The 54,897-nt window shown below is 62.0% G+C and carries 59 protein-coding genes, 1 tRNA gene and 1 pseudogene (2 of these 61 cut by a window edge); 18 read left to right on the top strand and 43 right to left on the bottom strand.

Annotated elements, in window-relative coordinates; translation table 11 throughout:
* From trbF to G442_RS0108370, 9 genes are all read right to left on the bottom strand, one after another.
* Positions 1 to 450 carry the 5' portion of a conjugal transfer protein TrbF gene (gene trbF / locus G442_RS0108410; RefSeq protein ID WP_026397644.1) on the bottom strand. 234 nt of this gene lie to the left of the window's left edge, so 450 of the gene's 684 nt are visible here — the first part of the coding sequence; the start codon lies at positions 448 to 450; the stop codon falls past the left edge of the window.
* Positions 451 to 455: 5 nt separating this feature from the next.
* Positions 456 to 1,889: a P-type conjugative transfer protein TrbL gene (gene trbL / locus G442_RS0108405; protein ID WP_026397643.1), complete on the bottom strand. Its 1,434-nt coding sequence runs from the start codon at positions 1,887 to 1,889 to the stop codon at positions 456 to 458.
* Positions 1,890 to 1,894: 5 nt separating this feature from the next.
* Positions 1,895 to 2,644 carry a P-type conjugative transfer protein TrbJ gene (trbJ, locus tag G442_RS0108400; RefSeq protein ID WP_035376339.1) on the bottom strand — a complete coding sequence of 250 codons (750 nt, stop codon included), beginning with the start codon at positions 2,642 to 2,644 and terminating at the stop codon, positions 1,895 to 1,897.
* Complete coding sequence (gene trbE / locus G442_RS0108395; protein WP_026397641.1) at positions 2,641 to 5,070, bottom strand: conjugal transfer protein TrbE; 2,430 nt, start codon at positions 5,068 to 5,070, stop codon at positions 2,641 to 2,643. Before trbE ends, trbJ begins: the two co-directional genes overlap by 4 nt.
* 13 nt (positions 5,071 to 5,083) lie before the next feature.
* Positions 5,084 to 5,362: a VirB3 family type IV secretion system protein gene (locus G442_RS0108390; protein ID WP_026397640.1), complete on the bottom strand. Its 279-nt coding sequence runs from the start codon at positions 5,360 to 5,362 to the stop codon at positions 5,084 to 5,086.
* Positions 5,362 to 5,694, bottom strand: a complete 333-nt coding sequence (locus tag G442_RS0108385) for a TrbC/VirB2 family protein (protein WP_026397639.1) — start codon at positions 5,692 to 5,694, stop codon at positions 5,362 to 5,364. Before G442_RS0108385 ends, G442_RS0108390 begins: the two co-directional genes overlap by 1 nt.
* Positions 5,691 to 6,620, bottom strand: a complete 930-nt coding sequence (gene trbB, locus G442_RS0108380) for a P-type conjugative transfer ATPase TrbB (protein WP_408744395.1) — start codon at positions 6,618 to 6,620, stop codon at positions 5,691 to 5,693. Before trbB ends, G442_RS0108385 begins: the two co-directional genes overlap by 4 nt.
* A gap of 194 nt (positions 6,621 to 6,814) precedes the next feature.
* A complete protein-coding gene (locus tag G442_RS0108375) occupies positions 6,815 to 7,261 on the bottom strand; it encodes a hypothetical protein (protein ID WP_026397637.1) in 447 nt (148 codons plus the stop codon).
* A gap of 7 nt (positions 7,262 to 7,268) precedes the next feature.
* On the bottom strand, positions 7,269 to 9,269 hold the full coding sequence (locus G442_RS0108370; RefSeq protein ID WP_026397636.1) for a conjugal transfer protein TraG: 2,001 nt from the start codon (positions 9,267 to 9,269) through the stop codon (positions 7,269 to 7,271).
* Between the two features lie 765 nt (positions 9,270 to 10,034).
* Here G442_RS0108370 and G442_RS26550 point away from each other — a divergent pair.
* Positions 10,035 to 10,577: a DUF6932 family protein gene (locus G442_RS26550; protein ID WP_371863406.1), complete on the top strand. Its 543-nt coding sequence runs from the start codon at positions 10,035 to 10,037 to the stop codon at positions 10,575 to 10,577.
* Positions 10,574 to 11,494: a hypothetical protein gene (locus tag G442_RS24325; RefSeq protein WP_084440439.1), complete on the top strand. Its 921-nt coding sequence runs from the start codon at positions 10,574 to 10,576 to the stop codon at positions 11,492 to 11,494. The genes G442_RS26550 and G442_RS24325 overlap by 4 nt, the downstream gene beginning before the upstream one ends.
* Positions 11,495 to 11,569: 75 nt before the next feature.
* On the opposite strand, the gene G442_RS21445 is transcribed toward G442_RS24325, so the two are convergent.
* Both G442_RS21445 and G442_RS0108355 read right to left on the bottom strand, forming a co-directional pair.
* Positions 11,570 to 12,229, bottom strand: coding sequence for a hypothetical protein (locus tag G442_RS21445; protein WP_051292098.1), 660 nt, complete (start codon positions 12,227 to 12,229; stop codon positions 11,570 to 11,572).
* Positions 12,230 to 12,826: 597 nt separating this feature from the next.
* A complete protein-coding gene (locus tag G442_RS0108355; RefSeq protein WP_246789368.1) occupies positions 12,827 to 14,260 on the bottom strand; it encodes a relaxase/mobilization nuclease domain-containing protein in 1,434 nt (477 codons plus the stop codon).
* A 24-nt stretch (positions 14,261 to 14,284) separates the two neighbouring features.
* Here G442_RS0108355 and G442_RS26135 point away from each other — a divergent pair, with 24 nt between their 5' ends.
* A complete protein-coding gene (locus tag G442_RS26135; protein WP_246789367.1) occupies positions 14,285 to 14,632 on the top strand; it encodes a hypothetical protein in 348 nt (115 codons plus the stop codon).
* Positions 14,633 to 14,860: 228 nt separating this feature from the next.
* On the opposite strand, the gene G442_RS0108350 is transcribed toward G442_RS26135, so the two are convergent.
* The 16 genes from G442_RS0108350 to G442_RS0108270 form a co-directional block, all read right to left on the bottom strand.
* Positions 14,861 to 15,532 carry a lytic transglycosylase domain-containing protein gene (locus tag G442_RS0108350; RefSeq protein WP_026397634.1) on the bottom strand — a complete coding sequence of 224 codons (672 nt, stop codon included), beginning with the start codon at positions 15,530 to 15,532 and terminating at the stop codon, positions 14,861 to 14,863.
* A gap of 4 nt (positions 15,533 to 15,536) precedes the next feature.
* Positions 15,537 to 15,875: a DUF736 domain-containing protein gene (locus G442_RS0108345; RefSeq protein WP_026397633.1), complete on the bottom strand. Its 339-nt coding sequence runs from the start codon at positions 15,873 to 15,875 to the stop codon at positions 15,537 to 15,539.
* Position 15,876: 1 nt separating this feature from the next.
* Entirely contained in the window at positions 15,877 to 16,434 is a 558-nt protein-coding gene (locus G442_RS0108340; protein ID WP_026397632.1) for a S26 family signal peptidase, read from the bottom strand.
* Positions 16,431 to 16,931 (bottom strand): DUF2840 domain-containing protein, encoded by a 501-nt coding sequence (locus G442_RS0108335; protein ID WP_026397631.1) that lies wholly within the window; start codon positions 16,929 to 16,931, stop codon positions 16,431 to 16,433. The genes G442_RS0108340 and G442_RS0108335 overlap by 4 nt, the downstream gene beginning before the upstream one ends.
* Positions 16,928 to 17,170: a ribbon-helix-helix protein gene (locus G442_RS0108330; protein WP_026397630.1), complete on the bottom strand. Its 243-nt coding sequence runs from the start codon at positions 17,168 to 17,170 to the stop codon at positions 16,928 to 16,930. Before G442_RS0108330 ends, G442_RS0108335 begins: the two co-directional genes overlap by 4 nt.
* Positions 17,167 to 17,910: a DNA-methyltransferase gene (locus tag G442_RS0108325; RefSeq protein ID WP_026397629.1), complete on the bottom strand. Its 744-nt coding sequence runs from the start codon at positions 17,908 to 17,910 to the stop codon at positions 17,167 to 17,169. Before G442_RS0108325 ends, G442_RS0108330 begins: the two co-directional genes overlap by 4 nt.
* Positions 17,907 to 18,545, bottom strand: coding sequence for a ParA family partition ATPase (gene parA, locus G442_RS0108320; protein ID WP_026397628.1), 639 nt, complete (start codon positions 18,543 to 18,545; stop codon positions 17,907 to 17,909). The genes G442_RS0108325 and parA overlap by 4 nt, the downstream gene beginning before the upstream one ends.
* The gene (locus G442_RS0108315; RefSeq protein ID WP_026397627.1) at positions 18,542 to 19,633 is read right to left on the bottom strand and encodes a replication initiator protein A; all 1,092 of its coding nucleotides are present in this window, start codon (positions 19,631 to 19,633) and stop codon (positions 18,542 to 18,544) included. The genes parA and G442_RS0108315 overlap by 4 nt, the downstream gene beginning before the upstream one ends.
* Entirely contained in the window at positions 19,630 to 19,881 is a 252-nt protein-coding gene (locus G442_RS0108310) for a helix-turn-helix transcriptional regulator (protein WP_026397626.1), read from the bottom strand. The genes G442_RS0108315 and G442_RS0108310 overlap by 4 nt, the downstream gene beginning before the upstream one ends.
* 222 nt (positions 19,882 to 20,103) lie before the next feature.
* A complete protein-coding gene (locus tag G442_RS0108305) occupies positions 20,104 to 20,652 on the bottom strand; it encodes a DUF2285 domain-containing protein (protein ID WP_051292097.1) in 549 nt (182 codons plus the stop codon).
* 19 nt (positions 20,653 to 20,671) lie between these two features.
* Entirely contained in the window at positions 20,672 to 20,890 is a 219-nt protein-coding gene (locus tag G442_RS0108300; RefSeq protein WP_026397624.1) for a transcriptional regulator domain-containing protein, read from the bottom strand.
* A 138-nt stretch (positions 20,891 to 21,028) separates the two neighbouring features.
* Positions 21,029 to 21,292, bottom strand: coding sequence for a DNA -binding domain-containing protein (locus G442_RS0108295; RefSeq protein WP_026397623.1), 264 nt, complete (start codon positions 21,290 to 21,292; stop codon positions 21,029 to 21,031).
* Positions 21,293 to 21,423: 131 nt separating this feature from the next.
* The gene (locus G442_RS0108290) at positions 21,424 to 21,708 is read right to left on the bottom strand and encodes a helix-turn-helix domain-containing protein (protein WP_026397622.1); all 285 of its coding nucleotides are present in this window, start codon (positions 21,706 to 21,708) and stop codon (positions 21,424 to 21,426) included.
* A gap of 176 nt (positions 21,709 to 21,884) precedes the next feature.
* Positions 21,885 to 22,037, bottom strand: a complete 153-nt coding sequence (locus G442_RS25740; RefSeq protein WP_169720793.1) for a hypothetical protein — start codon at positions 22,035 to 22,037, stop codon at positions 21,885 to 21,887.
* 335 nt (positions 22,038 to 22,372) lie between these two features.
* The gene (locus G442_RS0108280) at positions 22,373 to 22,699 is read right to left on the bottom strand and encodes a DUF736 domain-containing protein (RefSeq protein ID WP_026397621.1); all 327 of its coding nucleotides are present in this window, start codon (positions 22,697 to 22,699) and stop codon (positions 22,373 to 22,375) included.
* Between the two features lie 596 nt (positions 22,700 to 23,295).
* On the bottom strand, positions 23,296 to 23,736 hold the full coding sequence (locus tag G442_RS0108270) for a hypothetical protein (protein ID WP_026397619.1): 441 nt from the start codon (positions 23,734 to 23,736) through the stop codon (positions 23,296 to 23,298).
* A gap of 267 nt (positions 23,737 to 24,003) precedes the next feature.
* Here G442_RS0108270 and G442_RS0108265 point away from each other — a divergent pair, with 267 nt between their 5' ends.
* Both G442_RS0108265 and G442_RS0108260 read left to right on the top strand, forming a co-directional pair.
* Positions 24,004 to 24,390, top strand: a complete 387-nt coding sequence (locus G442_RS0108265; RefSeq protein WP_026397618.1) for a type II toxin-antitoxin system RelE/ParE family toxin — start codon at positions 24,004 to 24,006, stop codon at positions 24,388 to 24,390.
* The gene (locus G442_RS0108260) at positions 24,368 to 24,697 is read left to right on the top strand and encodes a helix-turn-helix domain-containing protein (RefSeq protein ID WP_371863407.1); all 330 of its coding nucleotides are present in this window, start codon (positions 24,368 to 24,370) and stop codon (positions 24,695 to 24,697) included. Before G442_RS0108265 ends, G442_RS0108260 begins: the two co-directional genes overlap by 23 nt.
* Before the next feature lie 30 nt (positions 24,698 to 24,727).
* Here the strand turns inward: G442_RS0108260 and G442_RS0108255 are convergent, their stop codons facing one another.
* From G442_RS0108255 to G442_RS21440, 6 genes are all read right to left on the bottom strand, one after another.
* A complete protein-coding gene (locus tag G442_RS0108255) occupies positions 24,728 to 25,654 on the bottom strand; it encodes a DUF2493 domain-containing protein (RefSeq protein ID WP_026397616.1) in 927 nt (308 codons plus the stop codon).
* A 322-nt stretch (positions 25,655 to 25,976) separates the two neighbouring features.
* On the bottom strand, positions 25,977 to 27,023 hold the full coding sequence (locus G442_RS0108250) for a DUF7146 domain-containing protein (protein ID WP_026397615.1): 1,047 nt from the start codon (positions 27,021 to 27,023) through the stop codon (positions 25,977 to 25,979).
* On the bottom strand, positions 27,023 to 27,451 hold the full coding sequence (locus G442_RS0108245) for a hypothetical protein (RefSeq protein WP_026397614.1): 429 nt from the start codon (positions 27,449 to 27,451) through the stop codon (positions 27,023 to 27,025). The genes G442_RS0108250 and G442_RS0108245 overlap by 1 nt, the downstream gene beginning before the upstream one ends.
* Positions 27,452 to 27,534: 83 nt before the next feature.
* Positions 27,535 to 28,719, bottom strand: a complete 1,185-nt coding sequence (locus G442_RS0108240; RefSeq protein ID WP_026397613.1) for a hypothetical protein — start codon at positions 28,717 to 28,719, stop codon at positions 27,535 to 27,537.
* A 124-nt stretch (positions 28,720 to 28,843) separates the two neighbouring features.
* Complete coding sequence (locus G442_RS0108235; protein ID WP_026397612.1) at positions 28,844 to 29,746, bottom strand: hypothetical protein; 903 nt, start codon at positions 29,744 to 29,746, stop codon at positions 28,844 to 28,846.
* Positions 29,747 to 29,834: 88 nt separating this feature from the next.
* On the bottom strand, positions 29,835 to 31,883 hold the full coding sequence (locus G442_RS21440) for a ParB/RepB/Spo0J family partition protein (RefSeq protein ID WP_035376337.1): 2,049 nt from the start codon (positions 31,881 to 31,883) through the stop codon (positions 29,835 to 29,837).
* A 351-nt stretch (positions 31,884 to 32,234) separates the two neighbouring features.
* Between G442_RS21440 and G442_RS25015 the strand changes: the two are divergent.
* Together G442_RS25015 and G442_RS25010 are read left to right on the top strand one after the other, a co-directional pair.
* Positions 32,235 to 32,420: pseudogene (locus G442_RS25015) on the top strand (HU family DNA-binding protein); the annotation flags it as partial.
* 156 nt (positions 32,421 to 32,576) lie between these two features.
* Entirely contained in the window at positions 32,577 to 32,726 is a 150-nt protein-coding gene (locus G442_RS25010) for a hypothetical protein (RefSeq protein WP_154660359.1), read from the top strand.
* A gap of 62 nt (positions 32,727 to 32,788) precedes the next feature.
* Here the strand turns inward: G442_RS25010 and G442_RS0108215 are convergent, their stop codons facing one another.
* Complete coding sequence (locus G442_RS0108215; protein WP_026397611.1) at positions 32,789 to 33,505, bottom strand: SDR family oxidoreductase; 717 nt, start codon at positions 33,503 to 33,505, stop codon at positions 32,789 to 32,791.
* 390 nt (positions 33,506 to 33,895) lie between these two features.
* Between G442_RS0108215 and G442_RS0108210 the strand changes: the two genes are divergently transcribed.
* Complete coding sequence (locus G442_RS0108210; protein WP_026397610.1) at positions 33,896 to 34,798, top strand: LysR family transcriptional regulator; 903 nt, start codon at positions 33,896 to 33,898, stop codon at positions 34,796 to 34,798.
* A 255-nt stretch (positions 34,799 to 35,053) separates the two neighbouring features.
* Here the strand turns inward: G442_RS0108210 and acuI are convergent, their stop codons facing one another.
* The 3 genes from acuI to G442_RS21430 all read right to left on the bottom strand — a co-directional run bounded on the left by acuI (position 35,054) and on the right by G442_RS21430 (position 37,228).
* The gene (gene acuI / locus G442_RS0108200; protein WP_035376336.1) at positions 35,054 to 36,055 is read right to left on the bottom strand and encodes an acrylyl-CoA reductase (NADPH); all 1,002 of its coding nucleotides are present in this window, start codon (positions 36,053 to 36,055) and stop codon (positions 35,054 to 35,056) included.
* Between the two features lie 70 nt (positions 36,056 to 36,125).
* Positions 36,126 to 36,740: an acrylate utilization transcriptional regulator AcuR gene (gene acuR / locus G442_RS0108195; RefSeq protein WP_026397607.1), complete on the bottom strand. Its 615-nt coding sequence runs from the start codon at positions 36,738 to 36,740 to the stop codon at positions 36,126 to 36,128.
* 68 nt (positions 36,741 to 36,808) lie between these two features.
* The gene (locus G442_RS21430; RefSeq protein WP_146882339.1) at positions 36,809 to 37,228 is read right to left on the bottom strand and encodes a winged helix-turn-helix transcriptional regulator; all 420 of its coding nucleotides are present in this window, start codon (positions 37,226 to 37,228) and stop codon (positions 36,809 to 36,811) included.
* 100 nt (positions 37,229 to 37,328) lie between these two features.
* On the opposite strand from G442_RS21430, the gene G442_RS0108185 reads away from it, so the two are divergent.
* On the top strand, positions 37,329 to 38,348 hold the full coding sequence (locus G442_RS0108185; protein WP_026397606.1) for a zinc-binding alcohol dehydrogenase family protein: 1,020 nt from the start codon (positions 37,329 to 37,331) through the stop codon (positions 38,346 to 38,348).
* Between the two features lie 245 nt (positions 38,349 to 38,593).
* Here the strand turns inward: G442_RS0108185 and G442_RS0108180 are convergent, their stop codons facing one another.
* Positions 38,594 to 39,475: a LysR substrate-binding domain-containing protein gene (locus tag G442_RS0108180; protein ID WP_026397605.1), complete on the bottom strand. Its 882-nt coding sequence runs from the start codon at positions 39,473 to 39,475 to the stop codon at positions 38,594 to 38,596.
* Positions 39,476 to 39,779: 304 nt separating this feature from the next.
* On the opposite strand from G442_RS0108180, the gene G442_RS21425 reads away from it, so the two are divergent.
* Together G442_RS21425 and G442_RS23915 are read left to right on the top strand one after the other, a co-directional pair.
* On the top strand, positions 39,780 to 40,826 hold the full coding sequence (locus tag G442_RS21425) for a DMT family transporter (RefSeq protein ID WP_084440438.1): 1,047 nt from the start codon (positions 39,780 to 39,782) through the stop codon (positions 40,824 to 40,826).
* Entirely contained in the window at positions 40,823 to 44,083 is a 3,261-nt protein-coding gene (locus G442_RS23915) for a winged helix-turn-helix domain-containing protein (protein ID WP_051292095.1), read from the top strand. Before G442_RS21425 ends, G442_RS23915 begins: the two co-directional genes overlap by 4 nt.
* Before the next feature lie 540 nt (positions 44,084 to 44,623).
* Here the strand turns inward: G442_RS23915 and G442_RS25875 are convergent.
* From G442_RS25875 to G442_RS0108140, 5 genes are all read right to left on the bottom strand, one after another.
* Positions 44,624 to 44,860 (bottom strand): hypothetical protein, encoded by a 237-nt coding sequence (locus G442_RS25875; RefSeq protein WP_026397603.1) that lies wholly within the window; start codon positions 44,858 to 44,860, stop codon positions 44,624 to 44,626.
* A gap of 212 nt (positions 44,861 to 45,072) precedes the next feature.
* Positions 45,073 to 45,300 (bottom strand): hypothetical protein, encoded by a 228-nt coding sequence (locus G442_RS25870; RefSeq protein WP_026397602.1) that lies wholly within the window; start codon positions 45,298 to 45,300, stop codon positions 45,073 to 45,075.
* Positions 45,301 to 45,684: 384 nt separating this feature from the next.
* Positions 45,685 to 45,759: transfer RNA gene (locus G442_RS0108150), tRNA-Gly, on the bottom strand.
* A gap of 106 nt (positions 45,760 to 45,865) precedes the next feature.
* A complete protein-coding gene (locus tag G442_RS0108145) occupies positions 45,866 to 46,564 on the bottom strand; it encodes a histidine phosphatase family protein (protein ID WP_051292094.1) in 699 nt (232 codons plus the stop codon).
* A gap of 28 nt (positions 46,565 to 46,592) precedes the next feature.
* Positions 46,593 to 48,797, bottom strand: a complete 2,205-nt coding sequence (locus G442_RS0108140) for a hypothetical protein (RefSeq protein ID WP_264800503.1) — start codon at positions 48,795 to 48,797, stop codon at positions 46,593 to 46,595.
* 149 nt (positions 48,798 to 48,946) lie between these two features.
* Between G442_RS0108140 and rfbB the strand changes: the two genes are divergently transcribed.
* The 7 genes from rfbB to G442_RS21415 all read left to right on the top strand — a co-directional run.
* The gene (gene rfbB / locus G442_RS0108135; protein WP_026397599.1) at positions 48,947 to 49,999 is read left to right on the top strand and encodes a dTDP-glucose 4,6-dehydratase; all 1,053 of its coding nucleotides are present in this window, start codon (positions 48,947 to 48,949) and stop codon (positions 49,997 to 49,999) included.
* Positions 50,000 to 50,065: 66 nt separating this feature from the next.
* Positions 50,066 to 50,935 carry a glucose-1-phosphate thymidylyltransferase RfbA gene (rfbA, locus tag G442_RS0108130; RefSeq protein ID WP_026397598.1) on the top strand — a complete coding sequence of 290 codons (870 nt, stop codon included), beginning with the start codon at positions 50,066 to 50,068 and terminating at the stop codon, positions 50,933 to 50,935.
* An 81-nt stretch (positions 50,936 to 51,016) separates the two neighbouring features.
* Positions 51,017 to 51,577, top strand: coding sequence for a dTDP-4-dehydrorhamnose 3,5-epimerase (gene rfbC, locus G442_RS0108125; RefSeq protein WP_026397597.1), 561 nt, complete (start codon positions 51,017 to 51,019; stop codon positions 51,575 to 51,577).
* Positions 51,574 to 52,482 carry a dTDP-4-dehydrorhamnose reductase gene (rfbD, locus tag G442_RS0108120; protein WP_026397596.1) on the top strand — a complete coding sequence of 303 codons (909 nt, stop codon included), beginning with the start codon at positions 51,574 to 51,576 and terminating at the stop codon, positions 52,480 to 52,482. Before rfbC ends, rfbD begins: the two co-directional genes overlap by 4 nt.
* Entirely contained in the window at positions 52,425 to 53,501 is a 1,077-nt protein-coding gene (locus G442_RS0108115) for a glycosyltransferase family 2 protein (RefSeq protein WP_246789365.1), read from the top strand. Before rfbD ends, G442_RS0108115 begins: the two co-directional genes overlap by 58 nt.
* A 308-nt stretch (positions 53,502 to 53,809) precedes the next feature.
* Entirely contained in the window at positions 53,810 to 54,781 is a 972-nt protein-coding gene (locus G442_RS0108105; RefSeq protein ID WP_026397593.1) for a magnesium transporter CorA family protein, read from the top strand.
* Positions 54,781 to 54,897, top strand: partial view of a hypothetical protein gene (locus G442_RS21415; protein ID WP_051292093.1) — the start only. It continues 426 nt past the right edge of the window; 117 of the gene's 543 nt are visible here — the first part of the coding sequence; its start codon is at positions 54,781 to 54,783; its stop codon lies off the right edge, out of view. The genes G442_RS0108105 and G442_RS21415 overlap by 1 nt, the downstream gene beginning before the upstream one ends.

Here is a 54,897-nt window from a genome sequence, read left to right as displayed (position 1 = left end):
GATGCGCGAGAACGGATCGTTCAGGCGGGCATAATCGTTCAGCGCCACGGCACCGGACGTGGTGGTGAAGTCATAGGCGCGCAGCCAGTTTTGCCGGACCACCACGGCGTCCGATGACAGGGCGCGCACGTCGTGGACGAACTGCGCCAGATACCAGGCGATCTGCGGATCGGCGGGCATATAGCTCGTTGTCGCCGGGGCCACGACCTGTGCCTCGCCCAGACGGTCGACCTGTACCACCCAGGGTGTGATCGTCCCGCGCGCAGACTGCCAGACCAGCGCGCCTCCGAGACCGGCGGACAGGCACAGGCTGCCGAACGCCATCAGCCGCCAGTTGCTGGCCTGGACGCGGGCGGAACCGATGCGCTCATCCCAGATCTGAGCGGCTTTCTGGTATGGGGTCACGGGCTCGGGCGTGGTCCCGTAGCGTGTGGTGGAGCGACGGAACATCGTCCTCATTCCTTTTCCGAAAGATCGATGGAGGCGGACCCGCCGCCGCCATCGGCGGAGCGGATGATGTGGGCGGCCTCGATTGCATGGGCGGCGGCGTTACGACGCTTCATTTTCCGTGCCCAGCGCGGCGGCTTGCCGTCCCCTGAGGCCTCTGGCCCACCATCGTTACCACCGTCATCCGGACCATTTCCCTGCGGTCCACTCCCCGCAGGATCGCCGTCGCCGGATGGCTCTGACGGACCACCACCCTGACCGCCGCCATCGGAGCTTGAACCGCCAGCGTCTTCTCCACCGCCCATCCCGCGCGCGGCCCACTGGCCGCCCGCGGCATAGCTCTCCCTGAGTGAATTGACGCCAGCTTCGGCCTTGCTCCTGACGGCACCAGCGGCCGCGCGACCGACATTCCCGGCAGCGGATGCCACACCCGCCGCTCCGGTCTGTCCGGCCGCTCCCATGGAGTAGGCTGTGGTGGCTGCGCCCGCGATTGCGGCCCCGCCGCGCGCGGCGGCAGTCGTCGCGCCCAGCGCGGCAGCACTCCCGGAGATCGCAGCGGCAGGTGCGGCGATAGCAGCCGCCCCCATGGCACCGACCGCCATGCCAGTGCTGACGGCCGCGCCTGCGCCAAGCTGGGGCGCACCGGAAATCAGGCCATTGGCAAGGCTGCCGCCATAAATGGCGAGCCCGACGATCGAAAGTGACGCCAGCACAACGGAGACCGCCTCGCCGATGGTCGGCACATTGCTGCCGTAGGAAATCGTGAACTGTCTGAAGAGGACCGAGGCGATGGCGCTGATCACCGCCAGAACCATGATCTTGACGCCGGACGACACGACATTGCCCAGTACCTTCTCGGCAAGGAAGGCGGTGCGGTTGAACAGGGCGAACGGGATCAGGATGAATCCTGCCAGGCTGGTCAGCTTGAACTCGATCAGGGCGACGAAAAGCTGCACGGCCAGAATAAAGAACGCCGCCAGCACGATCAGCCATGACAGGCACAGCACGAAAATCTGGATGAAATTCGTGAAGAATGTGACAGGACCGAGGAGATCGTGGACCGAATCCAGCAATGGCTGTGCCGCCGTAAAGCCGGTCGAGGCCAGCCTGCCGGGTCGCAGGAAGTCTCCGAGCGCCAGACTGCCGCCTCCGACTTTCAGCCCGAGGGCCGCGAAGCTGTCAAAGACGATCTTCGACAGTGCATCGAAATCATTGATGACCCAGGCGAAGAACCCGATATAGAGCGTCTTCTTCACCAGACGCTGGGTGATGTCCTCATCCGCTGCCCAGGCCCAGAACAAGCCGGCGAGTGCCACATCCAGCACCGAGAGCGATCCGGCCAGTGAGATCACGCTTCCCTTGACCAGACCGAAGCCAGTGTCGATCGTGGTGGTGAAGGTATTGAGGAAAATGTCGATTACACCGACATCGTTGATGGCCATGGCCGTCAGTTCCCGCTGCTGCCGAACATGGAAACGGCGGTCGGACTGTAAGCGTCATACTGGGAAAAATGCTGGTATAACGCGTCGCTCTCCGCCTCGGCCGCCGCCTCACGCGCCCGCTCCAGATCGGCGGCCCTGCCATTGGCGGACAGGACCGCGACCACGTCGGAGAGCTGGCGGGATTGCAGGGCGAGAAGCTGGTTGCCGGCCTGGGCGGCCTGTAGCGCGCCCGTGGAACTCTGGCTGGCCGAGACCAGTTGCGTCATGGCGCCGCTGTCGGACGGGATGTTGCCGACGGCGCGGGCCTGCATCTTCAGCGCATCTTCGAATCCGCCAACGGCGTTCTGCCAGCGCGTCTGCGCCTGGCTGAACAGGGCGCTGTCCGACATGGAGGAGGAGATCGAGGTGTACGCCTGCTGGTATTGCTGCTCGACCGAGGTGACGCTGTAGGCAATGTTCTGCGCCTGCGCGAGCAAGGCTGTTGTCTGGGAAATCGTCGATTGCAGCGTCGACAAGGTGGAGAGCGGCAACAAGGCGAGGTTCTTCGCCTGATTGACCAGCATCTGGGCCTGATTGGCGAGCGACGTGATCTGGTTGTCGATCTGCTGAAGCGCACGGGCGGCCTGCAACACGTTCTGGCCAAAATTCGCGCTGTCGAACACCTCCCATTGCGCCATGGCGGGCCAGGGGGAAAGCATCGTGCCGAACACACCGGCCGCGACAGCCATAATCAGGGACCGGCGCCGGGCGATCATGGCACGCCCTCCCGCACGAGATCAGCCGCCCAGGGCAACCCTTTGGCCATGAACCAGGCTGGAAGAAAGGCTTCGCGTCCGTGCCCGGCCAGCACCTGGTCGATCAGCCTGTGATCGTCCTTGCCGGACACGGCGCAGAGCGCCAGTGCCACCGGGCCGAGGCCCAGTTCGAACAGGCGGTTGCCGCGCTGAGTCTGGCAGTAATATTCCCGCTTCGATGCCGCGCGGGCGATGATGGCGATCTGCCGCTCATTCAGGCCGAAATCGCGATAAATGGCCGCAATCTGCGGTTCGATCGCCCGCTCATTGGGTAGGAAGATCCGCGTCGGGCAGCTTTCCACCACAGCGGGCGCAATGGTGCTGTTCGCGATGTCGGACAGGGATTGGGTGGCGAAGATGACGCTGGCGTTCTTCTTGCGCAGGGTCTTGAGCCATTGGCGGAGCTGGCCGGCAAAATCCCCGTCATCCAGGACCAGCCAGCCCTCGTCGATGACCAGCAGCGTCGGCCTCCCGTCCAGTCGCCCTGCGATGCGGTGAAACAGGTAGGCGAGTGCGGACGACGCCGCGCCGGAGCCGATCAGCCCTTCGGTTTCGAACACCACGACATCGGCGTCTCCCAAACGCTCGGCGTCCGCGTCGAGCAGGCGGCCATACGGGCCGCCAAGGCAGTACGGCGCCAGCGCCTGTTTCAGCGCGTTGGACTGGAGGAGTGCCACCAGGCCGGACAGCGTGCGCTCATGGGCGGGCGATGACGCGAGCGAGTTCAAGGCCGACCAAAGATGGGACTTCACCTCCGGCGTCGGCGCCGTTCCCTCGCGCGCAAGAATCTGCCCGAGCCATTCCGCTGCCCAGGCGCGCTCGGTCGGATCATTGATCCGCGCCAGCGGCTGAAGGGAGACGGCGGGATGCTCATCTCCCTGATCTGTCAGCCCGCCACCCAGATCGTGCCAGTCACCGCCCATCGCCAGCGTCGCCGCTCGCATGGAGCCACCGAAATCGAAGGCGAAAATCTGCGATCCCGCATAGCGACGAAACTGGAGCGCCATCAGCGCCAGCAGGACGGATTTTCCTGCCCCCGTCGGCCCGGCGATCAGCGTGTGGCCGACGTCACCAACATGGAGCGAGAACCGGAAGGGCGTGGCCCCAGCCGTCTTGCCATAGAACAGTGGCGGCGCCTTGAAATGCCCGTCCTGCTCCGGCCCAGCCCAGACCGCCGACAGCGGGATCATGTGGGCCAGATTCAAGGTCGAGACCGGCGGTTGTCGGACGTTGGCATAGACATGACCGGGCAGAGATCCCAGCCACGCCTCAACGGCATTCAGGCTTTCGGTCATGCAGGTGAAGTCGCGGCCCTGGATGATCTTTTCGACTAGCCGGAGCTTCTCGGCGGCGATGGAGGCGGAACCGTCCCAGACTGTGATGGTCGCGGTGAGATACGCCTGCCCGACATCATCGGCGCCCAGCGATTGCAAGGCCAGATCGGCATCCGCCGCCTTGTTGGCGGCATCGTTATCCACGAGCACCGACGCCTCGTTGGTCATCACTTCCCGGACGATCGCCGCGATCGATTTCCGCTTGGCGAACCACTGGCGACGGATCTTCGTCAGCACCTTCGTCGCATCGGTCTTGTCGAGCAGGATGGCGCGGGTGGACCAGCGATAAGGCATGGCCAGCCGGTTCAGGTCGTCGAGGATTCCGGGGAAGGTCCGCGACGGGAAACCGGTAATCGTCAGGGTTTTCAGATACGCATCACCGAGTTTGGGTTCCAGACCACCCGCCAGCGACTGATCCACCAGCAGGGCATCGAGGTGCATCGGGATTTCCGGCATCCGCACGCGCTGGCTGCGGTTCGAAATCGTGGAATGCAGGTAGGTGAGCGTCTCGCCGTCATTCAGCCAGGTGACTTCGGGCATGAACCCGTCGAGCAGGGCCAGCATCCGGTCCGTGCGATTGACGAATGCATGCAGCATGCCGTGCGGGTCCGGCCCCTCGCGCTCCCGCCCCTCAAAGAGGAACCGCGCCGCCCGATCGGACGATTCAGCCGGTGGTAGCCAGACCAGGGTGAGAAAATACCGGCTCTCGAAATGTGCCCCCTCGTCCTCGAACGCCTCGCGTCGTTCCAGATCGACCATCTGACTGGCGGCATCGGGGAAATCGCTCTCGGGGTACACTGTTGCCGGGACGCGCTGTGCCTCGACGAACACGGCCCAGCCTGAGCCCAGACGCCGCAGGGCATTGTTCAGGCGCGCGGTGACCCCAACCAGTTCAGCGGGCGTGGCGCTGTCCAGATCGGGGCCACGGATGCGCGCCGTGCGCTGGAAACTGCCGTCCTTATTGAGGACGACACCTGTTTCGACCAGCGCGGCCCAGGGCAGGAAATCCGACAGGAGGGCAGCACGACTGCGATATTCGCCAAGGGACATCATGGCCGATCCTCCCCTATGCGCGCAGCCAGGCGGGGTAACGGAGATGCCGCCGTCCCACCTCGATGAACAGCGGATCGCGCTTGGCACCCCAGACCGCCAGAGTGTGACCGACGATCCAGAAGGCGGCCCCGATCAGCCAGAGGCGCAGGCCGAGTGCTACGGCCGCCGCCAGCGTGCCGTTGGCGATAGCCACCGCCCGCGGCGCTCCGCCCAGCAGGATCGGGTCGGTCAGCGAGCGATGCACCGGGACATGAAAGCCCGGCATGGCATCGTCGTCATATCCGACGGTCATCAGATCAGCGCTCCACCAGAGAAGGAGAAGAACGACAGGAAGAAGCTGGACGCCGCAAAAGCGATGGACAGACCAAAGACGATCTGGATCAGGCGGCGGAATCCGCCTGATGTTTCCCCGAAGGCCAGGGTCAGGCCGGTTACGGTGATGATGATCACCGAGATGATCTTGGCGACCGGCCCCTGCACGGATTCCAGGATCTCGTTCAAGGGCGTTTCCCACGGCATGTCCGAGCCGGAAGCCAGTGCCGAGGAGCACAACACAATCGAGAGCAGGAAAATGGCGGAAGCGGCCGGCGTATGTCGGCGCATACGGGACAGGGCGTGGTTCATTTGGATTCTCCCTCGGTATGGAAAGGACGAATGCGATACTCTCCGGAAACGGGATCGAGCCCCTCGACTACGGCGAGTTCGGAAAGCCGCCGCGCGGTTCCCCGACCCGACAGGACCGAAATCACGTCGATGGTTTCGGCGATCAGGGCACGGGGAACGGTGACGACAATCTCCTGGATCAACTGCTCCATGCGGTGCAGCGCACCGATGGCGGTACCGGCGTGCAGCGTGCCGATTCCACCGGGGTGGCCGGTGCCCCAGGCTTTGAGGAGATCCAGCGCCTCGGGGCCGCGCACCTCGCCGATCGGGATCCGATCTGGCCGAAGACGCAGGGCGGAGCGGACCAGATCGGACAGCGAGACTACCCCGTCGCGGGTGCGCAGGGACACGAGATTGGGCGCGGCACATTGTAGTTCGCGTGTGTCTTCGATCAGCACGATACGATCATCGGTGCTTGCGACCTCTGCCAGCAGGGCATTGACCAGGGTGGTCTTGCCCGTCGATGTGCCGCCCGCGACCAGGATGTTCCTCCGTTCCGTGACAGCGCGGCGCAGGAATGCCGCCTGCTCCGTTGTCATGATCCCGGCGGCGACATAGTCGTTGAGCGTGAACACCGCGACCGCGGGCTTGCGGATCGCGAAACTCGGGGCAGACACCACCGGCGGCAGCAACCCTTCGAACCGCTCTCCGGTAGGAAGCTCGGCCGAGACCCGCGGTGCTGCCTCATGCACCTCTGCCCCGACATGGTGGGCGACCAGACGCACGATCCGTTCGGCATCGGCCGGTGTGATCGTCTCGCCCGTGTCGGCCATGCCCTCTGACAGCCGATCGATCCAGAGCCGACCGTCGGGATTGAGCATGACCTCAACCACGGCTGGGTCCGCCAGATGCGTTGCAATCGCCGGCCCCATCGCTGTGCGCAGCATGGAAATGCCGCGCACCCTGGCCCCGTCATGGATGATGGAAACCGACATGATCTTCCCCGGCATGGGCCGAACGCGATGAGCGCACGGTGACGGGGATCATTAGGAAAGGCAGGAAACAGGCCGGTTCAACAAGAATTCAGGCGCCGTAGGACGACGGCGAAACGCAGGGTAAAAATACTTGCGGGGTGCGGGATTTACGACTCCGGTTCATCCCGTGTGCCGGGGTCCAAAACATCCTCCGGGATTTCCTGCTGGAGTCTCGGTCCCTGGGCCAGTCTTCGGCCAAGGGCGGCGACAAAATTATCGTAACGCGCCCCGGCCTGCGCCCGCGCCGCCTTCGCCGCCGGTTCGGGAAGCGGCGGGGTTGTGGTCAGCCAGAAGCGGATGAACAGCGCCAGGGTCTCCACCGTGATGCCGATATCGCGCTCCAGCCGCGCAAGACGCCGGTCCTGCCGGTCGAGGCGCTTCGACGTGGCAGCCTCGCGGCGCTCCTCGCCATCGGGCGAAAGGAAGGAGGCGACAGCGGCCTCGACGATCAGCGACATCGGCTGTGCGCGTCGCGCCGCATAGGCGGACAGGGTCTTCATCACCTCGGGGTCGAGATAGACGGAGATCTGGGCCTTCTTTTTCGTCATCGCCATTGCTACCTCACAGTCCAAGCTCATCGCCACGGTCGAGCGACGCCTGCCGGGCGACGCCGCACATGAGATCATTCATCCGGTTGTTGCGGGGCGCGATGTCGTCGAATTCATCGACCGGATCGGGTGTGAACTCGTTCTCCATCGGCTCCTTTTTCTCGACAGTGCCTTCACCCAGTTCCGGCTGACGGCGTCGGGCGGACTGGTTCGGATCTTCTTCCTCATCATCCATCACCGGCGTCTCAGTCGTCGCATCTGGCGCAGGCGGTCTGGGTGGAAGGGGACGGCTGCTCCAGTCGTCCGGGCGTCCCTCCGTGGGACGCATGGGCTTCGGCGGCGGCAGAATACGCTCCTGGAAGCGCACATCCTCGAAATAGCGGGCCTTCTTCGCGCGGATCGGATAAAGGCCGGAGACCATGACGATCTCGTCCGCCGGCGGGAGTTGCATGATCTCACCAGCCGTCAGGAGCGGGCGTGCCGTCTCCGAGCGCGAGACCATCAGATGGCCGAGCCACGGCGAAAGCCGATGGCCGGCGTAGTTCTTCATCGCCTTCATCTCAGTGGCGGTTCCGAGCGCATCAGAGACACGTTTCGCGGTCCGCTCGTCATTGGTGGCGAAGCTCACCCGGACATGGCAGTTGTCGAGGATCGAATTGTTCGGCCCATAGGCCCGCTCGATCTGGTTGAGGGACTGGGCGATCAGGAAGCCTTTGATCCGGTAGCCCGCCATGAAGGCCAGCGCTGATTCAAAGAAGTCCAGCCGCCCGAGGGCTGGGAATTCGTCGAGCATCAGCAGGAGCCGCTGTCGCTGTGCCGCAGCCTCCAGATCTTCCGTCAATCGACGGCCAATCTGGTTCAGCACCAGCCGGATCAGCGGCTTGGTCCGGCTGATGTCCGATGGCGGCACGGTCAGATAGAGCGTCACCGGGCGATCACCATCGACGATGTCAGATATCCGCCATTCGCAGCGCCGCGTCACCTCTGCAACCACTGGATCGCGATAGAGGCCGAGGAAGGACATTGCGGTGGACAGCACACCCGACCGCTCGTTGGGAGACTTGTTCAGCAGTTCGCGCGCGGCCGAGGCCACGACGGGATGCGCACCGGAATCGCCAAGATGCTTCGTCCGCATCATTGCCGACAGCGTGGTGGCGATGGGGCGCTTCGGGTCCGACAGGAAATTGGCGACACCGGCCAGGGTCTTGTCGGGCTCGGCGTAGAGCACGTGCAGGATAGCCCCGACCAGCAGGGAGTGCGAGGTCTTCTCCCAATGATTGCGCTTCTCTAGACTGCCTTCCGGGTCCACGAGGATGTCGGCGACGTTCTGGGCGTCCCGGACCTCCCACTCCCCGCGCCGGATCTCCAGCAGCGGGTTATAGGCAGTGGAGGTCGTATTGGTGGGATCGAACAGCACGACGCGCCCGAAGCAGGCGCGGAATCCCGCCGTCAGTTCCCAGTTTTCGCCCTTGATGTCGTGGACGATAGCCGAACCCGGCCAGGTCAGGAGCGTCGGAATGACCATGCCGACACCCTTGCCGCTGCGCGTCGGCGCGAAGGTCAGGACGTGCTCCGGCCCGTCATGCCGCAGGTAGGCTTTGCCATACCGGCCCAGCACCACACCGTCCGGATCGAGTAACCCGGCCTGGGCGATTTCAGCCGGTCCTGCCCAGCGAGCCGATCCGTAGGTCTCGATTTTCTTGGCCTCGCGGGCGCGGCGGACAGACAATGAAACGGCAGCGACAAAGGCCAGCACGCCACCTGAGCCTGCGATCCAGGCGCCGCGCGCGAATACAGCCGGGGCATAGGCATCGAAGACATACCACCACCAGAAGAACAGCGGTGGTGCATAGACAGGCCAGCGATGGAATAGCACGAACCAGGGCCGCCCGAGTTCAGGTTGAAAGGCCAGTTCCCATGCTGCCCATTCGGTTGCCGTCCACCAGGACAAGACGATCATGGACAGGACCAGCGCGACCTGTCCCCATTGAATACGTGTTCCGGGCTGTTCCATCAGCGATCTCCGATCCTTTGGGGAAGCAGCGGACAGCCAGCATTTCAGCGGAAGCAAGCGCCTTGTCGCCTCCATCGTACTCAGTCGGTCAGGAGCGAAAAAATACTTGTATGGTGCGGTGAAACGGTCACACGATCCGATCGTACACATGCAATGCATATCAGGAGTCGAGAGATGGTCAGGAGTTTCAGCCGCGTGGCCTGACGACATCAAGATGAGGAAGCGCAGAAGGTCAATGGCGCGACTATCTGTAAGGTCAGTTATGCACTCACCTATGACATACTGGGTACCAAACTTCTTTCCGTATAGTGATCGGATAGCTGGACCTTAAATACCCGGAATACTTTTTCTAACACAGAAAACGGCAATATAATACAGATATGGGCGTGTGTTTCTCTATTATTTATGAATATTTATGTCACTCACTATCTCGGCGGCATAAATTCCAACGTAAGAAGCTGATGCAGAAGACGACCTTCTTTTCCACTCTGTTATCACCACCGAACTCAGCACAGTAAACACCGACCAATTGTCAGCATCGTCATCTATAACCGAGCCCAAGATATTGAAAGCTGCTTTGGCCAGGCATGCCGCAGCAACAGCCGCCAGACGGGCAAATATAACATTTTCGTGAAATTGCGTATCGAAGATCCGGAGGAAGCTCTCTTGCCAGGAAATCTGAAATCATGCTTAAATAGAATTAAATAAGTATATGATTAAAACAAGTATATATAGGTGTTTGCGTTGTCTATACCAGAATGGAACATGGCCGGTGTTGTGCCACCAATTAGACCTGGTGCAGATCCAAGGGGAAAAGACCGCTCACCCTATAGAGTTTCATTAATTGATTTCGTGGATCGGTTTTGTTTGAGCGCCGATCGCTCGGTGATCCTTCGAGGATTAATCGACTTGCGCGCTGGCCTACATTCAATTGGAGTAACCCAAGGCTTCCAGTGGATCGACGGGAGTTTTCTTGAGCACATAGAGGATGTAGAAGCTCGGTCTCCAAATGACGTGGACGTTGTGACTTACGCCTTTTTGCCTGCGGGTCAGACTCAGGTGTCGTTCTTACCAACCCTGCAACCATATCTTGATCGTAAGCGGGTGAAGACTACCTACAAGGTTGATCACATCGTAAGGATTCTCCCTCACGTTGATATCCGTGATGTGTGCTATTGGTACAGTCTATGGTCCCATCGTCGTGATGGAATGTGGAAAGGTTATGTAGAGGTTGATTTAGCACCCACTGACGACACACATGCTGCAGGTCTCTTAGCGGCCAAGATAGGCGCGGGGTTTCAGTCATGATTATCAGGAGAAAGGATTCTCTTTTATCTGAGATAGGGGAAGTCGAGGAAATTCTCGGAAGAATTCCTAGTGAGAATGTAATTGACCGCTTCGGCTTAGAGGCGCGACTGAAAGAACTTAATCTCGAATTGGAGAGACTTCCGGATCATATCCAGGAGGCCGAGAAGCTCTCGCTAACTTTTCGAGGAGAGCCAGTACGGGGAAGTAGTGCCATCTCTGCTGATTTTGCTGGTAACGCGTCCTCAGCTTTTGTAGATGCATTTTCCGCAGTCGTCGCAGGACTTAAAGGAGCTTTAAAATATTCCGGTCCCATACCCGACAAAGAAAGTTCACCTTTAATGATAACTGGTATGGCTACCGGTTCTTATGGTTTTGAGATGGAGCTACCACCCTCGCAAGGTGAATTGTTTAGAGAGGACGCCAATGTTGGGAAAGCCGTTGAAATTATAAAAGATTTACTGCGGGTTTCAGCAAAAGGCAGTGATGACGATATTTTAGACATTGTAGAGGAAATTCACCCAAGAGCGGTACGTAAGGTCGCGGATTTTCTTTCTATAGTTTCCAAAAAAGGAGCATGGTGCGGGCTCGAATTTCGAGGTAGCTACTTTAAGTTTAGTAGTCTTGATGAAATCAGAATTTCTGAAGAGAGGCTGCGTCAAGAGAATATCTCAGAAAATGAAGAAGTTTATTTCGGAGAATTCCAAGGATTTCTGCCTCAAGGACGAAATTTTGAATTTGTCGTATCGGATGGTTCTGAAATTATACGTGGTCGACTAGGCCCGGATATCGAGGACCCAGATGTCTTGAACCGAGAATGGCTGCATCAACCAACAAGGGTAAAATTCAACGTAATTCAAGTTGGACAAAGTCGTCCGCGCTTTATGCTTCTGTCTCTTAATGACCTCGGCTCACGATAAACGTCATATTTAGGCTTGGTCTGGGTCTATAATTAGATCGGACCAAGCCGATAGAAATGGCGACGTCCTGAATCTTCATAAATGCGCTTCAACCGGATTCTTTACCGCCAGATTTTCTGCGGGTGCGGAACTGGCCTCAACAGCCTGCCCAAGAGAAGGCGAGGGCTGCAACGACGAAGGTGGCTCCGCCCAGGGATCGGGCAAATCGAAGTCATCCGCCCCGATTTCGCCGGCCCGCTCCATGAGCGCGTTGTATTTGTCTTCACGAAGACCCGCGGTCCCCTGTTCATGCAATTTACGAATAACAAGATAAGGATTTAAGATCAGCGCGTAGCTCATCGCACCGGATGGCCCGCCAGCCACCTCTATGAAACCCAGGTCATCCAGTGCTTTCATCTTCGAACGCCAGGTTCGTTCGCCCCTCTGGCCGTCAAAGCCGGCATGGAATGCTATCTCTTTTGGCTTCGATAAAGTGACAAATCCTTCGTCGAAAGCACGCCCCCACAATTCAAGATATGCCATGGCAACCGGGGTTCCGGCGAGGTCGTCCATAATCGAGAGGATTAGCGGCATCGTTCGTGGAATTGTAGTGAAGCCATTATGGTGCTGGCGACGCCAGATGTAGCTCTCAGTGATGTTGGGCCACAACCGCTGGCGTAGTTCCATTTGCCGTTGTGCAATCTTCTTACGAGGCTTCTTCACCGCGGGCATCGCTGCCAAATTGATCTCAACCATGAGGTCCTCCAGAATTCAGGGGTGACCGGGTGTGGACGCCGGCCTAGTCAATCGCCGTTTGGCTGTCTGCTGAGCGTCGGGGATGGAAGCCGCACCGCAGATTTATTTGACTTCATGAAGTATGGATCATTAATCCATATTTTTCAATGACTTAGATGGCGCCACTCAATCGTCAGAGTGCCACTACACGACAACTCGTATATTGAGATACCCGATATGTTGTCAACTCGCTCTTCAAATCGGCGTTGGAGATTTTTATTTAATAAGTTAACACAGATGGATAGATGGAAATTGCGGTGATCGCGGTGCTCTGTGATCGCGATGCTCGTGGGTGTTCGTTGGTGCTCGGCCCACACCACCCCTACCCCGGCATTTTTTTCCTGCCCGCGAATAGGCGATTTTAGAGCGTGGGCGTGGGCGAGCGCGGACGAGACCAATCCTTACGCTGCAAAGGGAACGTCGATGGGTCTGGCTCCCGGAGAACTGTCATCAGCCAGCACCCCTCGATTATCATTGAGCATCCAATACAGGGGATCACACCGCGATCAGAGGTCGATGCATCCTGAAGACGGGTAACGTAAAAAGACCGCGCGATGACTAAATTCCGATCCCCCGGTTGCGGGTAAAGCTCCAGTCAATCCCGCCATCGCCACGCGCAACCCCGGACACATGCCGTTCACGCTGCTTCTCCAGCGAGGGTGTCCAGGGCACAAGCTGGAACTGGAGCCCGTCATCGATCATCGCATAGCGGCCGGAGGCCAACGTCATGCGTTGACGATACGTGCCGGAGACATACTCGCCCGAAGCAGACTGGCTGAACGTCCGGCCTGTCTCGCCGGCGAGCCGCTCTCCGACGTCCCGGACCTCGCGGTCCCTGAGTGTCCCGATCAGGTTGCGCGCAAGGACCACCCCCTGCGTCCGGCGCTCGGCAAGACCCTGCTCAATCAGTTGCTCGGCCCGCCGCTCCATCGCCTCGCGCACCTCGGCGCCGAAGCCACTCTGGCCTAGGATCGCCGGATCCCGCGCCACTGCCTGCCGGTCGAGCCAGGTAGCCCCGCGCGCCGCCACCTGATCCTCAATCGACAGGTCGGAGCGGACAGCCAGTGCGACGCGACGCTGCCCCTTCCTGTCGTCGAAGACGCGAAGCTCCACGACCGATCCCATGCCGCCATCACCGGTCGCGTCGAGATCGGGAAAACGGATATGATGCGTGCGACCGTCCACACCGTCGATGACGGCATAGGCCGTGCCTTTCAGCTCGTCGTCCAGCCCCCGATCGACCAGCCTACCGACGACAGGGACGTCGAGGCTTTCACCCGCCAGCACATAGTTCGACGTGCTTCGCTCGATGCCGCGCTCGGTCAGGGAGCGGTGGATACGCTTGATGATGTCGCCGCGTTCGCCCAGTTCGCGCAGCGTCGCTTCGGCGGACTCATCCAGCATCCATTGTCCCTGTCCGACCTGATGGGCGAGACCGAGCCCCTCCAGGTGGCGCAGGCGCCCGACCTTCAGAGCCTCAAACGGGTCAGGTTGCCGATCCGGCGCTGGCGCCATGTCGATGATGCCGTTGCGGCCCCCGTCGCGGACGAGTTGCCGGTCAAGCTGGGTCCAGTGCTCGGCGTCGACCTGACGTTCGAGGGCACGATGGATTTCGACGTCATTACGCAGCCCAAGTTCCTGCGTCACGAGATCCTGGGCGCGGGCGCGCAGGCCCTCGCGGATGTAATCGCGGGAGATGACGAGATCGCTGCCATCCTCGGCCACGCCCCGCACAAGGATATGGACATGGGGATGCTGGGTGTTCCAGTGATCCAGCCCCACCCAGTCCAGTTTCGTGCCGAGGTCTTTTTCCATCTGCCCGACCAGTTCGCGGGCATAGCCCTTGAGGTCGGCCATGTCGGGCGCGTCTTCGGGCGAGACGATGAAACGGAAATGGTGGCGGTCGTCCTCGCAGCGCTCGGCGAACGCCTTCGGGTCAGCATCGTCGATGCAGGGACCGAAAAGCCGCGCCTTCTCGCCGTCCTTCGTCACACCCTCCCGGCGGAGGTAACGCAAATGGGCGGCAAGTGGCGCCTTGCGCCCGCTGTGGCGCACGACACGAGCCTTGACGGTCACGCGGCGGGCACGGCTGGTCAGCAGGCGATTGGCCCTGGCTGCCGCGACACGGCCACGCCCAAAGGGCGAGCGGGAACCGCCGCCGCTGCGGCCCGATCGGAACCCACCGCCTCCGCCGCGCTGGGCCGAGGCGAGGGCCTGGGCGACGAAGGGCTTGAGCCGCTGGGCGCGCGGCGAGCGGATGCGGCCCAGACGGGGCTGAAAATCATCCTCGCGCGCCATTGGTGCCCCCAATGTGCGAAAAAGGCAGGTGCAACAAGGAAAAGCAGGGTCGGCGAACATTGCTAGATAGGGAGAAACGTTGTGTAGGAAAGGAAAAAGCGCAGGAAAACCAACACCCCAACCGAGGCGCAATGTGCGCCCTTTTATCTCGCCTCTCCTTTGCCCAGACCCGGTGCGCCCCCTGATCCCTGCTACGATCTCTCATGAGAAACGCTGGACCACGCCGGACCACGATGATGCGCTGATCTGCGACCGGCTGCGAATGGGCGGCAAGGAGAGGCGGATTCGGCATGGTCATGGTGCCGGCTCCCTGTCAGAAACCGTCACGAACAGGCCAGCGGAGTGCGGCGCGACGGACGACAGATCGCGTGCGGTGATGTTGGCAGACGCATCGTTCACGAGTGCGATAAAGATCGGCGCGCGCCTCCATGCCAGGGGATCGGGACGCGCCGCCGGAAGGGGTATTGCGTCACCGTTCTGGCCGAGAAGAGGCAGAAGACCGGCGACATAGGCGAGCGTTTCGGGCGGCAGCGGACGATGCCGATCGCGGAAGTCCTCGTAGCGTCCCGGTCCGGCATTATAGGCTGCGAGAAACCCCGGTGAGCCGTAGCGATCGTGCATCTCGCGCAGGTACGCAGCACCCGCGAGAATGTTGTCATGCACATCGAACGGATCGCTGCCCAATCCATAGCGGACACGCAGGTCGGCCCAGGTCGCGGGCATAATCTGCATGAGTCCGAGCGCGCTTTTCGACGAAATCGCGCCGGTGTCGCCACCGCTCTCGGCGCTCAGCACCGCCCGTATCCAGGCGGTTGGAACGTCGAAACGGCGGACCGCCTCAGCGATCTGGGCAGCAAAAGGATCGGTGCCCGCGAGAGTCGAAACCGATGCCGCTCGTGTCTGGCGAGCGGCAGCCGATACGCCGATCGCAATGATACCGACGGCGAGGAAGAACGCACGTCGCATCGTCTCAATCCCCCCGGCCCACACGCTTTGACGGGCGCGTCCAGTTCAGCACCCAGACCGCGCGATCATCGCCGGCACGGAAGAGATTCGCCCGGATCGGCTGCGCAAAGGCGGGATCGTCGAGTGCTATGGCGACGTATTCACCGGCCCTCTCGCCGGTCCGTTTCCAGCCTGCGCCGACCTCCGGGCCATCGGCATCGGTGAGATGGACGCGATAATCCGGCGCATGTTCAGCGTCGGAATAATCGGCCGGAACGAGGATAAGATCCTGCGCCACAGTGAGGGTGCGAATGCGCCCGGCAAAGCCGGCTTTGGTGCGGGTGAAAAGACCGATCTGTGCCATCTCATTGCTCTTTCGCGGATGGATTGGAGGACGACGGGACGGCCCGTCCGCTCTGTGCTGGAAGCCAGAGAGGGGTCGCGCGGCCGATGACGGTTGAGAACGGCAGCGCGCCGAAATATCGACCATCGAGACTGTGTGGCTCGACCGGGTTCATGACGAAGACCTGGCCGGAATCGAGACGGCGGCAGCCCTGCCAGATCGGCAGCGGACGGCCACGGTGATCGACGGATTGCGCGTCGCCAGCGAATTTTCCGTCGATGGTGATGTGCGCGCCGGTACGGCAAACGGACTGTCCCGTGAGAGCTGCTATAGGCTTGAGCAGCGGCACGCCGAGAGGGAGGTAGCCGCGCGTCGCCAGCAGCATCGCCGCGCGACCGGGCAGACGGAGAGCGACCAGATCGCCGACATGCGGCGAAAGGTCCGTGTGCAGCCGATAAAGCCCGATGGGCACGCTCGCCGTTTCGTTCCAGATCAGCCGGGGCATAGGATGCACGGCCAGTGAAATGCCCACGCCGAGCACCGCGAAATAGGTGGCGAAGAACCAGCCACGCCGGGTCATGACGTCACCTGTCGCCGCTTGAGCCAGGCCGTGTGCTGCTCGCGCGTGTAATTGCGGGGCTCATGTCCGGCAGTGATGCGATGGTGCAGATGCCGCCAGTATTCGGGCGCCGCATCCGCCGGGTCGATACCCAGCGCCTCAATGGCGTTGATCGCCCGGAGCACACGCTCGACCCTCGGCCAGCTATCGACACGCAGCAGGATTTCGCCGCCCGGACGCACGAAGGGCAGGGTCTGGAACGGGCTTCCAGCCTCCACCGCCCGCACGATGTCCACGCGCGAGACCGTGGTTCCCAGATCGTCCGACGCCCAGCGGACGAAGGCAAAGATGCTGCCCGGCGCGAAGCTGGAAATGCGCCGACCACCATCAAGGATCTGCTCGTCGGCGCGGTGGCCGAAGCGCAGCCAGTGCTCGATACGCTTCTCGATCCAGGTCAATTCGACATGGGTGAGCGACGCCGCACGCCGGTGCGGCGGCGCAGGAAGTCGTCCGTTCATGGCACGTCTCCAGGGTTATCGGGGAACTCACGAGCCAGCAGCGCGCGCAGCATGTCGGCGACCGTCATGCCGCGTTGGAATGCCGCGACCTTGAGCCGCGCGCGCAGCGCCGGCGTGACGTCGATGGTCAGCCGGGCGGTGAAGCGGTTGGCAGCCGGAGGCTTGTCCGGCGCCCTGACCCAGCGCTCCGGGTCGGCGGGGCGCGACGCGAAGCCGGGCAGTGTACGCCGCCCTGTCATGGCGAAACTCCTTCGCCGAGCGGCAGCACGGAGGCGATGCGGTCGCGCGCCTTCTGCGCCATGACAGGATCGATCTCGCAGCCGACATAGCGCCGGCCGTTCAGCCGGCAGGCGACGCCAGCAGCCCCCGAGCCGGCGAACCAGTCGCCCACCAGGCCACCCGGCGGGCAGCTCGTGCGGATCAGGATCTCCAGCAATGCCACCGGCTTCTCGGTCGGATGGATGGCCCGGCCATGCGCATTGCGGACCGGAATCACGGACCGCATCACGCGCGGGCCGCCATCCTCGCTGACATAATGACCGGCATCGATCTGTCCCATATGCGGCGGTTGGTGTTTCCGCCGTACCGTGCGCGCCCGCGCGTCGAGAGTGGTGGGAACCACGTTGTAGACGGCACGCCAGGGCGTATCGTCGCGATAGAACTGGACGATCAGTTCATGCACGCGGCGGAACCGATCAGCATGGAAGCTGGAGCCGTTCTGCTTCTCCCAGACCAGTTCCTGGGCATATTTCCAGCCCGCATTCCGAAATGCCGCGTTGGATGCAAGGAAACTCCGCAGGGAGCCGAAAACCCAGAGCGAGCCGCTGGGTTTCAGGGCAGCGAGCGCCTTGCCGGGCCAGTCCGCTATGTGCCGGTCCCAGGCGAGCGACGTATCGCCATAGGGCGGGTCGACCAGGATCATGTCGTAAGGGCCGTGCCAGGGCATCAGGAGGGCGCTGTCGCCGGTCAGCACGGTCATGGCACCAGCCCCCCGATCTCGGCCGTCAAAGCGGCGATTTCACGGGCGGCGATCCCCTGCGGGCGCAGGTCGCAGACCAGACGGCCGGTGCGCGCAGCGTCGGCGAAAGCGACCCGCTGGCCGATCCGTGCTGACAGCGCCCCCGGCTCATGCCCCACCAGCGCCAGCCCGGTCTCGCGGGCGATGACCGTGCGCGCGGCGCAACGGTTGAGCACGAAGCGGGCCAGCAGGCCGGGACGGAAAAGGCGTGCTTCCGCCAGCAGCCGCAGCATCTCGGCCGAGGCCCAGCCGTCGAACGGCGAAGGCTGGGCCGGGATGATTACGAGATCGGCGGCCAGCAGGGCCGAGCGCAACAAGGACGCCACGCGCGGAGGACCGTCGATGACGACGTGATCCACCCCCTGAGCCAGTTGCGGCGCCTCGTGGTGCAGCGTGTCGCGTGCCAACCCGATCACGCCGAACAGCCGGGGTAGTCCCTCCCGCACCCGCTGTGCTGACCAGTCCAGCGCCGAGCCCTGCGGGTCGGCGTCGATGACCGTCACGCGCCGGCCTTCCCGAGCCCATTGACCCGCGAGATGCAGCGCCAGCGTCGTCTTGCCGACGCCGCCCTTCTGGTTGAGGAAGGCCACGATCATGGCCCGTCTCTGCGTGCTTTTGGGCCGGAAGCGGAGGGGGCAAAGCCGTTATCCGCAAGGCGGCCCGCCCCATCAAGATAAGAGTTAGATTCTAAGTTAGATAAGTTAAGGGCCGGAATCGCCGTTTCGGGCCAGAGACTTAGCTGCGATTCGTGCGTGCGAAGTCCCGATAGTCCTGCGTGTGATGTCCCGATAGGGGTTGCGTGTGAAGTCCCGATACCATCCACATGGTTATCCACAGATCCTGTGGATAAGTTGGCCGGCAGGATGCGGAGCAGTTCGTGGGTGCCGTCACGCTCGATGCCCAGGCGATAGCCGGGCAATGACTGGCGCGCGGCGACACGCCGGACCTGGATGGCGAAATCCGAGACACGCACGAGACTGCCGGATTTCTCATGCAGATGGGCGATCTCGAAGGTCCAGCCCGCACGCTGCCGCCCGGCATGTTTGCGGGCGACGCGATAGAGCCAGCGTTCGATGCCGCCGGTCAGGCGGAAATAGGCCGGGTCGATGGCCAGCACGAGCGAGCGGTCGATCACGCCGCGATAGAACCATTCGGGAATGACGATCTCGACACCGGCGGCGCGGCCCGTCTGGCTGGCACAGATCTCCCATTCGGTGATCCAGGAGAACTGCTGACGGCGCCAGTTCTGGCCGTTGCGGATCGTGGTGGCGACCACGGTGGACTGGAGCCGGGCCAGTGCTGCCTTGAGCAGCCCGTAATCCCGCGCCCCGGTCTGACGCCCGATACCGCTCAGGAGCTGATAGGGCGTGAAACGCAGGAAGCGCGACGTCGTAAGACCAAGATTTTCCGCCTCGACGATCTGGCTGGCCGCCCAGATCAGCACGTCGGCATCCCAGATCGTTGCCATGCCGTGCTCGGGCATGCCGAGGACTTCGACACGGACGTCGCCGGCCTCGTACAGGATCGGCACCGTGCGCTTTGTCTTGGCGAGCGAGAAGAACGGCCGTTCCATCAGGTCGCGCTGATCGCGCGGGCTGGCATCCCCGCCGGAGACCACGAACGGGTGAAGCCTGCTGCGTTCGCTGGCAGGCCGGGAACGCCGCATGTCCGGCGCGGTATTCATCGTGGGTCGTGGCCGACGGCACGCGCCGCATCGTAATTGGGATCGGAGGTGGATTTGCACGCACCGGCGGTGGCCCAGACGTCGAGATCGTCGATCCGATAGACAACGCGACCACCGAGCTTGCGGAATGTCGGTCCTGTGCCGTGGCAACGATATTTTTCCAGCGTTCGCGGGGAAAGTCCGAGAATCTGCGCGGCTTCATGAGTGCGCAGGTAGCGCGCCGGCGACGGCGCGGGTCTGTCGAGCATGGTACGCCTCCATCTGGTTTCGAAGCGCCGCAGGGATGGTGCGGCGGATCAGGAAGACGGTGGCGGAGAAAGCGGGGGCTGGGGGTGGACGAAGATTTTTCGGACTCAGTGTCCACCTTCGGCAGACCATGACGCGCGCGGGCGTTACCGTGCGCAGCCGGACGTGGAACAGTGTTGGGAACATGGGGAGGAGGAGCGCAGAAGAGCGAAAAGCGAGCGACACTATCTGCCGCGTAGAAAATCCAGGTAACCACCGCTCACCCGGTTCTCGGCGTCATGAATCAGCCGATCCGCAAAGCGACGCGCCGCAGTGTTCTTCCACTCGACGGACGGGAACGTGGCCTGCCACGAACGGCCTGTCGCGATGGCGATGTCACGCTGGCTGCCGCCGGCTTCCTGGATGTCGAAGGCGAGCAGAAGCTGGATCTGCCGCGCACGCTGGAGCGGCGTGAGTTGGAGAGCGCGCGGAAGCAGGGCGACGCGGTGACTGCGCAGCCGACGGAGAAAGCGCAGCGCCACGTCGAGGCGCAATTCGGCGGCGGCGTCCATCGGTAGCAGCACAGCGGGTCGGCTTGCGGCCGAGGGGTCCAGAAGCCGAAGAAAGAGGTCGCCGACCGCATCGCTGATTGTCAGCCACCCGCCCTCCGCGTCGTCGTGACGGGCGAGGATTGTCCCCAGCGTGGCGGGTTCGATCGGGGTCACCGTCGCGAAGCCCGAAGAGGCCGGCGTGAGAATCAGCGTGGCCGGCGAAACCTCGGGCCTCCAGACCATCCGGCCGCGTCGGGCGGGTTCATCCGGAGCATGGACAAAAACACAACCCCCAGCGTTCGGCGAACGCCGCGCGCTCGGCGGCCGCGTCCGTCGCCCGGCGGGCGATGCGTCGTTGCAGGCGGGCATAGTCGCGACGATAGGCTGCGTTACGGCGCAGGAATTCGACGGCGAAACCGGAGCGGTCCAGACCATTGATATGTTCGCGTAGCTCCGGTGAACGCCAGAAGGATGTCGGCATGGAAGCCTCCCTGTCTGGCCCCTCATGCGGCAAAGGGGGAGTTTCCATCAGCCAGATCACGGGCGGGAGTGGCTAGACCCTGATTTTTTATCGGGGAGAGTATCGTGGAGGGCTGGCGCGTGGGCCGGCGAAGCCCGCCTATTGGAGGCGGGGCTCCAGCAAATGCTGATAGCCAGCCTCGGTCATCCAGCGCGCCCGTGCCAGATGACTGTCGTGGACGGCTCTGGCGCGCTCCGGTTCGCGCGCAGGATCGAGCCCGAACAACACCTCGACCACTTCGCGCCAGTCAGCACCTTCCTCTTCGGCGATCAGCAAACGCAGATAGAGTTCGAGATGCTGCTCATCATAGGGATTCACACGCGCTGTCACGGGCGGATGATCCTGGAAGGGCAGGTCGGTCATGGCGGTCCTTCGTGATACCGCTGCTGGATCGGTTCGATAACAAATTCACGACATGACGGCCGCTCGACGGTTCCACGCTGACATGAAAAACAGCGCAGGAACGAACGTAACGGTTGCACGGGTTTCGCCGATCAGGACGGAGCGCGCCCACGATGGCCCGCATTCTGTCGCGTCTGGGACTCGGAAGTCTCGTGAAGAAACATGACGCCGCGCCCTTGTCCGGACTCGATGAACAGGATGCCCGCCGCTTCCAGCGCGCGGTGGACCTGGTCGATCGTGCCCTCATGGACACCGAGCCCGCGCTCGGATTCGAGACGCTTCAGCGCGGTCAATGCTACAAGGGCCTTTTCAGCGAGCCGTTCCTGCGTCCAGTTCAGGAGTGCCCGTGCTGCCCGTACCTGTCGGCCAGTGATCATCCACGATCACATCCGACACGCAGGGCATACACACCAGAAATACGACTATAATAGTCGCATTTGAGAGATTCAACATCGTTCTTTCAGGGTGATGGCGAAGAGAATTCGGCGTCCGGCATCTGACGGGACAGCCGGCGAGCCATCAGTACGGGTGACCAGACGAAAAGACCCCCGCTCTATGCGGGAGCCTCATCATCCTGGCACTTCGCTGCGAATTTCGCACGTGCCAGCGTCAGTTCGCGCTCGATCTGAGCACGCTCACGGCGGCTGAGTGTGTAGTTGGTGAGTTCGGCGTGCAGCATCTGAATCTGGTCGTGCAACGTGGTCATCGTCCTGCTCCTTTCGTTTGTCGAAGACAGGCCGTCGCCTCATGCGCGCGTGAATCGGGTCAAGGATCGCCGCAGGCGACCGCCCCGGCGGCGCGCGGGGGAGCCGATTTTGTCTGGTGTGCCCGTAGGGTGCGCCGGACAAAATTGGGGGGACCGCGCGTCCTTGAGACGGTTCACGCCGGGCATGGTACAATGGGAAGGCTGAGGGAAGCCCTGTTCCCTTCCTTGCCCACACATCGGCAGATCGGGGGTAGCGCGACTGCTGCGTCCGCCGGCTCGCGATCGGTCATGCGAAGGCCCCGCCCGGACCGGCCGGGCGGGGGGTCGCAGGCACCTCAGTCGCCGTTTCGGCGACCATTGGGGCGGGACCAGATCAGGCTGTAGCCCTCGCCGTCCTCGTCATCGAAAAGGTTGGCGAAGATTGGGGCGTTGAAGCTCGGATCGTCGAGCTTGAGGCTCAGATAGTCGCGTCCCTCGTTGGAGCGCCGGGACCAGGCCGCTCCGATCTCCACCCTGCCGACGAAGACGCGGTGGCTGGGGGCGTTCTCGTTCAGGCGCGCGGTCTCGGGGGCGATGCGGACGTTGGGGGTCTGGAGCGAGAGGGTGACGATCTCGCCGTTATACCCGTTGCCGACTTTCTTGAAGGTGCCGATGGTGGCCATGATACTGCTCCGTGATCTCTGTTATCGAGCCCGCACCATTGCGGCCTCGATGGCGATCGGACAGACGGAGGCGAGCGGCGGCGCATCCCGCAGGGACCGAAGCGCAGCGGAGGACGGCGGGACGGAATTTTCTTGCTTCGCGAGGAATGACGGCGCAGCCGGCAGGGGAAGAAAATTATGGACCGCTGTTGCGCCCTGGCCGATCGAGGCGTAGCCGGCCTTCGGCTAGATCAGCCATCTTGAGAGGCGGCATGCGTGCGGGGCCTGACAGAACACTCATCACGGAGACTATGGCAACCCGCGCCTCACGCAAGTGTCGGCCAGGAAGGGGAAGGCATCGTCCTGCCCTGCTTCCGACCCTGCACACGCGCCGTTCCGGGGCTGCGTTTCGCGCGGACACGCCCTTGCTTCCGGGATTCCACCGGCTGGTGCTGACAGGAAGCGCCGGACTTCCATGCTCCGCGAAAGAGCGCCTTCAGCCAACAGCGCTGCAACCAGGGCCTCATCGCCCGCTCCTGCCTTACCCTCCTGACAGCGAGGCGGCCAGACGCGGAGGAGCCCGATCCGGTGCCGCCTCGACGGTTGCCAGAGCGGTGTCAGACCCGCGCGATATTGCCGCCGGACGGTCCGGGTGGGGCCACGGTTGTAAAGCGGATGAAAGCGGTGACGCCCACCGCGATCGCGCCGATGACAGAGAAAAAGAGCTGCCACGCTGGAGACGGCATCAGCATCTGGGCGATCCCATGTGTCGTGCTGTAGCCCATGATGACGGCGGGCACCGTATAGAGCAGAACGATCAGCAGCTTGAGCCACATCCACGGCACCAAGGCGAAGGCGACCTGGCCAATAACGAAGGTTGCAGCGGCCGCGACGAAACCGACGATGATCCCGCCGACAACACCAGCACCGGCACCATACGCCCAGAACCCGGCCATCAGACCCATGGCGCAGGGTAGGGCGAAGACTGCCACAGTGAAGAACAACCAGCACAGGAAGCCAATGCCGACGACGAGCAGGAAGGGAGCAAGGATGAACATGGCGGTGGTTTCCGTGCAATCGACGATGTCGGACGGTTGCGCCTGCCACCACCACCACGGCGCACGCCGCATCATAGCGAAAAGGATGTGTCGACGGAACGAAAATCCGCGCGGCTCACGTCCCGCCGATGACGCCATCATCGAACCTATAACGGTGGTACGCGGACGTTGCGGTCAATCAGGTCGAGCGTTATTGCCCTCCCTCGGTATCCGGCGGCGCTGCGAAGAATCTTGCGATCCATAGCACCTGGTGCTACATAGCAGGCCATGACCAATGCCGAGCCATCCCAGCGGGCATTCAAGACCGCCTGGTTCGCCAGGGCGGCCCGGAAAGCTCGCATCAAAGACGATGAACTCTGCGAAGCGATCCATGAGGTCATGAAGGGTCAGGCCGTCGATCTCGGTGGTGGCGTCTTCAAGAAACGCCTGAACAAGAACCTGCATCGCAGCATCATTCTTGCGAAAGGCGGCCAATACTGGATCTACGCCTATCTGTTCGCGAAGAAGGACCGGGCCAATATCGATAGCGATGAACTGGAAGATTTCCGGACCCTCGCCAAAGCATACGCCGTGCTGACCGGGGACCAGGTCGAACGGCTTTTGAAGGATCGGGACCTGACGGAGATATGCCATGGCGATGAAGAGAAAAAATAGCTTCCGGAGCGACATTTCCGAGGCCATTCATTCCGGGGCGGTGATGCTGCACAAGGTCGGGGCGCTCGATAAGGCAACGATGCGCGATTTTGATGCGCGCCATCTGGTGGTACCCCCTGCGATCGAGCCGATCGAGATCAAGCGTCTCCGCGAGGCGAACAATGTCAGCCAGCCGGTCTTCGCGCGGTATCTGAACACGAGCGAAAGCACGGTCGAGAAGTGGGAGAGCGGCGCCAAACGGCCGAGCGGGATGGCGCTCAAGCTGTTGAGCGTCATCCAGAAGCACGGTCTTGAGGTTCTTGCTTGAGACGCCGTCTGGTGGGGAAGGAGAGAGCGCTTACGCGCCGCCTCCGAACCGCAGGACCGGGATACCGAGACGCTTCGCCTTGTCGGCCAGATTCTCCTGAATGCCCGTGCCGGGAAAGACGATGACGCCGATCGGCATGGTGTCGAGCATGGCATCGTTACGACGGAAGGGCGCTGCCTTGGCATGCTTCGTCCAGTCCGGCTTGAAGGCGATCTGCACGATCTCGCGGTGATCGGCCCAGCGAGACGCGACGAACTCCGCGCCCCTGGGCGAGCCGCCGTGGAGCAGCACCATGTCGGGATGCTTGGCACGGACCTTGTCCAGCCGGTCCCAGATCAGGATATGGTCCTCGAAGTCCAGGCCACCGGTCACGACCACCTTGGGGCCGGGCGGGACCAGCAATTCGCCCTCGGCGCGGCGCCGGGCGTTGAGGAAGTCCCGGCTGTCGATCATGGAGGCCGTCATGGTGCGGCGTGACACCAGCGAGCCGGTCTTCGGACGCCACGCGCTCAGGGTCAGGCGCTCGAACTGCTCGTGCGCCTCGTCGCGGAAGATCTCGTAGGCGTTGCGGCGCTCGATCAGGGTCAGCCCTTCGGCGATCAGCCGCTCCAGTTCCACCGAGCGGATCTCGCTGCCGTCCTGTTCCTGCTGACTGCGCTTCTGCACCTGCTCGTTGCGGTCCAGCTCACGTTCGACCTGGCCAACCATGCGGTGGAAGATGTTGACAGCGGACCAAAGCAGCGCCTCGAGGTCGGGTTCCAGCCGCGTGTCGGTCAGCGTCGCAGCGATGGCGTCGAAGATATCGGCCACCGCGCCCCCGATGCGTTGAGCGTCCGGCAGCGGCCTTGGATCGGGCTCGTCCGCGAAGGGACGGTAGCCATACATCTGGAGTTCGGCCAGCACGTGGGCGGTGGATGAAGCGGCGTGCGGCGGTTCGAAATCGTCGGTGCGGGTCATGTTTTTGCCCTCCCAGGTCTCCGGCCGCGCCCTTCGCGGCCTTTCCGGGGGCGGGTAGCGGCAGACCAGGGCCGGGCCGGAACCGCGCGCTCGTGCGCGGCCGCAGCGCAGCGAAGGATGGCAGGGGGCCGGCTATTTTGCTTCGCGATGTAAAGCGCCCCCAAAGGGGCGCGACGGAAAATAGCCGGTCCCCGCCATTGAAGGCCCGGCCCGGCTGACGCCCGCTCCCCTCTCGAAAGGCCGGGGCACGGCCTCGCAGGACGGGGGAACGACAGGCCCGCCGACAGAAGACGCGAACCGCCCGCCCCTCTTTCCGGCCCGCTCAGGTGCCGGCGGCCTCCAGAAACCGTGCCACGTCCGATGGGGCGAGTTGCGGATGCAGGATCGCCCGCAGCGCCCCGCGTCCGAGAGCACGGAGATCATCGTTGAAATCGCCAAGCCGCGGCGACAGGCCGACCAGCTCAATTCCGGCGTCCTCCGCGCGGGCATGCAGCGTCGCCAGCGCCTGATCCCCGGCCGGGTCGTCATCTCGCAGGACGTAGAGACGGCGCAGCAGTGGCGGAAAGATCAGGGCGGCGAGATGCGCCGAGGACAGGCAGGCGGCCAGCGGCAGATCGGGCAGCACCTGCCGCAGCGACAGGACGGTCTCGATGCCTTCCCCGGCAGCGAGCACGTCGGCTGTTACCCCGAAGCGCACGGCATGGCCGAGCAGACCGCCCAGGGCACGGCGCGGGTGATCAACCGGCGCCTTCCCGCGCCCGTCCGCCGCCAGCCAGGTGCGATGCACGCCGGTCAGAATGCCGTCGAGGTCGGTGACTGCGGCGATCATCGCGGGCCAGGTCTGGGTGGGGCTGTCCTCGTCCGGGCGATAGTAGCAATGCGGATGGAAGCGCAGCGCGCCGGCTCCGTGCAAAATCGTAATGTCGCGTCTACGGAGATACGCTTCTACGGACGTGCCCGCGATCGGCCCGGACATGGCCCAGAGCCGACGCGCCGCTTCGGAAGAACTGGCGGGGCCGCGTTCCTGCGCGGGACGATCCCTTGAAGAAGGTGCCGGATCGGGATGCGGCAGGCTGAGGAAGGCGCGCGCCTCGTCGGCCACGTCACGGAAATCCACCAGACCGAGGGTTTCGCGGATCACGTCGAGCAGGTCGCCATGCTCGCCCGCCTGCGCGTCCGTCCATTTTCCCGCCCTGCCGTTGGCGGTGTCGTGGAGCCGGACGAACAGCGACCGGCCGGGCGCATTACGCACGTCACCGACCAGCCAGTAATTGCCGTGGCGGCGACCGGCGGACAGATACCGCCGGCACACGGCCTCCGCGTTTTCCGCCAGACGGCGGGCGAGATCGCCGGCATCATGCGAGGCCATTACCCCTGCCCTCCTGTTTCGGGATCGCCTCCGTCGAGGACGATCGCCAGCCAGCGATCGGTGGTCATCCACGAAATCGTCTTGCGCCGGCCAAGGTCAAGCAGATGCGCGCCACCGCTGAAGGCACCGATCCTGGGAAGTGAGGCTGTATTGGCCCACTGGAACCCCCATCGGCCCCGCAACCGAAATGTTCGCGCACAGCGTAGCACGAATTCCACCACCTGCTGCGGATCGCCGGTCGTCTCATCGTGCATCCAGAGTTTCGTGCCGCCGTATTCAGGCACGATCGACAGGACAAAACCGTCAGAGGGCGGATCTTCTGCCGCCAGTTCGTCCATGAATTCATTGTAGAGATCGAGTGCCTTTGCGGCATTGTCCACCGTGCCCACATCGAGCACGCAGGAAAAATGCGTGAAGAAATCAGCCATCGGAAGAACTCCCGAAACGAAAAAGCCCGGCACAGTGGCCGGGCTCGTAAAAACGTATTGGCGGAAAGACAGAAAAGCGGCTTTCAGGAAGCACGCTCCATCAGCCTGCTGGCCTTCTCCTCCAGATCGAGCCGCGTATCCTGGTTGGCCCTGGTGCGCGCCAGCGCCGTGATCCCCTGCACGAAATCGAACACGCTCTCGGGCTTGCGCCCTTCCTCGTTCAAAACCGTTTCGATGATCTTCGCGGTTTCCGGTTTCGAGAACCCACGCCGACGCAGGAAGGCTTCACGATCCTCATCGCTCCTGGCCACCAGCGCCCGACGCGAGGCCTGAATACCGGAGACGAACGAGGCCGGGCTGGCCGAGGCGAAGTTGCGCAGCGCTGGTGTCGCCTGATGCACGAAACGGGATGCTGCGAACTTGCTATGCCGGATCGTGATCTGTTCGAAATTTTCCACGCCCCACAAAAGGCGGTTTTGACACACCCCGCGCAGGTAGAAGGAGGCAATGCCGAGGCTCTTGCTGCCGACCTCGCTGTTCCAGGCATAGAAGCCCCGGAAATAGAGATCGGGGTCGCCATTGGGCAGGCGTCCGGCCTCAATGGGATGCGTATCGTCGACCAGAAACAGGAAGACATCGCGATCTGACGCATACAGCGTGGTCGTTTCCTTGGTGATATCGACATAGGGATTATGGGTCATGGTGGCCCAGTCGATCACACCCGGCACCTTCCAGTTGGTATCGCCCGTGCCGTCACCGGCGATCTTCCGCACCGCTCCGACCAGTTCATGATCCCAGATACGGCCGTAATCGGGACCGGTCACGGCGCGCAGTTCCACCCGCCGGTCCTCGGTCTCCAGCGTCTTGACCAGTTCGGCGCGGTGCGACAGCAGCCCGTGCTGGAGATTGATCGCCGCCAGCGGTGCCGGCAGGTCGCGCAGATAGGAAGACGGGGCACCGACCAGGCTGCAAAGCTGTCCGAAGGACCAGTGCGTCGGCGCGACCAGTTCGGCCTGGCCCGGCACAGCCAGCGTCAGGCGCTCGGCATTGTCGCGACTCGCCTCCACGCGAATGGCGCGGCTCTCGACAGTGCGGGCCGTGGCCCGATCCGCCCGCGCCAGCGTCGCGGCATGCAGCTCGAACAGGGATAGGTAACGCTCATCATCGGGGCGCGAGAACCATTCGGACGATACGCGGGCGCTGCGTTCGCCGCGCGACGGATCGATGCGGAATCCGGTACGGGCAGAAGACATAATCGAAGCGGACATGGGAACTCTCCTCTCTTGCCGGACATTCGGCATCAGAGGCGAAGCCTCCCTCTCACTCTCTTTCCCGGCGGATCGACATAAAAAAAGGCGGCCCCCGTTCCCCATGAGCCGCCCGATGTCATGGTCAGATATGGCAATCGACAACAGCGATACGCGTGTCGCCGGGCAGACCAAGGATCAGATCACGGATTCTGCTCGCCCATGTTGCGTTATCGAGCTCGTCGACCGCTATGCCGAACCAGCTCATCCTGCCCTTCTCGATCCATTCGCCCTCATGCAGCAAGGCGAACGGCAGCCAGCTCTGGCGAGCCCGATCGGCAGCATACTCTTCCGGCTTGCGGGAAAGCATCGCGGCGATACCTTCCGGTGAAGTATCCCAGCCCCATAATTGCGCGTCAAAAAGCCCCTGACGCAGTTCTGAGAGGCCTTTCTGTTCCCAATATCGCGTCCGGGCCTCGTCGATATTTCCCGCCTTGCGCTGCATCTCTATCCGGATATCCTCCCAACTCCGTATGGCGTGGAGGTCGTCGAAGGACATGGTCTTCTGGACGATCTCGCGCGTCTGCTGCCATCGGCTCATCGCCGCATCACATGCCTGGCGCTCCATCGCCCCGAAGTCGATATCTCCTCGACGGGCTTCATCGACCAGGATCCGCCCCTCTGGCGACCGATGGATGGCCTGATAGTCAGGCGCCGCCTCCTGCCGGATCATCAGTTCGCCGGACCACCGACCACCGATCTCGTACCAGTCCCATTTGGCATCGGGATTTTCGAAATAGCCGTAGTGACCGGTATCACGATGGCGCCGATAGCCGAAGAACTCCCTGACGAAGCGATCGAACGTCCTGAAGCGTTCCTTGTGCGGCACACCGTTCTGGTCGACCTCTTCCCAGCGGGCCACGCATTCGTCGTGGCAATCACAAAATGTCAGATATTCGGGCGGACAATCGCCCATATTGTTTTCCTGGAACGGCGCGAGTTGCTCTTCAATATCCTCACCCGTCACGAACACATTGAAATGCGACATCGGATTTCTCCATTGTTGGAGACGCGCGAGACCGCGACCCGCGCAGAGTGTGCGAGCCGGGTCATTCGGCGATCAGGAATGTGAAATGTTATTCGGCGGCGATGTCGGCGGCAGGAACGTCCGTCGGCTTGTCGGCCGAAATCGGTGTCCGCAGTGCCTCCGGTAGCCAGCCGGTGCCTTCAAGCAGCCGCTCGGCAGCCTGCGCCATCTCGGTCTTTTTCAGATGCGCGATGCGGTTAGCAGTCTCGTCACCCCGCGCCTCCCGCACGGCTTCAAGGATGCGCGCCTTGGTGACGCGGCCGAGATAGTTCTCCACCGTCGCCTGCCAGCCCGCTTCGGCCAAGTCGAGCCTGAGCGCGGTGGCAAGACGGTCGGCTCGGGCCACCCGCTCGGAGACGCTGCGCTGCGACACCGCACCATAGGGCGGCATCCGCTCGTAAAGCGCGTTGACGCCGAAAGACAGGCAATGGGCCAACAACGCCAGGCGGCTGGTGTCGTCCAGCCGGTCGAGCCACAGCCAGAGCGCCTCCTCGTCCTCCGGCAGATCATGCTTCCAGCCCTCGTCGCGCTGGCGTAGGGCGAGCGCCGGAATGCTGCCCGGCATATCCGGCGCATGCACCCGCAGCGGGATGTCCCGGACATACGCTTCCAGGCAGTCGGCACCCGAGACCCGCCAGTAGAGATCGCGCACCAGCGTATGGAGCAATTCCGTCAGCGCGACATGCGGATTGCCGGCGAACGCGTCCCGCAGCGCCAGCGTGCGCCAGGCCGTCAATTCCATCAGCAGGCTGTCAGACAATGGCTTCAGCCCGTCTTCCTCCTCGGGCTCGTTCTCGAATCCCTCTTCGCCTTCCACGGTTCTGGAGGCCAGGTCGCTCTCTTCCCCGCCGTCATGGGCGATCGGCTCGTCGCCGCCGTTGAACGTGGCATTCTCGTCCTCGGGCGTTGCCGGCATGTCTTCCGACCGGACGAAGCCGCGTTCCACCAGAAGAGTGCCGTCGCTGTCGAGGCTGATGAAGGCCCCGGCATGGGCCATCTCGGCCGGATCGAAAGTGACGGGGCGCGTTTCCAGGGTCTCTAGATCCTGTTCGATCTCACCCAGCCGGGCATCGATCTTATCGGGGTACTCGTCGGCCTGAGCGTACTCCGCCTGGATTTCCTCCTGCTCCACGCGCAGGGCCTCGAGCCGGGCCAGTTCGTCCTCAGCAATGGCGACCGGACGACCTTCGATTTCGCCGAACGCGCGCGTATGACCCCAGGGGAAGGTCAGCGCCGTTTCGACCCACTTCCAGCCTTCGGCGCGAATTTCGGCGGCCGCGGCTCCCAACCTGTCCATGACTAGCCGGTCGAGCAGGGCGGGATCGTTCAGCCAGCCGCCATCATCGGCCTCGAACAGATCACGCATGACATGACCGCCGGCGGCGACATAGGCATCGAGCCCGACAAAGCGGGCGCGGACATCGGACGCGCGCACCGTCTTTTCGGTCAGCATCCGGCGGATCAGATAGGGCTCGCGGTTGTGGCTACCCGACAGAATCTCCCAGATTTGCTCCTGACGCGCAGGGTCGTCGCTGATCGAAAACGCGATCACCTGGTCGAGCCGCATGCCGTCTTCCCCGTAGACGGCGAGCAACTTTTCCGAGACGGTCATCAGGCGCAGGCGCTGCCTGACGACGGTGACCGGGACCAAGAACGCGGCGGCGATTTCCTCCTCCGATAGGCCCTTTTCCAACAGGGTCCGGAAGGCGCGGAACTGGTCAAGCGGATGCAGGGAGACCCGCTGGACGTTCTCGGCCAGGGAATCGTCCTCGGCCAGGATAGGCGATCCGGCCTCGCGCACGACACAGGGGATCGGCGCCGTCTTGTTCAGCCTCTTCTGCTTGACCAGCAGTTCCAGGGCGCGGAAACGACGCCCGCCTGCCGGCACCTCGAACGTGCCGGTTTCCGCGCCGTCCGCGTCGAGAACCGGCCGCACATTGAGGCTCTGCAACAGCCCGCGCCGCGCGATGTCGGCGGCCAGTTCGTCGATCGACTGCCCGGCCTTCACCCGGCGGACATTGGACTGCGACAGCACCAACCTGTTGAAGGGAATGTCACGGGACGGACTGAGGGTGATTTTCTGGATGGCGCTTGCCATGGCGCGAAACTCCGCGACGGCCGGCCGGAAGACCCTCTCCCAGCCTCGAAATCCGTCGCGAAACCTTCTCCTGCCCTCTTCCTCTGCCCCGGGGTCACATCCCATCACACGCGTCGAGGAACAGGTCCATCTGCCCTATCCTGTGTGGGTCAATCAGAGTCGTTAGGCTGGGCGATAGGGCAATACGATACGGGAAGCATCGTTTCTGATACCTCCACGGGCGGCGGCGAAACACAGGTCCGCAATGGATCCTACCTAGTGATTAGCCTCGCTTTTCTGTTGCGGCTGTGACGGGACGAAAGTGCGCTACTACCCTTTTCGGAATCGGCCATGACACTGACCCGCGCCGGCATGAGCAAAGCCTTCGTCGCCGCGGTTCTCCAGGATTCTCTCGACTGCACCGGCGTTGCCGCGACCTAAGCCGCCGAGGATCTGGTTGGAGCCATTGTCGCCGGACTGGAGCAGGAGGGCGGGTTCAATTTGCCGTCCTTTGGGACGTTCACCGCCCACAACATTCAGGCCCGCAAGACTTCCAATGCGAATAAGTATGCTGAGAGCCGATCACCCCTAAATTTTGCGGGCCGGCCAGGATGATCGTCCACCGTCACCCACGGGTCCCGGACCGTCCTGAGAACGACCTGCGAGGCAAGAAACGGACCGCGAGGGCTTGGTTGGCCGATCAAGCGGCAGAGTGTGATCGATGAAACCTGGTGCGATGGTACGGTCGAGGGTTTCCTGGTCTCCGGTGCTCCAGAAATCATCGAACCTCTTAGCCGCGTCGATCATCCCAGCCCGTGGCGATTGCAATGGCTGGATACGCACGATGGCCTGCTCGAAACGTGACGGATTACCGGCGTGGTGGCAAGCGCGATCGCCATGGTGAGTAGAAAAGGCATACGCATGGCTCAGCCGATTGCGCCGCCCCCGTCGACGCGCACCGTGGAGCCTGTCGCAAACGGGGTTGTCAAAAGGAACATGACCGCATTGGCGATATCCTCCGGCTGGCCTACGCGCTTGGCCGGTAAGCGCCCGGCGGCGCCTTCGAACATTGCACGTCTCTTTTCGGCATCCATACCCGACCAAAGAGGCGTCTCGATCAGCCCAGGTGACACGGCATTGACCCGAACTGGTGACAGTTCCAGCGCAAGGCCGCGAGCGAGCCCCTCAAGAGCGGCGTTGATCGCGCCCTGAAGCACCGACGTGGCCGACGGCCGCACGCTGAGGAAGCCGGATACGAAAGTCAGGCTACCAGCGGGGACGATCTGCGCCGCTCGTGCCACCTGATACGCACCCCAGAACTTGCTCTCCATGGCCGCACGGGCATCATTGAGCGAAAGCCCTCGAACCGGGCCACTCGGCGTCTTCGCTGCGGAGATCACTACATGATCCCAAGGTTCCGGTCCTTGAAAGAAGGCTTCAACGTCGATCTGGTTCTGTGTATCCAACACAGCAGTTCCAACGCCGACGCCGATCTGTGCCGCTGCGGCAGCAAGCTTTTCCGCTGATCTGGAGGCGATCGTGACCCGTCCGCCGACAGCGGAAACCACTTTGGCGGTCGCCAGGCCAATACCGGAGCTGCCGCCCACAACCAGAACGCGCTTGTTCTTCAGAATATCGGACAATCTGTAACTCCTCAGTCGTGTTATCGGCACTTCCGCCATCAGGCCGAACCGGCAGGGAACCCAACATCAAACTCAAATGATCAAGGGCCGATGCGCGCGCTTTTCGAGCACATGGCGGGCGATCTATCCCGTTCGGGCAAGCCACACGTCATCCCTGCTTCTTACAAAGATCAGGAAGCGACTCAGTGCTCGGACGCCCCCGCCCAACCATTCGATGCGATCATTGTGCCTGATCACGTTCCTGCGTCGCTGTGTATAGCGCGGAAAGGCCTGGAACCATGTCCGTCAACCCTCTCAAGTAAACCACGCTGAACCCTATACTGTTCTCCATTCCGTGGACTAGGATGCAAAAACGTGAATGACTCTCTCCGCTCAGGAGATAATAAGGCCATGCTGAACGATCTCGTCGATCTACGGATTTTCGCGCGCGTGGCGCTGCATGGCAGCCTGACGGCGGCCGCACGGGACTTGGGACTCGCGTTAAACGTGGTTAGCAAGCGACTTGCAGCACTTGAACAACGGACAAGTACAGTTTTGATTGTCCGCAGTACCCGCAAGTCCCATCTTACCATGGAGGGGAAGGCGCTTCTTGAGCGCGTACAACGCATTCTCGTCGAAGTCGACGAGGCGGAGACACTTTTGGCGGAGGGAAGAGCGGAGCCGCATGGCTTGCTGCGTATCGGTGCTCCTGCTGCGCTGGGGCGCAGGATTGTCCGTCCGCTTTGCGGCGAATTGACCCGCCAATGGCCAAATTTGGCCATCGACCTGTCTTTGAGTGATCGGGTCAGCAGTCTGATCGACGAGTCGCTTGATGTGGTTATTCGCATTGGGTCCGTCACGGATTCTTCAATGATCGCGCGCAAACTCGTTGATAGCCATAGGATCATCGTGGCGTCGCCTGATTATATCTCGCGTCGAGGGATGCCTAAGACGCCGTATGAGCTTTCGGGGCATGATCTGCTTCTCTATGGACGCACCGCACGGTGGGCGTTACATGGCCCCCGGCAAGAACTGGCGGATATCTCAGTAACATCCCGTCTTCACACGAATAGCGGTGACGTCGCACATGAATGGGCGCGCGATGGGCTGGGCATTACACTGAAATCTGAAATCGACGTCGCCGGCGACCTCTTCTCCGGGCGACTGGTTCATGTTTTGCCTGACTGGAAAAGCGACGCAGCTCCTGTCTGCGCGCTTTATCCGGCCGGACGTCATGTATCACTGCGCCTACGTGTCTTTCTGGACGCAGTCACGGGACGACTTCGTCTAGCGCAAGGCGCTTTAGAAATTTAAAGCGCAATGATGACCAGGGCCGCGAAACTGCAATTTGACTATTCGATATCTCAGCCGATGCAGCATTGCCCGCACGCGCGCATGTCGCCCCCCGACTTCTTGTTCTGGGAGCGATCGGTGACGGCGCCCGCGTGCCTGCCGGTTGAATAAAGCATAACACGCTGAGCTGAAGGCTCCAGTTCGGGCCGCAGCGGATCAGCAGCATGACGGTTCGGTACGCTGGGGCCGAATACCTGTGTATAACTGTCGAGCCATTCAGATTGCACTTCCCGTATTGACAATGACACGCCCGCGAATTCTTCCGTCCATTAGGTCGCAAGCTGCGTCGGGAACATCGGCGAGCGCGATTTCAGTTGTCATTGTGTCCAGAAGATGCGGGTCGAGCAGTTCAGCCAGTCGATTCCACGCTGTTATTCGGCGTTCGCGCTGACAGTAGACGCTGTCGATCCCTATCAGCGACACTCCGCGCAGGATAAAGGGCGCCACCGTCACCGGGAAATCCATACCAGCGGCGAGACCGCACGCCGTTACCACGCCCCCTGTTGCCATGCCTGCGCATATATTGGCCAGCACTCGTCCGCCCGCGACATCAACCGCCCCCGCCCAGCGCGCCTGCGCCAGAGGCTTGCCCGGTTGCGTGAATTCGTCGCGCGGCAGGATCGCAGCCGCCCCCAGCGCGGTGAGATAAGCGCCTTCTTCGGACCGACCGGTGATTGCCTCGACGGTGTAGCCGAGCCGGGAGAGCAACATCACTGCAATGCTGCCCACACCGCCGGAAGCACCCGAAACTGCGATCGGTCCCCTGTTTGGCCGGATGCCCCCACGTTCCAACGCCATGACAGAGAGCATGGCGGTGTAACCCGCCGTCCCAATTGCCATCGCCTGCCGGGTCGAAAGACCGTCCGGCAGAGGGACAAGCCAGTCCGCGCGCACACGTGCGCGACCGGCCAGCCCCCCCCAATGCTTCTCGCCTACGCCCCAACCGTTCAGCACCACCTGGTCACCCGGCGATAGGGCGGGATCGGTGGACCGCACGACGGTCCCAGCAAAATCGATCCCTGGAACCATCGGGAACTTCCGGACGATCGGTCCTCGACCTGTGATCGCCAGCGCGTCTTTGTAGTTCAAGGTGGACCATTCGATTTGCACCGTCACATCACCATCCGGCAATGCGTCCTCGTCCAGCCGGCGAATATCGACCCGCTGTTTTCCTGCCTCGTCCTTTTCGATCAGCAGAGTCTGAAATTGTGATGTCATAAACATTCTCCCCATTAGACCGATTGTCTATAAAATGACGTTCATCTTCCGGCGCCGGTAACGACGATGCCTACGGGGCCAAGATCAGCCTGATGAATCCGTCCTCAAAGTCCCGAAGCGGCGCGGCACTGCGTTCCAGTCGTGCGCGCAGGACGGCTCCTTCCCATCCAGTCCAGAAGAACCGTGCCCAGTCGCACGCGCGGATGGGATCGACCAGCAGCAGGCACGCCGTCAGCCGCTCTTCCCATCCTCTCATTACGTCACGGAGCGCCGTCCGATACTCATCCGGCAAGGCCACCAGTTCCTGCCCGAGATTGCCGACAAGGCACCCACGTCGGAACCCATGTCGCTCCATGCCCTGGCACGCATCCCCGATAAAGTTCTGAAGCCGTTCGACCGGTTCGGTCTTCTCCTCCTTCAACCAGCGATCGAGTTTCGCATTGAAGTAGGCGGCATAAGCGTCGATCAGAACCAGACCGAACGCCTCCTTGCTAGAAAAATAGTAGTAGAATGACCCCTTCGGCACCTGCGCCCGTGTCAACAGCTCCTCAAGACCGGAGGCCACAAAGCCCTTTTCGGTCAGGGCCGCGACGCCCTCCCGGATCAGTCTCTGCCGGGTCAGAGAATAGCCGTCGTTCGATTTCGGAGGGCGGCCACGGCGCCGTTGCTGAACCATTGAGGTCATGGCGCATTTTATAGACCGATCGTCTTTTAAATGAAGTGGCCTTCTCCACCGGGACCTTCACATCGTCGTCAACGACCGTCCATAACGACGGAGATCGGCCGTTGCTCACCGTGACATGAGACATCCGGTTTCGACATAGGACCCTGACCCCTTCCGAAACCGGTGTGCGCGTCTCCCCAGTGCTTCAGCGCCATGATGACCGGCTCCAGACTCCGGCCACGCTCGGTCAGACTATATTCCACCTTCGGCGGCACTTCGGCATAGACCGTGCGCAGAACGAACCCATCGTGCTCCAGTTCACGCAACTGCGCCGTCAACATGCGCTGTGTGACGTTTGGAAAACGCTTTCGGAGCGCGTTGAAGCGCATCGTTCCTTGCAGAAGATGGAAGAGAATCACCCCTTTCCACTTCCCATCGATGAGTTCGAGCGTCGCTTCCACGGCGCAGCCGGGGCTGCAATCAAGTTGCTTGTGACGAATGCGGGGCATAGCGGTATCATTTCCGATACTATGGGCGTTATATGTGCGTTCTTGCGAATACTTAGCATAGCGCTTCACCCTTGCTCCATTCAACGATGGAGCGGACATCATGCGCGCTGTTGGCTATCAAGCTCCCCTGCCGATCAACAACCCTAACTCATTGCAAGATATCGAACTCACGAAACCCGTACCGACCGCAAAAGACCTGCTGGTCGAAGTCCGGGCTGTTTCGGTCAATCCTGTCGATACGAAAGTCCGGGCGAGCGCCACACTTGCCCCCGGCCAATGGCGTGTTCTCGGCTGGGACGCCGCGGGCATCGTGACGGCGACGGGGCCGGAGGTCCGTAATTTCGCGGTTGGCGATAAAGTTTTCTATGCCGGCTCTCTCCATCGCCCAGGAACGAACTCACAGTTCCATTTGGTCGATGAACGGATCGTTGGCCACATGCCGAAATCGCTAGACTGGGCGCAGGCTGCTGCGCTCCCGCTGACCGCGATCACGGCATGGGAGATGCTGTTCGACCGGCTTGATATCCGGCGACCTGTTCCCGGCAACGCCGCATCCGTGCTGATCGTCGGAGGTGCAGGAGGCGTCGGCTCAATCGCGATCCAGTTGGTCCGTGCGTTGACCGACCTCACAATCATCGCCACCGCATCGCGCCCTGAGACACAGGAATGGGTCCGCATCCTGGGCGCGCATCACGTGATCGACCATCGGAGTTCCCTGGCCGGACAGGTGGCGCGCCTTCCGACCGAAGCTCCCGGCTTCGTCTTCTGCACTACGCATACGGACCAGCACTTCGCCGACACCGTGGAGTTGCTCGCGCCCCAGGGCCGCTTGGGACTGATCGACGACCCGCAGGAGCTCGACGCGCTGCCGCTCAAGCACAAGAGCCTATCGCTGCATTGGGAAGTGATGTTCACACGCCCCATGTTCGAAACGTCCGACATGGCCGAACAAGGCAAATTGCTGAACGAGATCGCGGCACTCGTGGACAGTGGGCGCATCCGCACGACGCTGGGCGAGAACTTCGGTCCGATCAACGCGGACAATTTGCGCTGCGCGCACGCCCTGATCGAAAGCGGGCGGGCGAAGGGAAAAATCGTTCTCACAGGTTTCGGTGAGTAAGTAGGATCTACATGATACTGTTTCCAGGGCGCCATGATCTAGGGCACTCCCCTCAGGCCGGTCCCGACGTCCGTTTATGAGGACGATAATCGGCGCCCGATCGGCCCCTACTTTTATGCGAGCAGAGAGGACGAGTTGCGACGCTGTTCGAATGCAGGCGAGCAGTACCGGACAATTCTCCGACCAGGCGCGGCGCTCGGCGACACGGTGCGCAACGCGATGAACATCGCATCCGTGCCCGGTGCCTACGCTGCGCGTGTGAATGCGTCGCTACCGGATAGGCTCTCCGTCAAAAAGGTTACGAGGGGCTGAATGAGATTGACCGCGGCACCGTCTTCGCCAAGCACGACGATCTCCGTCATTGGTAAAGCAGGCCAGTGTTCGGGTGCCTGAAGGATTTGCATGCCGGGCTGAACAAAAGATCGGCCCAGCAAGGTGACCCCCAATCCGCCTGAGACAGCAGCCTGTACTCCCATCAGGCTACTCGCAGTGGCCACGATCATCCACTCGCGACGAACCGCGTCGAGGGAGGACACCATGAGTTCGCGATAGCTGCAGGGCCGAGGCAACATCACGAGTCGCGCGGGCTTTGAGAAGTCTAGTTCGTAGTCGGCCGCAGCCATCCAGACGAGCGGCTCTCGCCAGATGATCCGACCACGCTGCGCAGGGCCGTCACGCTTCGCAATGACCGCGTCGAGTTTTCCCGCGTCATAAGCATCGAGGAGATCGCGGCTCAGGGCCGTGGCCAGATCGATCACGACGCCGGGGTAAAGGCGCGAGAACCGCGCCAAAAGTCTCGGGAGTTGCCCGGGGATGAAGTCCTCTGAGATGCCGAGCCTCAGCGTCCCGATAGCGGTCGGTTCACGGAATTCGCGCATTGCGCGGTCGTTGGACTCCAACATCTGCCGGGCCACCACGAGCAACCGCTCGCCAGCGGGCGTGAGGCTCAACGACCGGCTCGTTCGATTGAAGACCTTTCGATCAACGAGTTGCTCAAGGCGCAGGACTTTCTGGCTTACGGCCGACTGTGATCGGCCGACAACATCGGCAGCCGCTGTGTAGCTTCCTGTCTCAGCCACGGCGACAAACGCGCGCAGCAGATCGATCTCCAAATCCGGATAGGACATGATCAAGTCGCTTTTCTACTAGCTTCGATAAATAGTATGCGTTTCCCTTCTTAAAAGCAACGTGAAACAGTCACAGAGCTCGGTCCGAAGCAAGTAGGCAAGGAGGCCATCGTGCAAAATATGAATATCGTGCGCGTCCAAGGGGGACGCGACCATTTCCTTCGGGGGAACCTCGCCCTCGTAGGCACCGTTGCCGTACGAGCGGCACTTTACCGGCGCTACCGCAGGGCGGTCGACGCATCCACCCGGAAAATTCCCAACAGTCATATGCGCCAACGCGATCAGCGAGCGCCGAGGTTTCATCATGCGCGCTTCTATATTCCCCAGTCCAGCCACAGCCCCGCTGATAATTGAAGGCGGCCGTGCCTCGTCGGGACCTCGCTTAAAAGCCATTCTGGCACTCATTGCCGCTATCCTGATCTGGGGCGCCAACTGGCCGGTCATGAAGGCCGGTCTCAACCACGTCTCCCCACTCTGGTTCTCAGCCCTTCGCTTTTCTACCGGCGCTCTCTGCCTATTTTCCGTTCAAGCCGTTCAAGGGCGCTTGCGAATTCCGCGCCGTGGCGATTGGCCCTTCATCGCTTCGATCGGCTTGCTGCAAATGATGAGCTTCACAGCGCTCGGCGCGATCGCGATGACTCATCTGCCGGCGGGCCGATCCGCCATTTTGAGTTACACCACACCGATCTGGGTCGCTCCGGCCGCGATCGCCTTCTTCGCCGAGCGCGCAACGCGGTGGCGCATCTTGGGGATCTGCTTGGGCCTGATCGGCGTGCTTGCGCTCATCAACCCGTTCACAATCGATTGGACGAACAAGGCGATCCTGGGCGCCAACGCAATGTTGCTCATCGCGGCGGGATGCTGGGCGTTCTGCATCCTGCACTTGCGCCACTTCAAGGCGAGTTCGTCTGCATTTGATTTGGCGCCCTGGCAGATGACGCTGGCCGCGGCCGTTCTCGTTTCAGGGGCCAGCTTCTCAGAGGGCCGGTTCACCGGAGACGGCTCGGTTACCTTCTGGGCATCGGCCTTGTTCGTTGGCCCCCTGGCTACGGCATTCTGCTTCTGTGCCGTGAACGCGGCCAGCACCTGGCTACCGGCGACGACGATGTCGATGGCAATGCTGGGAGTGCCGCTGACGGGCGCGGCGCTGTCGGTCGCTATGCTCGGCGAAGCGCTGACGCCATCCTTGCTAGGCGGTACGTTGGCCATTGCAGCGGGTATCGCCGTAAGCGCAATCCCAACAAGAAGTAGGGGCGATCGACTCTCCGAAGGGAGCAATCAGGTACTGGATGCGGTCGCGCTAGCGCCCGCCTCCGCTAGCTCGTTACGGCGGGAGGCGGCCGAATCATGACCGACAAGGCAGAGCATCCGCGCCGTGCCCTGCTGCCTGGCTGGCAGGCGACATTCGGTCCGTTTCGGATCGTACCCGCCCGCAAGCAACTCCTGCTCGGCGAACGCGTGGTCCAGTTGGGCGGTCGCGCCTACGACCTCCTACAGCTTCTGGTTGAGAACGCCGGAGAGTTCGTTGACAAGCAGGCTCTGTTCGACCGAGCCTGGCCAAACTTCGCCATCGAAGAGACGAGTCTCCGCACGGCAATGACCGCCGTGCGCAAGGTACTGCGTGAGGACGGCTCCGGTCGGAACTACATTGAGACGGATCCCGGTCGAGGTTACCGTCTAGCGGTCGACGTCGCGCTCGACACTGGAACGTCACCGCTGAGGGGCTTACCACGCCCCCCTGCACGAGTTATCGGGCGAGACGCCGTTGTTGCTGCCTTGGTAGCCGAATATCTGCAGCGAAGGCTGGTCACCATTGTTGGCCCAGGAGGTATCGGCAAAACGACTGTCGCTCTGTTGACAGCGAGTCAAATCGCCAATGCACAGCGATTCGATGCGGTGACATTCGTCGACTTTTCGATGCTGCATGATCCGATGTTGGTACCTCACGTTATACGTTCGGCTCTTGATCATACCGGTAAATGTGACGACGGCTGGGACGCTCTTCGGGCGGCAGTCGCGCATCAAAGTCGATTGCTGCTGCTCGACGGTTGCGAGACAGTGCTTCCGGTAATCAGGGCTGAATTGCCGCGCCTTCTCGACAGCGCACCGGGGCTCGCGGTCTTGGCGACCAGCAGAGAACCACTCAGCGCTCCAGGCGAGCGGGTATGGCGACTCGCTCCCCTTTCGACGCCAGCGCCCTATGCTCCACTCACCGTCGACGAGGCACTCCACTATTCAGCGGTGGAGCTGTTTGTAGACCGAGCGCGAAGAGCGTCCAGCCGCTTCGAATTGACCGATACGAACGTCGTCCAGGTGGCGAGTATCTGCCGTCGGCTCGACGGCCTTCCGCTGGCGATAGAGCTAGCGGCGGGGCGCCTTGATGGATTCGATGTGACGGAGTTCGCATCCGAACTGACCGACTATTTTCGCTTGCATATGCCTGGACGTAGCGCTGCGCCGCTTCGGCATCGCACGCTTCGGGCGACGCTTGATTGGAGCCATGACGCGCTCTCTTCGCGCCAGCGGATACTCCTTCGCCGTCTCTCGATTTTTTGTGGAATCATTACCGCTGAAAAGGTGCGAGATGTCGTTTCCGACGGCCAACTTCCGGAATCGGAAGTGAGCACTCTCGTGGAGAGCCTCGGCGCGAAGTCACTGCTGAGTGCCGGCCCTGATGAAGCCCGCGGTCAGTATATTTTTCTTGGGACTACAAGGGCCTACGCGCTGGAGAAGCTGGAAGAGGCTGGCGAAACTAACACCTTCGCTCTCCGCCACGCCCGGTATGTCGCGGACACTCTCCGGAAGATGGCTGCTTCGCCGGAGCAAAAAGGGTCGAAGTGGCTGAATTTCTGTGTGCAAATGATCGACGAGATTGGCTGCGCGCTCGATTGGTTAGCGAGTCGAGCGCACCTGTCGAAACTCACCCTGGAGCTGACATTGGCGTCGCTTCCGGTGTGGACCCGTCTCGGGCATTATACAGAGGCGATAAATCGTCTGCGGAATACTAATCGCTTTACAACGACGCTGCAGGATCTGGGAACCTCAGCGGCAATCCGGCGCGAATTCTCCACTCATCGTAGAGCAGTTTCCATGATTCCGCACGAGAGTCAGGCGCAGGCTGCGGGTACTGCCGGGCAGCTTGATGGTCAACGAATGACGGACGTCACCTTCGGCCCATTCCGCTTGAACCGCTCGCACCGACAACTCTATTGCTCTGACAAGCCGGTCCGGCTTGGTGATCCGTCCTATAAGGTCCTCGAAATCTTGGTCGACCGCCCCGGCGAGACAATCGACAATTTAACGCTGATCGAAAGCGTATGGGGCTCGCTTAACGTCGACGACTCAAATCTCCGACATGCAGTTGCGGCGCTTCGGCGGGCGCTGGCCAAGGCAGGCTGTGAACGGACGTACGTGACAACTGTACCGCGTCGTGGGTATCGTTTTTGTGAACCCGTTTCGCCCAGTCCTCCTACGGCGGTCCGGCGATGGACGCCGGCTCCAACCCCGGATGTCGTCGGCCGGACAGATTTGGTCGCAGATCTGGTCGAGGATCTCCGGACCAACCGTCTCATCAGCGTGGTTGGCGCCGGCGGAATGGGCAAGACGACAGTAGCGCAATGCGTCGCCCGTAAAACATTAGAGCGCGGATATGTTGACTACGTCGCCTTCGTGGACCTAGCTCCCGTCAGGACGCGCGATGACCTTCTGGGCGCAGTCCTCCGGGACCTGGGTGTCAGCGCGTCGGGGGACGACCCATGGATGAATTTGGAGCGCTTCCTCGACTCTCGGCGGATGCTGGTCGTAGTGGATGGCTGCGATCATGTAATCGAACGTGTCGCGCCCATCGTCGAAAATATCCTGTTGATCAGTTCCAACATCCGTCTCCTCTGCACGAGCCGGGAGCCGCTGCGCGCCGCGGATGAGCATCGGTGGCGCCTGAAGGGCCTTCCCGTCGCATCGGAAATGGACGGTCTGACCGCTATCCGCGCAATAGAGTTCGCCGCAGTGGAACTCTTTGTCGAACGTGCCAAGATCAGCAATCCCAACTTCCAGTTCACGAACGGCTCTGCACCCTACGTCGCATTTATTTGTCGGCGCCTCGACGGTTGTCCGCTGGCGATCGAGTTGGCGGCGGCCCGTATGGACGTGTTCGAACTGCCCGCGCTTGCACAACTCGTGGATAGTCCGTTCCTGCTCCAAATGCAGAAATGTAATGGCGCTTCGTCGAGGCATGTCTCGTTGGCAGCGACTTTAGATTGGAGCTTTAAGGCGCTTAGCCTCAAGGAGCGAATCGTGCTACGGCGCTTAGCTGTGTTCAACGGGCCTTTTACCTTCGACGCGGCACGTCAGGTCGCTGGCTTCGGCGAGGTCAGGATGATCGAGGTGAGCGACATCGTGGCACAGCTTGCTGCGAAGTCGCTCGTCGACTCGGACGCCGATGGCGTCCACGGACGCCGGCGGCTTTGCCATACGGTTCGAATTTATGCTGGTGAAAAACTCGACCAGAGCGGCGAGCGGGAAGTAGTGGCGCGTCGTTATGAACAATGCGATGGAACGAACATGGTGGCCTCGTGGAGCGCAACGGCTCTCGCGGGAGTGTCTCCTTAGCTATTTTGATAACGGAACGACGATGGGCGGCAGGAGCCGGCCCTGCAATGCCCGACTCACCGTGATATGGCACACTGGGACCACAACGACGTTGGCGAGTCAAAATAGGATCGGCGCCACCTAGACGACGCTTCCGTTGTCGCCGAGCGCGATGAGGCGGAGCGGTGCCGGTGCCGGTGCCGGTGCCGGTGCCGGTGCCGGTGCCGCAGCGCCGAAGGTGAACGCCCAGTAGGACTGGCGCAAGCGGCTCGTCAAGAATCCACGGAAGTAATCGCAATAGCACCAGCACCTGCAGGATGCCGTAGCCGATCATCGCATGAGCGAAGAGCGGCGAAGCTGCTGGTGCGACCGCGATCAGGGCGAGAACCCCGACGACGGGGGTCTTCCCGCCACGGTCGGCAAGTAGAGCAGCAGCCAGGCGACGTGCGAGTAAGTTGCTACCCTACCCGTCACCAGCATGCTCGCAACACCGATAAGGCCGGTGAAGCAACATTGGACGGGATGCATGATCTCCGCCCGCGCCGCCTCACGAGCGACGATCTATTTGCTGACATAGCGGACCGCAAGAACCAGCCAGACAAGGCTCGAGAGCAACATGAGCGTCTCGCTTGGCCATAAGAGCACGCGCGGCAATGGAATCTGGACCTCACCGATTTCACGCTGCTGGAACGGCGGGGCGATGCAGCCCTGGTCTATGGCCTCATCTGTGCGTTCTGGCGGGCGGATTACGGATTGTGCGACATTCCCACGACGGACGCTTTTCTCATCCCTCGCCATGAAGACGTCTGCCAGCTCGCTCTGGGATTCTCCATCCAGGGGGGCCCACACGGCACCCGGCGGCTGGTGACGGAAACGCGTGTGTTCTGCGTCACGAACCGGGTCAAGCGCCGCTTCACGCCCTATTGGTTTCTGATGTGTCCGGTCAGCGGCCTAATTCGCCGTCGCATGTTCACGGCCATCCGGGAGCAGCCAGAGTCTCCGCCCTCGCGTCACCCGCGCTCAGCACTGCCATGAAGCTTTATCATTACCCCGCCGCGCAGGATCCATGGCGTGTAAGCTTCTTCATCACCGAGAAAGGGCTGACGATCCCGAGCGTTATGGTCGATCTGGCCAAGCCCGGGCGGTTCGCGCCCACGTTCCGCGTTCTCAATCTCTTCTGCGCTATTCCCGTTCTGGAAACTGGACGACGGCACCACGATCAGCGAGGTATCTGTCATCTCCCGTTATCTGGTGGCACTGCTGCGGCGCAATCGATCGCTCGATGGTGCCTTTGACAATCTCGATGCGACGAGCTCACAAGCCGAAACCATGCCAGAGGGCTAACATCAATGAAGTTGGACGTGCAGAGCGGCGTGGCCAATATTCTTACCGAGCTGGCCAAACTGGGCCACCCCTTCGTCGCATATCACGCGGTGGTCGAAAGAACTGAACTAGCTTGTCCAGGTGCGCCGCCGCGAATCGCCGTTCGCGCAGAACTAGGATGCTCAATCCGAGGTCCAGCGCCCTGAATCGGTGGTTGCCCGGTGGTAGCCACAGCCAAAAACGACGAAAGCCGCCTTGCGGCGGCTTCCTCGTATCCGACTGATTTTCCTTGGAAAATCTGGAGCGGGCGATGGGATTCGAACCCACGACCCCAACCTTGGCAAGGTTGTGCTCTACCCCTGAGCTACGCCCGCATCCTTGGGTGAGCGGTCGTTTAGAATAGTCTCGAGAGGGACGCAAGAGGCGGCGGCGCAGTTTCTTTCAAAAATATCGCCGCCCCCGATTTTTTTGAGGCTTTTCCTAGATTCCCGGCAGTTCATTTGCGGTGACGACGCGCCATGTCGCGTCGTGTCGCTCAAGAATCGTGAGGGACAGATTCTGGATGGAGAAGTGGAGGGCTGTGTCGGCGTGGACGCGCAGCGCGTGCGAGAGCGCCGCTCGGATCGCGCCGCCGTGACTGACCAGCACCATGTCGCGTCTGGCGTTGCGGTCGGCGAGTCTGTCCAGCGTCGCGCCGACGCGCGCGCAGACATCAACCATGCTTTCGCCGCCCGGCGGTCGTTCGACGGCCGACGTGGACCAGAACCTGTGCGCGGGCAGCGTCAGTCGCTCCGGCAGGTCCTGGTGCGGCAGGCCCTGCCATTCGCCCAGTTCCTGTTCCAGAATGCCGGGTTCGATCGTGATGGCGCGTTCGCCGTAACCCGCGGTCTGCACGGTTTCAGCGGTCTGGAGCGCTCTCGACAGTGGAGAAGAATACCACAGCGCGTCCTGCGGCAGTCGCCGTGCGAGAGCCTCGTACATCGGTTGCTGCGCCACCAGGCTGTCCGGGCAGAGTGGCACGTCCATCGCGCCGTAGAGCAGCGCTCGGGCGTTTTGCTCCACCAGCGCGTGGCGGATCAGCCAGAAGCGGGTGACGCCCGGCTCCAGCTTTGGCGCGTCCAGAAAATGGCCGTGGTTTTTCTGTCCCTCCGGCAGGGAAGCGCCCGTCTGTCCGGTCATCAGGTCTCTCTCCGTAATCCTCAGCGTATCAGGGGAAGGTAACGGCGCGTTGCGCCGGAGCATAGCCGGGGGAGGGGTTCGCGGCGGCGATACGTGACCAGTGTCGACGGATAAGCCCGATTTTGGCGATGACGGTCCGGGCGTCCGCGATCTCCCGCGCCATGCGTCGATCAACCCCGAGTCCTTCGTGGGACGGTTCGCCCGATACGAGTCTTGCGCCCGCTGAAAGCCTGAGCGCCCCTGCGGGCGCGCCTCCGAGGGCTGCGTCCGGCGTGGCGACGGGTTGTCCGATGTGGCATTGCCGTGCGGCGAGGCCGGACCGGCGTTCGGCCTCGTCCGGGGCGAACGCCGGGCTGAGATCGGCGTTCAGCCAGTGGTACACGCGCCGGGCGTCCGCGACGTCGAGCGGTCTAAACGACGTGCTCGCGTCCCCGGCGTCTGGTTGATCCGGCGCCTTGACCTGAAAACACAGGATGGTCGCCAGATCGTCCCACTGGTCAGGAATGCGCGGACGCTCAAGCGCAGGGGGAGGAACGAGGCGCACGTCCTCGGATTCCTCGATGGCGGCGTGCGCGGCGTCGAGGAACAGCGCCAGACGACGGCGCGCTTCGGCGGCCGGGACCGCTTTGAAAGCGGCCATCTCGGCTATGGCCGCGCTCCAGCGTAGAAGCAGGCCGTGATTCGCATGCTTCGACAAGGATGAAGCTGCGGCGCAATCTGGCCATTCGATATGACTGGCGTAGGACCCCAGTCCTTCTGGCAGCGGCAGTCCTTCGAGCCGCGCCCGCCATTGCTTCGGCAGTAGCAGAGCGCCGCAGAAAGGCGGTCCGGTCATGAATTTCGACCCGGTGATCATGACTGCCCGACCTGCCGCGACCCAGCTTCCGATGCGTTCTGGCATCAGGCGGGCCTGACAGGCGTCGACGACGACGTCGAACAGATCACCGAACGTCCGTGACAGTCGGTCCAGCGTCGCCTCGTCGGGCGCTTTCAAGCCGGTCTTTGACAGGTCGAGCTGGTGCAGCAGAACCCTGCGCCCTCTGGCGACTGCTTCGCGGGTCAGTCGTTCGCAGCGTTCGGCGACCTGTTCCGTGGGGATGCACGCGCCGTCCGCGTCGCGTAGGGCGATCGTAAGGACTTCGACGGCGGGTTCTTCGGGGGGCGTGATCGTGGAGGCGAAGCCGGGGACAGGCTCGCCTTTTTCGACGGCGACGCCCTGCGCCGTGTCGAGAGCGAAATGACGTCCTGCGGCGGCGAGCGGCACGCCGCTTCCGGTCTCCTCCGGGGCGATCAGGATGTTGGTCACCGGCTTGTGGTCGCTCGCGCGCATTGCGATCGCCAGCGCGGCCAGTTCGCAGTCTGTGCCCGAAGGCGACAGGATGACGTCGGCGCCGTCGGGCAGGTCGTAATATGACGCCAGATAAGCGCGCGTCCAAATGGCGAGATCCGATAGGGCCGCGTCCGCGCGGTCGTGGAGGAGCGCCCGTTGCAGGTTCAGACGCGCAGTCTCGGCGCCAGCGAAGCCGCGCTCCGAGACCGAGGAGGCTGTGGATGACGCGAAGGTGACAGCCCAGGGGCGGGGGCGATGCGAACACCCGTAATGGTTGAGGCCGGTCTGCGGGTCGAGTTGAAGGCGTGCGTCGCCGCCGGCGGCCATCAGGGTTTCAGCGGGACCGATCAATGGCCACGACCGTTGCAGCCACAAATGCAGGTCGGTCACGGCGGCCGCAGTCAGGTGGCCCGGCGCCTGCGAAGTGGTTGTCAAATCGTGCGAGAGAAAGCTGCGCAGGCTGCGCCAGATGGACGCCAGAACCGGCTCGTCCGGGGGGGTGTCCTCGACAAGGGGCGCGAGCCAGCCTGACCAGGCGTCGCTTGCGTGCGATCGGGGGCGCTCTCCTGCTTCAGAAGCGTCAAGGCGGAGAAAAAGCGCTGCGACGCGCGCGGCGGCGAAGCTGGCGCGAATCATGGTGCGCTGTGTCAACCGCTCGTCTGCATCCGACAGCAGCGCCGCGAGTTCGAGGGCATGGCGGAGTGTGAATGCTTGACGGCGAGCGCTCGCGGCGCCGACGGCTCCGCCGATCGCGATGTTCAGCGCGCTGTCGAGCCGAAAAGGGAGGTCGAGCGCGGGCTCGAGGCTGACCTGCCGGTTTCGGGCGATAACCGCGAGATCGGGGCGTTCAAGCGCTGCCAGCAGCGCGCTGGTTTGATGGTCCGCAAGCATAGTGGAGTTCATCTACCATTAAGCGACGTTCAACCCTGACATATATTTGGTTAATGAAACAGGAGCGTGTCCGTCGCACTTGCTGCATGGCTGGAATGGCCGTAACTTTGATGATGCAACAAGGCGGCTTTTCAGACGCCGGGTATGACTGCGGAGACTGAATGCGTATTCTGTTGACTGGCGGCTGCGGATTCATCGGATCGGCCGTCGTGCGCCACCTGATTGGCGCTACAGCGCATCAGGTTCTTAACGTCGACGCCATGACCTATGCGGCGTCGTCAGAGACGGTCGAAGCTGTTTCCGGATCGGACCGGTACCGCTTCGCCCATGTCGATATTGCCGACGGCGCCGCGCTTGATGGTCTGTTCACGTCGTTCGAGCCGGACGCGGTGATGCATTTGGCCGCGGAGAGCCATGTGGACAGGTCGATCGACGGTCCCGGCGTGTTCATCCAGACCAATGTCGTTGGCACATACACGCTGCTTGAATCTGCTCGGAAATACTGGATGAAGCTTTCCGGCGAGGCGCGGAAGACGTTCCGCTTCCATCATATCTCCACGGACGAAGTGTTTGGCGCTCTGGAACACGGAGATCCGCCATTTACGGAAACCACTCCTTACGATCCGCGCAGTCCGTACTCCGCATCGAAGGCGGCGTCCGATCATCTGGTGCGCGCCTGGTTCCACACTTACGGGCTGCCGACTTTCGTGACCAACACGACGAATAACTACGGCGTCTGGCATTTTCCCGAGAAGCTCATTCCGCTGGTGACCATTAACGCCATCGAGGGGAAGGAACTGCCGGTCTACGGCAAGGGCGACAACATCCGCGACTGGCTGTTCGTCGAGGACCACGCAGAAGCGCTGGTCAAGGCTGTGGAGCGCGGCGAACCGGGCGAAACCTACGCGATCGGCGCACGGCAACCGCGCACCAATCTGGACGTGGTCAAGACGATCTGCTCAGTCCTTGACGAGCTTGCGCCGGATGCGGCGGGACCCCGCGAGCGCCTGATCCGTTACGTTGCGGATCGCCCAGGTCACGATTTCAAATACGAAATCGATCCTACGCACGCGGAAACGGCTCTGGGCTGGAAAGCGAAGCACGATTTCGAGTCTGGCATTCGCCGCACGGTCCAGTGGTATCTGGATAATCGTGGGTGGTGGGAGGCTATTCGCGCCCGGCGCTACACTGGCCAACGCCTGGGCCAGGGTTAACGAACCAACTCCTCACAAGGTAAATCAGGCATGACCATTCACCAGCAACCCACTGTAAAGACTAACATGAAGGGCATCCTGTTGGCGGGTGGCTCCGGAACGCGCCTGTATCCGATGACGCTGGCTGCGAGCAAACAGCTCCTCCCGGTTTATGACAAGCCAATGGTTTACTACCCTCTGACCACGCTCATGCTCGCGGGCATTCGCGATATCATGATCATTTCGACGCCCGCGGACCTGCCGCAGTTCAGGCGTCTTCTTGGCGATGGTTCGCAGTTTGGCGTCACCTTCGAGTATCGCGAACAGCCCAGCCCCGACGGAATCGCGCAGGCGTTTCTGATCGCGGGAGACTGGCTGGACGGCTGCCCGTGCGGCCTTGCGCTTGGCGATAATCTTATTTTCGCCGATCACCTGTCGGTTTCATTGCGCGCCGCCGCCACCCGACCTGAAGGCGCGACGGTGTTCGCGTATCAGGTGCGCGATCCGGAGCGTTACGGAGTCGTATCGTTCGACGAGACAGGGCGCGCGCTGTCGGTCGAAGAGAAGCCGGCCAATCCGCAGTCGAACTGGGCCATCACTGGTCTTTATTTCTACGACCACCGAGTGCTCGATTTCGCAAAGGCGGTGAAGCCTTCTGCGCGCGGCGAACTGGAAATCACGGACCTGAATCGTTTCTATCTGGAAGAGGGGTCGCTGCGCGTAGATCGTCTGGGGCGTGGGTGTGCGTGGCTGGACGCCGGATTGCCGGAAAGCCTTATGCAGGCAGGTCAGTTTGTGCACACCATTCAGGCGCGTCAGGGCATGCTGGTCGGATCGCCGGAAGAAGTCGCGTTCCGGATGGGATATATCTCGGTGGATCAACTGCGAACGCAGGCGGGGCGCATGGGAAAAACGGAACTCGGACGCCTTCTGCTTGAGTTGGCGAATCACGCCTGACCGGTTGATGTCGTAACGAATATTGCGGTCGTCAGTGCAAAATGAGGCGCCGCTCAGGGCGCCTTTTATTGGAGTGAGGTCATGAAAGTCGAACGTCTGGCGATTCCGGAAGTCATTCTGGTGACCCCGCCCCGGTTTTCGGACAGCCGCGGCTTTTTCTCGGAAACCTACAACGCTCAACGCATGGGCGATGCTGGAATCGACCTGCCGTTTGTGCAGGACAACCAGAGCCTGTCCCGCCAGAAAGGCGTCGTGCGCGGGCTTCATTGTCAGCTCGCCCCGCATGCGCAAGGAAAGCTCGTTCGCTGCACGAAGGGCGCGATATGGGATGTCGCGGTCGATGCGCGCACCGGATCGCCGACTTACGGCAAGTGGGTGGCGGCGGAGTTGTCGGCAGAGAACTGGTCCCAGCTCTGGATTCCGCCGGGTTTTCTGCATGGCTTCTGCACGCTCGTCGAGGATAGCGAGGTTCAGTACAAATGCACGGCGCTCTACGCCAAGGATTGCGAGCGGGCCGTGATCTGGAACAGTGCGGAGCTGGGCATAGAGTGGCCGATCAGGGCCGAAGACGCCGTGCTGTCTGACAAGGATGTCGTCGCGCCTGAATTCTCAGCGGCGAAGGGATGGTTCCACTACTCATGAGTATCGTCATGGATCCTTCGCGTCCCATTCTCGTCACAGGCGGCGGCGGTCAGCTCGCGACCTCGCTCTCGAATCTCGGTGGCCAGCGCGTCCACAGGGTCGGGCGCCCCGATTTTGATTTTGAGCGCCCGGAGACGATCGAGGGCCTCCTCGATGCGGTCAAGCCTGCCGCGGTGGTGAATGCGGCGGCCTGGACGGCGGTGGATCTTGCGGAGACGGAGGTCTCGGGGGCGGAAGCCGCCAATCGTGACGGCCCGGCCCTGCTGGCTGCGGCCTGCGCCGCGCGTGGCCTGCCTTTCATTCACGTTTCCACGGACTACGTGTTTTCGGGAGATAAGGGCTCGCCCTATCTGGAAACGGATCCTGTCAGCCCTGCTACCGTTTACGGCCGGACGAAGGCCGAAGGCGAGGAGCTGGTGATGCAGGCGGATCCGCAGGCCATCATCCTGCGGACTTCATGGGTTTACTCCGCGCACGGCAAGAACTTCGTTCGCACTATGATCAACGCCGGAGCAAAAAACCCCGCTCTGAAAGTGGTGGGTGACCAGCGTGGCAATCCCACGAGTTCAGATGATCTCGCTGCGGCGATTCTGACCATTCTGGCGCTGATCGAGCGTGATGGATGGAAAGACGACTATGCGGGCGTGTACCACGCCTGCGGCACGGGCGAGGCGACATGGCACCAGTTGGCTGTGTTCGCGCTTCAGGAAGCGTCCTCGCACGGGCAGGCCATGCCGGAGGTGGCCGCGATCTCGACAAGCGACTGGCCCACCCCGGCAAAACGCCCAGCCGATTCGCGTATGGATAACGGCAAGCTGGCCAGCGTTTTCGGCGTTTCGATGCCGGAATGGCGCGCGAGCGTATCCGCGGTCGTCGCAACGCTTTTCGCCCGGCCCACAGGCTGAAGGCCGACGTGGGGGACGATATGGGAGAGGCCGTATCGTCCGTTAATAAAGCGGCGTGGAAACCCAGGGTAATCCAGGCGACACGTGATCCCCGGAGCGTACATGTCGCCATCCTCCTGTCGCTCTATAACGGCGAAGCTTTTCTGAACCGGCAACTGGATTCGTTCATCGAGCAGACGCACGGCGACTGGACGCTGTACTGGCGCGACGATGGGTCTACCGATTCATCGCGCGCGATCATGCTGTCTTTTCAAGCGAACCGCGGCGCGGGTCGTTGCGTGGAGATCGATGTCGGCTCAGGCGAGCGGGTGGGCGTTATGGACTCATACGTGCGTCTGCTCGAGGCGGCTCCCGCTGGAGGCGTCATTGCGTTTGCAGATCAGGACGACGTCTGGTTGCCGGAAAAGGTGGCGCGCGGGGTGGACGGGCTCTCGCGAGCGTCGGACGATGCCCCAAGGCTTTATTGCGCGCGTCAGATACTCACGGATCGGGCTTTGAAAGAGATCGCATTGTCCCCCGTCATTCCACAGCCGTTCGGCGTGTTGACTGCGCTGGCGCAGAACATCGCAACCGGATGCACGGTGATGATGAATGATCGGGCTCGTCGGTTGCTTACGGAAATGCAGCCTGCGCCGCCGTTCATTATGCATGACTGGTGGGCGTATCTGGTGGTCACAGCCGCAGGCGGCACGGTCGAGATTGATCAGAGTCCGGTCATTTTATACCGCCAGCACGGTCAGAATGCCGTAGGCGCGCCGTCCTCCTGGCGCCGCCGCGCTTGTGCGGCTATCCGGCGGGGTCCCGGGGCGTTCATGGACATCTTTCGCTCCAACCTTTCGTATCTGCTGGAGCATCGGAAGTTTCTGGACCCCCATGTTGTGGCGATTCTGGCTGCCGTGCAGAACGGGCTGGGCAGCGGGAAACTGACGCGCTGGCGTTTACTCCGTCGGTTTCCGCATCTCACAAGGGCGTCGCTCAGCGAGCGGGTGTTGTTTCGCCTCTGGTTCGTCATAGGGTAGTCGAGGCTGGAACATTCGGTTTTGTATGGCGGCAAGGGTTGCGAACGCGTGCGGCTATGATGCTTTGTACGCTGGCGAGGTTGGTTTGGAAAGGAAGAGGAGCGCCGCGCGGTTCCTTCTGCGTTTATCTCGATTTGGAGCTTTGTCACCGCGCGTCGACTCAATGAAAAAGCTCTGGCTGGTTAATTTTTTGGGCATCGTCATTCGTTCAAACAATCCCGTCTGAAGGGGGTACGCTCTCACCAGCGCGGTGCCGCCATTTTTTTGACGCGTGACTGACGATCGCGCGTCATCACTGGAGATTGAGCATGTTTTTGGCTCACAAGGCGGGACAGCCCGCGCGAACAGTCGCGAACGAGGAAGATGCGCGGGACGCCGATTGGCTCGATCTCGTGGACCCTACCCCAGCCGAACACGCTCTGGCGTCCCGCATCGCCGGCGTCGCCATCCCGGAGAGAAGCAATCTGGAAGAAATCGAGAGCTCATCGCGGTTATTCACCCGCGATGAAGCGGTTTACATGTCGACGCCACTTGTGCGGCGAACCGACACCGAATTCTATTCGTCGCCCATAGGATTTGTTCTTCTTAAAAATATACTGGTTACAATAAGATTTCTAGATTACGCCTCGTTCGACGTCGTCGCCCGCCAGGTGTCGGGCTCGTCCAGAAAGCCTGCCGGGGACGAATTGATGGTGATGCTCATGGAGGCGATCGTTGATCGACTCGCTGACGCTCTGGAGCATGTGACGCAGTCGCTCAGCCGCTTATCACGCGACGTTTTTACCGGAAAACGTCCGCGAGCCGGGCGGATGGCGGCATGGCAGCGGGAAATTCTGCGGCGCGTCGGTCATTCCGAGGATCTGTCATCACTTATCCGTGACAGTTTAATGGGCCTGGATCGTATAGCGATCTTTATCAGTGAAAGCGCCAAGGATGTGTTGTCCGACCCGCTGAAAACGCGGATGGCCACGGTGAATCGTGATATCAGCTCGTTGAATGACTTCGTCGCCCAGTTGGCGAACAAGGTGCAGTTTCTTCTCGATGCGGCTTTGGGATTCATCAGCATCGAACAGAATGATGGCATGAAAATTCTTACAGTCGTAAGCTTTATCGGCGTCGCTCCGACGCTTGTCGCTGGCGTGTACGGTATGAATTTCAAGGATATCCCAGAGCTTCAGTGGAGCTTCGGGTATTGGTACGCGTTGGGGCTGATGGCGGCGTCGATCGTTGTTCCCTTGTTGTGGTTCTGGCGACGTGGATGGCTGGGAGGAGTCAGGTGATGGCGTTTGGTCGTCTTGCGGGAAGATGGCGCCAGGTAACGGCTTTAATTTTTTCCGCATGCGCGTTTGGCGCTCTTGCCCCGGCTGCGAGTGCGGCGGAGAGCGCCTCGGACGCG

This window comes from Acetobacter nitrogenifigens DSM 23921 = NBRC 105050 (genome assembly GCF_000429165.1).
Lineage (GTDB): Bacteria > Pseudomonadota > Alphaproteobacteria > Acetobacterales > Acetobacteraceae > Acetobacter > Acetobacter nitrogenifigens.
Note: the sequence above shows the minus strand (reverse complement) of the source record. Positions and strands in the feature narration are given on the sequence as shown.

Excerpts from the sequence above, each read along its gene's own strand:
- G442_RS0108140 (WP_264800503.1), bottom strand. The coding sequence starts at position 48,797 with ATGAACTCCACTATGCTTGCGGACCATCAAACCAGCGCGCTGCTGGCA.
- G442_RS26550 (WP_371863406.1), top strand. The coding sequence starts at position 10,035 with ATGGCCGGTGTTGTGCCACCAATTAGACCTGGTGCAGATCCAAGGGGA.
- G442_RS0108310 (WP_026397626.1), bottom strand. The coding sequence starts at position 19,881 with ATGCTCGACAGACCCGCGCCGTCGCCGGCGCGCTACCTGCGCACTCAT.
- G442_RS0108375 (WP_026397637.1), bottom strand. The coding sequence starts at position 7,261 with ATGGCGATGACGAAAAAGAAGGCCCAGATCTCCGTCTATCTCGACCCC.
- rfbB (WP_026397599.1), top strand. The coding sequence starts at position 48,947 with ATGCGTATTCTGTTGACTGGCGGCTGCGGATTCATCGGATCGGCCGTC.
- G442_RS0108345 (WP_026397633.1), bottom strand. The coding sequence starts at position 15,875 with ATGGCACAGATCGGTCTTTTCACCCGCACCAAAGCCGGCTTTGCCGGG.
- rfbA (WP_026397598.1), top strand. The coding sequence starts at position 50,066 with ATGAAGGGCATCCTGTTGGCGGGTGGCTCCGGAACGCGCCTGTATCCG.
- G442_RS0108315 (WP_026397627.1), bottom strand. The coding sequence starts at position 19,633 with ATGAATACCGCGCCGGACATGCGGCGTTCCCGGCCTGCCAGCGAACGC.
- G442_RS25740 (WP_169720793.1), bottom strand. The coding sequence starts at position 22,037 with ATGACCACGTTGCACGACCAGATTCAGATGCTGCACGCCGAACTCACC.
- G442_RS0108180 (WP_026397605.1), bottom strand. The coding sequence starts at position 39,475 with ATGTCCTATCCGGATTTGGAGATCGATCTGCTGCGCGCGTTTGTCGCC.
- G442_RS0108115 (WP_246789365.1), top strand. The coding sequence starts at position 52,425 with ATGGCGCGCGAGCGTATCCGCGGTCGTCGCAACGCTTTTCGCCCGGCC.
- G442_RS0108250 (WP_026397615.1), bottom strand. The coding sequence starts at position 27,023 with ATGGCCTCGCATGATGCCGGCGATCTCGCCCGCCGTCTGGCGGAAAAC.
- G442_RS0108340 (WP_026397632.1), bottom strand. The coding sequence starts at position 16,434 with ATGACCCGGCGTGGCTGGTTCTTCGCCACCTATTTCGCGGTGCTCGGC.
- G442_RS0108390 (WP_026397640.1), bottom strand. The coding sequence starts at position 5,362 with ATGACCGTCGGATATGACGACGATGCCATGCCGGGCTTTCATGTCCCG.
- G442_RS0108280 (WP_026397621.1), bottom strand. The coding sequence starts at position 22,699 with ATGGCCACCATCGGCACCTTCAAGAAAGTCGGCAACGGGTATAACGGC.
- G442_RS21440 (WP_035376337.1), bottom strand. The coding sequence starts at position 31,883 with ATGGCAAGCGCCATCCAGAAAATCACCCTCAGTCCGTCCCGTGACATT.
- acuI (WP_035376336.1), bottom strand. The coding sequence starts at position 36,055 with ATGACATCACAATTTCAGACTCTGCTGATCGAAAAGGACGAGGCAGGA.
- G442_RS0108210 (WP_026397610.1), top strand. The coding sequence starts at position 33,896 with ATGCTGAACGATCTCGTCGATCTACGGATTTTCGCGCGCGTGGCGCTG.
- trbE (WP_026397641.1), bottom strand. The coding sequence starts at position 5,070 with ATGATGTCCCTTGGCGAATATCGCAGTCGTGCTGCCCTCCTGTCGGAT.
- G442_RS24325 (WP_084440439.1), top strand. The coding sequence starts at position 10,574 with ATGATTATCAGGAGAAAGGATTCTCTTTTATCTGAGATAGGGGAAGTC.
- G442_RS0108350 (WP_026397634.1), bottom strand. The coding sequence starts at position 15,532 with ATGCGACGTGCGTTCTTCCTCGCCGTCGGTATCATTGCGATCGGCGTA.
- G442_RS0108325 (WP_026397629.1), bottom strand. The coding sequence starts at position 17,910 with ATGACCGTGCTGACCGGCGACAGCGCCCTCCTGATGCCCTGGCACGGC.
- acuR (WP_026397607.1), bottom strand. The coding sequence starts at position 36,740 with ATGACCTCAATGGTTCAGCAACGGCGCCGTGGCCGCCCTCCGAAATCG.
- G442_RS0108300 (WP_026397624.1), bottom strand. The coding sequence starts at position 20,890 with ATGCCGACATCCTTCTGGCGTTCACCGGAGCTACGCGAACATATCAAT.
- parA (WP_026397628.1), bottom strand. The coding sequence starts at position 18,545 with ATGATCGTGGCCTTCCTCAACCAGAAGGGCGGCGTCGGCAAGACGACG.
- G442_RS0108290 (WP_026397622.1), bottom strand. The coding sequence starts at position 21,708 with ATGATCACTGGCCGACAGGTACGGGCAGCACGGGCACTCCTGAACTGG.
- G442_RS21445 (WP_051292098.1), bottom strand. The coding sequence starts at position 12,229 with ATGGTTGAGATCAATTTGGCAGCGATGCCCGCGGTGAAGAAGCCTCGT.
- G442_RS26135 (WP_246789367.1), top strand. The coding sequence starts at position 14,285 with ATGGGCGGCAAGTGGCGCCTTGCGCCCGCTGTGGCGCACGACACGAGC.
- G442_RS0108370 (WP_026397636.1), bottom strand. The coding sequence starts at position 9,269 with ATGGAACAGCCCGGAACACGTATTCAATGGGGACAGGTCGCGCTGGTC.
- G442_RS21430 (WP_146882339.1), bottom strand. The coding sequence starts at position 37,228 with ATGCCCCGCATTCGTCACAAGCAACTTGATTGCAGCCCCGGCTGCGCC.
- rfbD (WP_026397596.1), top strand. The coding sequence starts at position 51,574 with ATGAGTATCGTCATGGATCCTTCGCGTCCCATTCTCGTCACAGGCGGC.
- G442_RS23915 (WP_051292095.1), top strand. The coding sequence starts at position 40,823 with ATGACCGACAAGGCAGAGCATCCGCGCCGTGCCCTGCTGCCTGGCTGG.
- G442_RS0108105 (WP_026397593.1), top strand. The coding sequence starts at position 53,810 with ATGTTTTTGGCTCACAAGGCGGGACAGCCCGCGCGAACAGTCGCGAAC.
- trbB (WP_408744395.1), bottom strand. The coding sequence starts at position 6,620 with ATGCTGCGCACAGCGATGGGGCCGGCGATTGCAACGCATCTGGCGGAC.
- G442_RS0108260 (WP_371863407.1), top strand. The coding sequence starts at position 24,368 with ATGGCGATGAAGAGAAAAAATAGCTTCCGGAGCGACATTTCCGAGGCC.
- G442_RS0108255 (WP_026397616.1), bottom strand. The coding sequence starts at position 25,654 with ATGACCCGCACCGACGATTTCGAACCGCCGCACGCCGCTTCATCCACC.
- G442_RS0108305 (WP_051292097.1), bottom strand. The coding sequence starts at position 20,652 with ATGGTCTGGAGGCCCGAGGTTTCGCCGGCCACGCTGATTCTCACGCCG.
- trbJ (WP_035376339.1), bottom strand. The coding sequence starts at position 2,644 with ATGATCGCCCGGCGCCGGTCCCTGATTATGGCTGTCGCGGCCGGTGTG.
- G442_RS0108270 (WP_026397619.1), bottom strand. The coding sequence starts at position 23,736 with ATGTTCATCCTTGCTCCCTTCCTGCTCGTCGTCGGCATTGGCTTCCTG.
- G442_RS0108335 (WP_026397631.1), bottom strand. The coding sequence starts at position 16,931 with ATGAACGGACGACTTCCTGCGCCGCCGCACCGGCGTGCGGCGTCGCTC.
- G442_RS0108145 (WP_051292094.1), bottom strand. The coding sequence starts at position 46,564 with ATGACCGGACAGACGGGCGCTTCCCTGCCGGAGGGACAGAAAAACCAC.
- G442_RS0108245 (WP_026397614.1), bottom strand. The coding sequence starts at position 27,451 with ATGGCTGATTTCTTCACGCATTTTTCCTGCGTGCTCGATGTGGGCACG.
- G442_RS0108235 (WP_026397612.1), bottom strand. The coding sequence starts at position 29,746 with ATGTCGCATTTCAATGTGTTCGTGACGGGTGAGGATATTGAAGAGCAA.
- rfbC (WP_026397597.1), top strand. The coding sequence starts at position 51,017 with ATGAAAGTCGAACGTCTGGCGATTCCGGAAGTCATTCTGGTGACCCCG.
- G442_RS0108330 (WP_026397630.1), bottom strand. The coding sequence starts at position 17,170 with ATGACAGGGCGGCGTACACTGCCCGGCTTCGCGTCGCGCCCCGCCGAC.
- G442_RS0108185 (WP_026397606.1), top strand. The coding sequence starts at position 37,329 with ATGCGCGCTGTTGGCTATCAAGCTCCCCTGCCGATCAACAACCCTAAC.
- G442_RS0108240 (WP_026397613.1), bottom strand. The coding sequence starts at position 28,719 with ATGTCCGCTTCGATTATGTCTTCTGCCCGTACCGGATTCCGCATCGAT.
- G442_RS0108265 (WP_026397618.1), top strand. The coding sequence starts at position 24,004 with ATGACCAATGCCGAGCCATCCCAGCGGGCATTCAAGACCGCCTGGTTC.
- trbL (WP_026397643.1), bottom strand. The coding sequence starts at position 1,889 with ATGGCCATCAACGATGTCGGTGTAATCGACATTTTCCTCAATACCTTC.
- G442_RS0108385 (WP_026397639.1), bottom strand. The coding sequence starts at position 5,694 with ATGAACCACGCCCTGTCCCGTATGCGCCGACATACGCCGGCCGCTTCC.
- G442_RS0108295 (WP_026397623.1), bottom strand. The coding sequence starts at position 21,292 with ATGACCGACCTGCCCTTCCAGGATCATCCGCCCGTGACAGCGCGTGTG.
- G442_RS25875 (WP_026397603.1), bottom strand. The coding sequence starts at position 44,860 with ATGGCGAGGGATGAGAAAAGCGTCCGTCGTGGGAATGTCGCACAATCC.
- G442_RS25870 (WP_026397602.1), bottom strand. The coding sequence starts at position 45,300 with ATGACAGATACCTCGCTGATCGTGGTGCCGTCGTCCAGTTTCCAGAAC.
- G442_RS21425 (WP_084440438.1), top strand. The coding sequence starts at position 39,780 with ATGCGCGCTTCTATATTCCCCAGTCCAGCCACAGCCCCGCTGATAATT.